Source organism: Curtobacterium sp. MCBA15_005 (assembly GCF_001864855.1).
Classification (GTDB): domain Bacteria; phylum Actinomycetota; class Actinomycetes; order Actinomycetales; family Microbacteriaceae; genus Curtobacterium; species Curtobacterium flaccumfaciens.
This window is the reverse complement of sequence record NZ_MJGL01000007.1, coordinates 43,581-101,251: the sequence shown is the minus strand read 5'-3', so window position 1 is coordinate 101,251 and position 57,671 is coordinate 43,581. Positions and strand designations below refer to the sequence as shown.

52 protein-coding genes (1 of these 52 only partly in view) are annotated in these 57,671 nt (G+C 68.2%); 34 read left to right on the top strand and 18 right to left on the bottom strand.

Annotated elements, in window-relative coordinates; translation table 11 throughout:
* From BIU89_RS18415 to BIU89_RS05940, 10 genes are all read left to right on the top strand, one after another.
* A protein-coding gene (locus BIU89_RS18415) for a hypothetical protein (protein ID WP_071245134.1) crosses the window boundary here: on the top strand, positions 1 to 308 show its 3' portion. Its footprint begins 544 nt before the window's first position; 308 of the gene's 852 nt are visible here — the last part of the coding sequence; its start codon lies off the left edge, out of view; the stop codon is at positions 306 to 308.
* Between the two features lie 13 nt (positions 309 to 321).
* Positions 322 to 1,311, top strand: coding sequence for an HAD-IIA family hydrolase (locus tag BIU89_RS05975; protein ID WP_071245133.1), 990 nt, complete (start codon positions 322 to 324; stop codon positions 1,309 to 1,311).
* Between the two features lie 10 nt (positions 1,312 to 1,321).
* A complete protein-coding gene (locus BIU89_RS18410; protein WP_175474972.1) occupies positions 1,322 to 1,489 on the top strand; it encodes a hypothetical protein in 168 nt (55 codons plus the stop codon).
* Positions 1,482 to 2,315, top strand: coding sequence for a TlyA family RNA methyltransferase (locus tag BIU89_RS05970; RefSeq protein WP_083404199.1), 834 nt, complete (start codon positions 1,482 to 1,484; stop codon positions 2,313 to 2,315). Before BIU89_RS18410 ends, BIU89_RS05970 begins: the two co-directional genes overlap by 8 nt.
* Entirely contained in the window at positions 2,312 to 3,235 is a 924-nt protein-coding gene (locus BIU89_RS05965) for an NAD kinase (RefSeq protein ID WP_071245131.1), read from the top strand. The genes BIU89_RS05970 and BIU89_RS05965 overlap by 4 nt, the downstream gene beginning before the upstream one ends.
* A 36-nt stretch (positions 3,236 to 3,271) precedes the next feature.
* A complete protein-coding gene (gene recN / locus BIU89_RS05960; protein WP_071245130.1) occupies positions 3,272 to 4,966 on the top strand; it encodes a DNA repair protein RecN in 1,695 nt (564 codons plus the stop codon).
* 126 nt (positions 4,967 to 5,092) lie between these two features.
* Entirely contained in the window at positions 5,093 to 6,808 is a 1,716-nt protein-coding gene (locus tag BIU89_RS05955; protein ID WP_071245129.1) for a CTP synthase, read from the top strand.
* A 160-nt stretch (positions 6,809 to 6,968) separates the two neighbouring features.
* A complete protein-coding gene (locus BIU89_RS05950) occupies positions 6,969 to 7,544 on the top strand; it encodes an NUDIX domain-containing protein (RefSeq protein WP_071245128.1) in 576 nt (191 codons plus the stop codon).
* Entirely contained in the window at positions 7,541 to 8,140 is a 600-nt protein-coding gene (locus tag BIU89_RS05945; RefSeq protein WP_071245127.1) for a DUF1349 domain-containing protein, read from the top strand. The genes BIU89_RS05950 and BIU89_RS05945 overlap by 4 nt, the downstream gene beginning before the upstream one ends.
* Positions 8,141 to 8,177: 37 nt before the next feature.
* Complete coding sequence (locus BIU89_RS05940; RefSeq protein ID WP_071245126.1) at positions 8,178 to 9,158, top strand: site-specific tyrosine recombinase XerD; 981 nt, start codon at positions 8,178 to 8,180, stop codon at positions 9,156 to 9,158.
* Between the two features lie 150 nt (positions 9,159 to 9,308).
* On the opposite strand, the gene BIU89_RS05935 is transcribed toward BIU89_RS05940, so the two are convergent.
* Entirely contained in the window at positions 9,309 to 9,755 is a 447-nt protein-coding gene (locus BIU89_RS05935; RefSeq protein WP_071245125.1) for a DUF2510 domain-containing protein, read from the bottom strand.
* A 300-nt stretch (positions 9,756 to 10,055) separates the two neighbouring features.
* On the opposite strand from BIU89_RS05935, the gene BIU89_RS17995 reads away from it, so the two are divergent.
* Positions 10,056 to 11,516 (top strand): P-loop ATPase, Sll1717 family, encoded by a 1,461-nt coding sequence (locus BIU89_RS17995; RefSeq protein ID WP_139178820.1) that lies wholly within the window; start codon positions 10,056 to 10,058, stop codon positions 11,514 to 11,516.
* A 10-nt stretch (positions 11,517 to 11,526) separates the two neighbouring features.
* On the opposite strand, the gene BIU89_RS05925 is transcribed toward BIU89_RS17995, so the two are convergent.
* Entirely contained in the window at positions 11,527 to 12,564 is a 1,038-nt protein-coding gene (locus BIU89_RS05925; RefSeq protein WP_071245123.1) for an LLM class flavin-dependent oxidoreductase, read from the bottom strand.
* Positions 12,565 to 12,614: 50 nt separating this feature from the next.
* On the opposite strand from BIU89_RS05925, the gene BIU89_RS05920 reads away from it, so the two are divergent.
* Positions 12,615 to 12,947 (top strand): TraR/DksA family transcriptional regulator, encoded by a 333-nt coding sequence (locus tag BIU89_RS05920; RefSeq protein WP_071245122.1) that lies wholly within the window; start codon positions 12,615 to 12,617, stop codon positions 12,945 to 12,947.
* Between the two features lie 130 nt (positions 12,948 to 13,077).
* Positions 13,078 to 13,527, top strand: coding sequence for a TIGR02611 family protein (locus BIU89_RS05915; protein ID WP_071245121.1), 450 nt, complete (start codon positions 13,078 to 13,080; stop codon positions 13,525 to 13,527).
* A gap of 10 nt (positions 13,528 to 13,537) precedes the next feature.
* Here BIU89_RS05915 and BIU89_RS05910 read toward each other — a convergent pair whose 3' ends face one another.
* Complete coding sequence (locus BIU89_RS05910) at positions 13,538 to 14,794, bottom strand: MFS transporter (RefSeq protein ID WP_071245120.1); 1,257 nt, start codon at positions 14,792 to 14,794, stop codon at positions 13,538 to 13,540.
* A 103-nt stretch (positions 14,795 to 14,897) separates the two neighbouring features.
* Between BIU89_RS05910 and BIU89_RS05905 the strand changes: the two genes are divergently transcribed.
* Both BIU89_RS05905 and BIU89_RS05900 read left to right on the top strand, forming a co-directional pair.
* A complete protein-coding gene (locus BIU89_RS05905; RefSeq protein WP_071245119.1) occupies positions 14,898 to 15,263 on the top strand; it encodes an ArsR/SmtB family transcription factor in 366 nt (121 codons plus the stop codon).
* Positions 15,260 to 16,852 carry a DUF7059 domain-containing protein gene (locus tag BIU89_RS05900; protein ID WP_441294448.1) on the top strand — a complete coding sequence of 531 codons (1,593 nt, stop codon included), beginning with the start codon at positions 15,260 to 15,262 and terminating at the stop codon, positions 16,850 to 16,852. Before BIU89_RS05905 ends, BIU89_RS05900 begins: the two co-directional genes overlap by 4 nt.
* A 3-nt stretch (positions 16,853 to 16,855) precedes the next feature.
* Here the strand turns inward: BIU89_RS05900 and BIU89_RS05895 are convergent, their stop codons facing one another.
* Together BIU89_RS05895 and BIU89_RS05890 are read right to left on the bottom strand one after the other, a co-directional pair.
* Positions 16,856 to 17,719 carry an NAD-dependent epimerase/dehydratase family protein gene (locus BIU89_RS05895; protein WP_071245140.1) on the bottom strand — a complete coding sequence of 288 codons (864 nt, stop codon included), beginning with the start codon at positions 17,717 to 17,719 and terminating at the stop codon, positions 16,856 to 16,858.
* A 113-nt stretch (positions 17,720 to 17,832) separates the two neighbouring features.
* Positions 17,833 to 18,423 carry a TetR/AcrR family transcriptional regulator gene (locus BIU89_RS05890; protein ID WP_027465935.1) on the bottom strand — a complete coding sequence of 197 codons (591 nt, stop codon included), beginning with the start codon at positions 18,421 to 18,423 and terminating at the stop codon, positions 17,833 to 17,835.
* A gap of 176 nt (positions 18,424 to 18,599) precedes the next feature.
* Here BIU89_RS05890 and BIU89_RS05885 point away from each other — a divergent pair, with 176 nt between their 5' ends.
* Positions 18,600 to 21,080: a beta-glucosidase H gene (locus BIU89_RS05885; protein WP_071245118.1), complete on the top strand. Its 2,481-nt coding sequence runs from the start codon at positions 18,600 to 18,602 to the stop codon at positions 21,078 to 21,080.
* A gap of 511 nt (positions 21,081 to 21,591) precedes the next feature.
* Here BIU89_RS05885 and BIU89_RS05880 read toward each other — a convergent pair.
* On the bottom strand, positions 21,592 to 22,605 hold the full coding sequence (locus tag BIU89_RS05880) for an LLM class flavin-dependent oxidoreductase (RefSeq protein ID WP_027465937.1): 1,014 nt from the start codon (positions 22,603 to 22,605) through the stop codon (positions 21,592 to 21,594).
* Between the two features lie 122 nt (positions 22,606 to 22,727).
* Between BIU89_RS05880 and BIU89_RS05875 the strand changes: the two genes are divergently transcribed.
* Both BIU89_RS05875 and BIU89_RS05870 read left to right on the top strand, forming a co-directional pair.
* Positions 22,728 to 25,298 carry a DEAD/DEAH box helicase gene (locus BIU89_RS05875; protein ID WP_071245117.1) on the top strand — a complete coding sequence of 857 codons (2,571 nt, stop codon included), beginning with the start codon at positions 22,728 to 22,730 and terminating at the stop codon, positions 25,296 to 25,298.
* Between the two features lie 64 nt (positions 25,299 to 25,362).
* Positions 25,363 to 25,614: a DUF6458 family protein gene (locus BIU89_RS05870; RefSeq protein ID WP_027465939.1), complete on the top strand. Its 252-nt coding sequence runs from the start codon at positions 25,363 to 25,365 to the stop codon at positions 25,612 to 25,614.
* Between the two features lie 214 nt (positions 25,615 to 25,828).
* Here BIU89_RS05870 and BIU89_RS05865 read toward each other — a convergent pair whose 3' ends face one another.
* Together BIU89_RS05865 and BIU89_RS05860 are read right to left on the bottom strand one after the other, a co-directional pair.
* On the bottom strand, positions 25,829 to 26,350 hold the full coding sequence (locus BIU89_RS05865; protein ID WP_027465941.1) for a ribonuclease H family protein: 522 nt from the start codon (positions 26,348 to 26,350) through the stop codon (positions 25,829 to 25,831).
* Positions 26,351 to 26,413: 63 nt separating this feature from the next.
* On the bottom strand, positions 26,414 to 27,238 hold the full coding sequence (locus tag BIU89_RS05860; RefSeq protein ID WP_139178818.1) for a LysM peptidoglycan-binding domain-containing protein: 825 nt from the start codon (positions 27,236 to 27,238) through the stop codon (positions 26,414 to 26,416).
* A 118-nt stretch (positions 27,239 to 27,356) separates the two neighbouring features.
* On the opposite strand from BIU89_RS05860, the gene BIU89_RS05855 reads away from it, so the two are divergent.
* Positions 27,357 to 27,695 (top strand): hypothetical protein, encoded by a 339-nt coding sequence (locus BIU89_RS05855; RefSeq protein WP_071245115.1) that lies wholly within the window; start codon positions 27,357 to 27,359, stop codon positions 27,693 to 27,695.
* Between the two features lie 5 nt (positions 27,696 to 27,700).
* On the opposite strand, the gene BIU89_RS05850 is transcribed toward BIU89_RS05855, so the two are convergent.
* Positions 27,701 to 28,519: an aldo/keto reductase gene (locus BIU89_RS05850; RefSeq protein WP_071245114.1), complete on the bottom strand. Its 819-nt coding sequence runs from the start codon at positions 28,517 to 28,519 to the stop codon at positions 27,701 to 27,703.
* A 196-nt stretch (positions 28,520 to 28,715) separates the two neighbouring features.
* Positions 28,716 to 29,921, bottom strand: coding sequence for an MFS transporter (locus BIU89_RS05845; protein ID WP_071245113.1), 1,206 nt, complete (start codon positions 29,919 to 29,921; stop codon positions 28,716 to 28,718).
* Between the two features lie 355 nt (positions 29,922 to 30,276).
* Between BIU89_RS05845 and nrdH the strand changes: the two genes are divergently transcribed.
* The 4 genes from nrdH (at position 30,277) to nrdF (ending at position 34,662) form a co-directional block, all read left to right on the top strand.
* A complete protein-coding gene (nrdH, locus tag BIU89_RS05840) occupies positions 30,277 to 30,510 on the top strand; it encodes a glutaredoxin-like protein NrdH (RefSeq protein WP_017886897.1) in 234 nt (77 codons plus the stop codon).
* Positions 30,511 to 30,620: 110 nt separating this feature from the next.
* A complete protein-coding gene (gene nrdI, locus BIU89_RS05835) occupies positions 30,621 to 31,037 on the top strand; it encodes a class Ib ribonucleoside-diphosphate reductase assembly flavoprotein NrdI (protein WP_027465945.1) in 417 nt (138 codons plus the stop codon).
* A 17-nt stretch (positions 31,038 to 31,054) separates the two neighbouring features.
* Positions 31,055 to 33,160, top strand: a complete 2,106-nt coding sequence (gene nrdE, locus BIU89_RS05830) for a class 1b ribonucleoside-diphosphate reductase subunit alpha (protein WP_139178816.1) — start codon at positions 31,055 to 31,057, stop codon at positions 33,158 to 33,160.
* A 527-nt stretch (positions 33,161 to 33,687) separates the two neighbouring features.
* The gene (gene nrdF, locus BIU89_RS05825) at positions 33,688 to 34,662 is read left to right on the top strand and encodes a class 1b ribonucleoside-diphosphate reductase subunit beta (protein WP_017886894.1); all 975 of its coding nucleotides are present in this window, start codon (positions 33,688 to 33,690) and stop codon (positions 34,660 to 34,662) included.
* Between the two features lie 1,121 nt (positions 34,663 to 35,783).
* Here the strand turns inward: nrdF and BIU89_RS17660 are convergent.
* Positions 35,784 to 38,003, bottom strand: coding sequence for a DEAD/DEAH box helicase family protein (locus tag BIU89_RS17660; protein ID WP_139178814.1), 2,220 nt, complete (start codon positions 38,001 to 38,003; stop codon positions 35,784 to 35,786).
* A complete protein-coding gene (locus BIU89_RS17990; RefSeq protein ID WP_139178812.1) occupies positions 38,000 to 38,818 on the bottom strand; it encodes a hypothetical protein in 819 nt (272 codons plus the stop codon). Before BIU89_RS17990 ends, BIU89_RS17660 begins: the two co-directional genes overlap by 4 nt.
* A 728-nt stretch (positions 38,819 to 39,546) precedes the next feature.
* Between BIU89_RS17990 and BIU89_RS05820 the strand changes: the two genes are divergently transcribed.
* Positions 39,547 to 39,777, top strand: coding sequence for a hypothetical protein (locus BIU89_RS05820; RefSeq protein ID WP_071245111.1), 231 nt, complete (start codon positions 39,547 to 39,549; stop codon positions 39,775 to 39,777).
* Positions 39,778 to 39,942: 165 nt separating this feature from the next.
* Here BIU89_RS05820 and BIU89_RS05815 read toward each other — a convergent pair whose 3' ends face one another.
* From BIU89_RS05815 to BIU89_RS05800, 4 genes are all read right to left on the bottom strand, one after another.
* A complete protein-coding gene (locus tag BIU89_RS05815; protein ID WP_071245110.1) occupies positions 39,943 to 40,917 on the bottom strand; it encodes a carboxypeptidase-like regulatory domain-containing protein in 975 nt (324 codons plus the stop codon).
* 120 nt (positions 40,918 to 41,037) lie between these two features.
* On the bottom strand, positions 41,038 to 42,273 hold the full coding sequence (locus BIU89_RS05810; protein ID WP_071245109.1) for an acyl-CoA dehydrogenase family protein: 1,236 nt from the start codon (positions 42,271 to 42,273) through the stop codon (positions 41,038 to 41,040).
* Between the two features lie 415 nt (positions 42,274 to 42,688).
* Positions 42,689 to 43,114, bottom strand: coding sequence for a hypothetical protein (locus BIU89_RS05805; protein WP_071245108.1), 426 nt, complete (start codon positions 43,112 to 43,114; stop codon positions 42,689 to 42,691).
* Between the two features lie 124 nt (positions 43,115 to 43,238).
* Positions 43,239 to 44,150 (bottom strand): CPBP family intramembrane glutamic endopeptidase, encoded by a 912-nt coding sequence (locus BIU89_RS05800; RefSeq protein ID WP_071245107.1) that lies wholly within the window; start codon positions 44,148 to 44,150, stop codon positions 43,239 to 43,241.
* A 505-nt stretch (positions 44,151 to 44,655) separates the two neighbouring features.
* Here BIU89_RS05800 and BIU89_RS05795 point away from each other — a divergent pair.
* From BIU89_RS05795 to BIU89_RS05775, 4 genes are all read left to right on the top strand, one after another.
* Positions 44,656 to 46,542 carry an alpha/beta hydrolase gene (locus BIU89_RS05795; RefSeq protein WP_071245106.1) on the top strand — a complete coding sequence of 629 codons (1,887 nt, stop codon included), beginning with the start codon at positions 44,656 to 44,658 and terminating at the stop codon, positions 46,540 to 46,542.
* Between the two features lie 145 nt (positions 46,543 to 46,687).
* Entirely contained in the window at positions 46,688 to 47,086 is a 399-nt protein-coding gene (locus BIU89_RS05790; protein WP_071245105.1) for a hypothetical protein, read from the top strand.
* A 269-nt stretch (positions 47,087 to 47,355) separates the two neighbouring features.
* Positions 47,356 to 48,204 carry a serine hydrolase domain-containing protein gene (locus tag BIU89_RS05780; protein ID WP_083404195.1) on the top strand — a complete coding sequence of 283 codons (849 nt, stop codon included), beginning with the start codon at positions 47,356 to 47,358 and terminating at the stop codon, positions 48,202 to 48,204.
* A complete protein-coding gene (locus tag BIU89_RS05775) occupies positions 48,204 to 48,647 on the top strand; it encodes a DUF1648 domain-containing protein (RefSeq protein WP_071245102.1) in 444 nt (147 codons plus the stop codon). The genes BIU89_RS05780 and BIU89_RS05775 overlap by 1 nt, the downstream gene beginning before the upstream one ends.
* 187 nt (positions 48,648 to 48,834) lie before the next feature.
* Here the strand turns inward: BIU89_RS05775 and BIU89_RS05770 are convergent, their stop codons facing one another.
* Together BIU89_RS05770 and BIU89_RS05765 are read right to left on the bottom strand one after the other, a co-directional pair.
* Complete coding sequence (locus tag BIU89_RS05770) at positions 48,835 to 49,884, bottom strand: methionine synthase (protein ID WP_071245101.1); 1,050 nt, start codon at positions 49,882 to 49,884, stop codon at positions 48,835 to 48,837.
* Between the two features lie 37 nt (positions 49,885 to 49,921).
* Positions 49,922 to 50,878, bottom strand: a complete 957-nt coding sequence (locus tag BIU89_RS05765) for a putative oxygenase MesX (protein ID WP_071245100.1) — start codon at positions 50,876 to 50,878, stop codon at positions 49,922 to 49,924.
* Positions 50,879 to 50,998: 120 nt separating this feature from the next.
* On the opposite strand from BIU89_RS05765, the gene BIU89_RS05760 reads away from it, so the two are divergent.
* The 6 genes from BIU89_RS05760 to BIU89_RS05735 all read left to right on the top strand — a co-directional run bounded on the left by BIU89_RS05760 (position 50,999) and on the right by BIU89_RS05735 (position 57,653).
* Complete coding sequence (locus tag BIU89_RS05760) at positions 50,999 to 51,982, top strand: LysR family transcriptional regulator (RefSeq protein WP_071245099.1); 984 nt, start codon at positions 50,999 to 51,001, stop codon at positions 51,980 to 51,982.
* A 153-nt stretch (positions 51,983 to 52,135) separates the two neighbouring features.
* Positions 52,136 to 53,548, top strand: coding sequence for a sugar porter family MFS transporter (locus BIU89_RS05755; RefSeq protein WP_083404194.1), 1,413 nt, complete (start codon positions 52,136 to 52,138; stop codon positions 53,546 to 53,548).
* Entirely contained in the window at positions 53,545 to 54,363 is an 819-nt protein-coding gene (locus BIU89_RS05750; RefSeq protein WP_139178808.1) for a DeoR/GlpR family DNA-binding transcription regulator, read from the top strand. The genes BIU89_RS05755 and BIU89_RS05750 overlap by 4 nt, the downstream gene beginning before the upstream one ends.
* Positions 54,364 to 54,455: 92 nt before the next feature.
* On the top strand, positions 54,456 to 55,505 hold the full coding sequence (locus BIU89_RS05745; RefSeq protein WP_071245096.1) for an SIS domain-containing protein: 1,050 nt from the start codon (positions 54,456 to 54,458) through the stop codon (positions 55,503 to 55,505).
* A complete protein-coding gene (locus BIU89_RS05740; RefSeq protein WP_071245095.1) occupies positions 55,502 to 56,425 on the top strand; it encodes an ROK family protein in 924 nt (307 codons plus the stop codon). The genes BIU89_RS05745 and BIU89_RS05740 overlap by 4 nt, the downstream gene beginning before the upstream one ends.
* Positions 56,426 to 56,609: 184 nt before the next feature.
* Entirely contained in the window at positions 56,610 to 57,653 is a 1,044-nt protein-coding gene (locus BIU89_RS05735) for a LacI family DNA-binding transcriptional regulator (RefSeq protein WP_071245094.1), read from the top strand.
* Positions 57,654 to 57,671 lie beyond the last annotated feature (18 nt).

Sequence of the window (57,671 nt, the reverse complement as noted above, 5' to 3'; positions counted from 1 at the left end):
ACCGCGCGGCAGCGGCCCTCGCCGAAATCGCGGACGACAACGCTTGGGAGACAGTTGATGTGGTCGAGGAAACGCTCGAAGTCGAAGAACACGGAGACGCCGGAGACGACGACGCCGATGACCTCGGAGCCGACGACGTCGCGACCGACGAACTCGACGGCGACGACGAATCCGTCGACGACCTCGACGACGACCTCGATGACGAACCCGCCCTCGACGACCTCGACGACGACACCTCCGCAGCCGACGAGCCCGGCGAGATCGACGACGACAACCCCCGCGACGTCGACGGCTCCGCAGCCGACTGATCAGTCTGCGGCCTTGACCGACGGTGTCGACGTGGTCCTCACCGACCTCGACGGCGTCGTCTACCGCGGCCGCAACGCCATCCCGCACGCGGTCGAGGCCCTCACCCGGGCATCGCTCACGGCGCGGGTCGGCTACATCACGAACAACGCGTCGCGCCGCCCGATCGACGTCGCAGAGCACCTCGAGCGGTACGGGCTCGAGGTGTCCGAGGGTGACGTCGTCACCTCGTCGCAGGCCGGCGTCCAGCTGCTCGCGACCCTGGTGCCGGCCGGATCGACCGTCCTGGTCACCGGCGGGCTCGGCCTGTCGAGCATCGTCGAGGCAGCCGGGTTCACGGTCACCTCGAGTGCCGAGGACTCCCCGGCCGCGGTCATCCAGGGCTTCTCGCCGGACCTCGGTTGGAAGGAACTGGCCGAGGCCTCGTTCGCACTGGCCGACCCGGACGTGCCGTGGGTGGCCACGAACATGGACTGGTCGATCCCGGTCGAGCGGGGCATCGCGCCCGGCAACGGCACACTCGTGTCCGCCGTGCACCAGGCGGTCGGCCGGATGCCCGTGGTCGCCGGCAAGCCCGAGCGGCCGATCTTCGACACAGCGGTCGAGCGCTTCGGCGGCGGTCGCACCCTGTTCATCGGGGACCGGTTGGACACCGACATCAAGGGCGCGAACGACGCCGGGATCCCGAGCGTGCTCGTGCTCACCGGCATCGACAAGGCGAAGCAGGTGCTCGCGGCCGACCAGCGCTCGCGTCCCACCTACGTGCTCGAAGACCTCCGGGGGTTGTCCCAGCCGTATCCGGAAACGGTGCGGCGCGAGGACGAGGACGGCACCAGGTACGTGACCGTCGGCACCTCGACGGTGGCTATGCGCGGGCACGTCGTCCGGGTGCTCGATGCCGGGACGGACATCGATCGGCTCCGTGCCGGCTCGACGCTCATCTGGGAATCCGGGTTGGCCATCTACGGCCTCGACGTGGACCCGCAGCTGTACGGCGGCGAGTAGCGTGTCGGACGTGCCGAACCCCGAGCAGCCGTCCGCCGATCCCGAGCAGCAGGACGACTTCGCCGCGCGTACAGCCGAGGCCGAGGCCCTGCCGCTCGCCGACCGTGCCGACGCTTTCTCCGCCCTGCACGACGAGCTGCGGACGCGGCTCGAGAGCGGCGGCTCTGCGAGTGCCTGAGCCGGACGGAGCCGTGCACGACGCGACCCCGGTCCGCCTCGACGCCCTCCTCGCCGCACGCGGGCTCGCACGGTCGCGCACCGTCGCCAGCAAGCTGATCCAGGACGGCCGGGTGCTCGTGGGCGGCCGTGCCGTCCTGAAACCGTCGACGCCGATCGCATCCGATGCGGACATCGAGGTCGACGCCGCGGACGAATGGGTCTCGCGTGCGGCCCGGAAGCTCGTCGGCGCACTCGACGAGTTCGACGTCGACCCCGCCGACCGGGTCGTGCTCGACGTGGGTGCGAGCACCGGCGGGTTCACCCAGGTGCTGCTCGCGCGCGGCGCGCGCCGCGTCATCGCGCTCGACGTGGGCCACGGACAGCTGCACCCCACCATCGCACTCGACGAACGCGTGGCCGTGGTCGAGGGGACGAACGCGCGGAACCTCACGCGCGCCGACTACCTGGCGCTCGACGGTGCCGCCGCCGAGACGAGCCTGGTGGTGGGGGACCTGTCCTTCATCTCGCTCCGACTCGTGCTGCCGGCGCTCGCCGAAGCCGTCCCCGCGGACGAGTTCGTGCTCCTGGTGAAGCCCCAGTTCGAAGTGGGCCGTGGCGGTGTGCGCGAGGGCATCGTGCACGACGCCGGACTCCGGAACGACGCGCTCATGAACGTGCTGTGGGCGGCGTGGGACCTGGGCCTCGGCACCAGTGGGCTCGCCGCGTCCCCGATCGTCGGGACGCACGGCAACCACGAGTACCTGGCCCGCTTCCAGCGCGGTGTCGGGGGCAATCCGACAGAATGGAGAGTCCGGGCGACCGAACTCACGGAAGGGTCTTCATGAGTGACGAACGGCACATCCTGCTCGTGTCCCACACGGGTCGCCGTGACTCGATCGACGCTGCCGTCGAGGTCTGCGACCTCCTGCACGCGGCCGGTCTCACCCCCGTCATGCCCTTCGACGAGTACGCGGACATCCGTCGTGCCGAAGCGTCGGTCGGCAAAGTCGACATCCTCGGCGTCGACGTCCAGCCGAACCAGCTCGAGATCGTCATCGTGCTCGGTGGCGACGGCACGATCCTCCGCGCGGCGGAACTCGTGCGGAACACCGGCGCTCCGCTCATCGGGGTGAACCTCGGGCACGTCGGGTTCCTGGCCGAGAGCGAGCGTGACGGCCTGTCCGAGACGGTCGAGCGCGCGCTGTCCGGCGAGTACAACGTCGAGGAACGCGTCACCCTGCAGGTCGATGTGGTCGTCGGCAACCAGATCGTCTACTCGAGCTGGGCGCTGAACGAGGCCACGATCGAGAAGGCCTCGCGGGAGCGGATGCTTGAGGTCGTGACCGAGGTCGACGGCCGCCCGCTGTCGTCCTTCGGCTGCGACGGCGTGGTCGTGTCGACCCCGACCGGCTCCACGGCGTACTCGTTCTCCGGTGGTGGCCCCATCGTGTGGCCGGATGTCGACGCGCTGCTCATGGTGCCGCTGAGCGCCCACGCCCTGTTCGCCCGTCCGATCGTCGTCGGGCCGGACTGCACGCTCGCGATCGAGGTCCTGCGGCGCACGAGCGGCGTCGGTGTCCTCTGGTGCGACGGCCGACGGACCCACGACCTGCCCCCGGGTGCCCGTGTCGAGGTCCGGCGTTCGCCCGACCCGGTGCGTGTCGCCCGACTCAAGGACGCTCCGTTCACCGACCGCCTGGTCGCGAAGTTCCAGCTGCCCGTCGCCGGGTGGCGCGGCCCGCAGAGCGACGAGGACGACCGATGAGCACGGAGGACGACCGATGAGCACGGAGGACGACCGATGATCGAGGAGATCGCGATCCGCGACCTCGGTGTCATCGGTGAGACCACGCTCGAACTCGGGCCGGGCTTCACTGTCGTCACCGGGGAGACCGGTGCGGGCAAGACCATGATCGTCACGGCACTCGGGCTGCTGCTCGGTGCGCGGGCCGATGCCGGTTCGGTGCGCCGCGGTGCGTCGAGCGCCGTCGTCGAAGGTCGCTGGCACGTCCCCGAGCAGGACGCCGTCGCCGAACGCGTCGAGGACGCCGGCGGCACCGTGGAGGACGGCGAACTCATCCTCACCCGCACGGTCTCCGCCGAGGGGCGCAGCCGTGCCACGGTGGGCGGTCGCAGTGCGCCCGTGGCGGTGCTCGGCGAGCTCGCCGACCAGCTCGTCACCGTGCACGGGCAGTCGGACCAGATCCGCCTGACCTCGGCCACGGCGCAGCGGGCTGCCCTGGACGGGTTCGGGGGAGCCTCGCTCGAGAAGGCCCTCGCCCGGTACGTCGCCGCGTACGACGCCTGGCAGCAGCACGCCGGTGAACTCGAGGTCCTGGTCCGCGACCGGGACGACCGGGTGGCCGAGGCCGAGCGGATCCGCGCGGCCTCCGACGAGATCGAGGCCGCCGACCCGCAGCCCGGCGAGGACGTCGAGCTGGCCGAGCGCGCCGAACGGTTGGGCAACCTCGAGGAGCTCCGGTTGTCCGCGGCCCTGGCGCACGAGGCGTTGTCCAGTGAGTCCCTCGACGGCGTCTCCGACGTCGTCGGCCTGGTCGAGTCCGCACGCCGTGCCGTGGAGCGCGTCGTGTCGTCGGACAGCGCCCTGCAGCCGGTGCTCGAGCAGCTCACGGAACTCGGGATCCAGGCGGCCGAGGCCTCGGCGAGCATCTCGAGCTACCTCGGTTCCCTGGAACCCGAGGCCGGGCACGACCTCGAACTCATCAACGAACGCCGTGCCCTGCTTGCCGGCCTCACCCGGAAGTACGGCGAGACGGTGGACGACGTCATCGCCTACGGACAGCGCGCGAGCGACCGGCTGCTCGAGCTCGACGGCGACGACGACCGGATCGCAGCGTTGCAGCAGTCGGTCGAGCAGGACGAGCAGGCGCTCGAGACCGCCGCCGCTGCGCTCACCACGGCGCGCACCAAGGCCGCGACCGACCTGGCGAAGCGTGTGACCGCTGAGCTGAAGACCCTGGCGATGGGTGGTGCGACCCTGGTGGTCGAGGTCACCGACGCCGGCGAGTACCGCCGCCACGGTCGTGACCAGGTCACGATCCTGCTCCAGCCGCACTCCGGTACCGACCCCCGGCCGATCGGCAAGGGGGCGTCCGGCGGTGAGCTGTCCCGCGTGATGCTCGCGATCGAGGTCGTCATGGCCGGCAGCACCACGGTGCCGACGTTCGTCTTCGACGAGGTCGACGCGGGTGTCGGTGGGGCGGCGGCGATCGAGATCGGCCGACGGCTGGCGAAGCTCGCTGAGCGCACGCAGGTCATCGTCGTCACGCACCTGGCCCAGGTCGCGGCCTTCGCGAACAACCACCTCAACGTCGTGAAGGACGCCAGCGGGGCCGTCACGTCGTCGAGCGTGCGCCGGCTCGAGGGCGAGGACCGGTTGCAGGAGATGGCACGGCTGCTCTCCGGACTCGGTGACAGCGCCAGCGGCATCGAGCACGCACGCGAGCTGCTCGACGTGGCCGGCCAGCGGGCCTGACGACCGCGCATGCGGGTGCTGCCCGGCGACCCGGCCACGGCCCGAGGGCCCGGCCACCCACCCGCGCAACGCCCACGGCGAACCGAGGTCGCGCCTCCCGGCAGTTCTGACGTACGATGGAATCCCGTGGCGGACACTCTCAGCGGCGGTACCAATTCTTCGAACTCGACCCCGAAGGTGACGAAGCAGATCTTCGTGACCGGCGGGGTCGTCTCGTCTCTCGGCAAGGGCCTGACGGCGGCCAGCCTCGGCAACCTGCTCACGGCTCGCGGCCTCAAGGTCGTCATGCAGAAGCTCGACCCGTACCTCAACGTGGACCCGGGCACCATGAACCCGTTCCAGCACGGCGAGGTCTTCGTGACCGACGACGGTGCGGAGACGGACCTCGACATCGGGCACTACGAGCGCTTCCTCGACATCAACCTGTCGCAGGCCGCGAACGTCACGACCGGTCAGGTGTACTCGACGGTGATCGCCAAGGAGCGTCGCGGCGAGTACCTCGGCGACACGGTGCAGGTCATCCCGCACATCACCGACGAGATCAAGCGCCGGATGCGCGAGCAGGCGCAGAACGACCCCCAGCCCGACGTCATCATCACCGAGGTCGGTGGCACCGTCGGCGACATCGAGTCGCAGCCGTTCATCGAGTCCGCCCGACAGGTGCGGCACGAGCTCGGCCGCAACAACGTGTTCTTCGTGCACGTCTCGCTGGTGCCGTTCATGAACGCCTCGGGTGAGCAGAAGACCAAGCCGACGCAGCACTCCGTCGCCGCGCTCCGCTCGATCGGCATCCAGCCCGACGCGCTCGTGCTGCGCAGCGACCGTCCGGTGTCGGAGTCGAACAAGCGCAAGATCGCGCTGATGTGCGACGTGGACGAGGACGCCGTGGTGAACGCGGTGGACGTCCCGTCGATCTACGACCTGCCGACGCTGCTGAACAACCAGGGCCTCGACCAGGTCATCGTCGATGCGCTCAAGCTCGACGCCGGCCCGGTCGACTGGACCGCGTGGACCCCGGTGCTGAAGGCCGTGCACGAGCCGAAGAAGGCCGTCACGATCGCCCTGGTCGGCAAGTACATCGACCTGCCGGACGCCTACCTGTCCGTCACCGAGGCGCTCCGTGCCGGCGGCTTCGCGCACGACGCCAAGGTGACGCTGAAGTGGGTCGTGTCCGACGACTGCACCACGCCCGAGGGTGCGGCGAAGCAGCTCGGTGACGTCGACGGCATCTGCATCCCCGGTGGGTTCGGCGTGCGCGGCATCGAGGGCAAGCTCGGCGCGCTGAAGTTCGCGCGTGAGCAGGGCATCCCGACGCTCGGTCTGTGCCTCGGCCTGCAGTGCATGGTCATCGAGTACGCCCGCCACGAGGTCGGCCTGACCGACGCGTCGAGCACGGAGTTCGACCCGGAGACCTCGACCCCGGTCATCGCGACGATGGCGGAGCAGGTCGAGATCATCGCCGGCGGCGACCTGGGTGGCACGATGCGCCTGGGCCTGTACCCGGCGTCGTTCACGCAAGGGTCGCTGGCGGCGGAGCTGTACGGAGCGCCGGAGGCCTCCGAGCGGCACCGTCACCGCTACGAGGTGAACAACAAGTACCGCGAGCAGATCGCGGACGCCGGCCTGGTCTTCTCGGGCACGTCGCCCGACGGCACGCTGGTGGAGTACGTCGAGCTGCCGCGCGACGTGCACCCGTTCTACATCGCCACCCAGGCGCACCCGGAGCTCCGCTCGCGTCCGACCGACGCGCACCCGCTGTTCGCGGGGCTCGTCGCGGCCGCGATCGAGCGCCACGAGGCGTCCAGCCTGTTCGACCCGCAGACCGAGGAGCAGGTCGCGTAAGCGTCGGTCTCCACGATCGGACGGGAGGCGCGGTGCCAGCTGGCACTCCTCCCTCGCAGGCTCGGTCGGCGCGCCCCGCGCAACGCTTCGCGTTGCCGCTGAGCGGGGCGCGCTCCCGTCCGTCTGTCGCCGCGTCAGGGGCGCGTGCTTGGATGGAGACGTGACAGACGCACCGATCGCTGACGAGTCCGCCTCCTTCGAGGTCACCGAATCCACCGTCGTGTACGAGGGCGCCGTCTGGGACGTGCGCCGTGACACCGTCGCGTACAACGGCGACTCGATGGTCCGCGAGTACATCGACCACACGGGCGCCGTCGCCGTGTACGCCGAGGACGACGAGGGCCGCGTCCTGGTCATCCAGCAGTACCGACACCCGGTGCGGCTGCGCGACTGGGAGCTGCCCGCCGGTCTGCTCGACATGGAGGGCGAGGACCACCTGACGGCCGCGAAGCGCGAGCTGGGCGAGGAGGCCGACCTCGAGGCCGACACGTGGGAGCCCCTGGTCCGCTACAACACGTCCTCGGGTGGCAGCGACGAGTTCATCCAGATCTACCGGGCGCGCGGCGTTCGGTCGACCGAGTCCGCCTTCGAGCGCGAGGCCGAAGAGGCCGACATCGTGACGCGCTGGGTCCCGCGGGCGGAGCTGCTCGAGGGGATCCTGGGCGGTCGGCTCAACAACTCGGCCCTCGTCGTCGCGACGCTCGCCGTCGAGGCCATCGAACAGCGCGGCAAGTGAGCGGCTCCGCGGGCGACGGTCTGCGCGAGCTGGTCGCCACGGGGACGTGGACGCACGAGCCGGAGGCCGCCCAGTTGAACGGCGACGTGTTCCGCGTCACCGCGGTCGAGGGCAGTGACGCCTGGCGGACCACCTCGTACGGGTTCGTGCACGACTCCGAGCACGCGCTGCTGCAGCCGACCGACGGGCCGTTCTCGGTCGAGGCGTCGTTCGTGCTCGACTACACCGAGCAGTTCGACCAGGCCGGGGTGTTCCTGCGCGTCGACGAACAGACCTGGATCAAGGCCGGCGTGGAGTTCTCGGACGGAACCCCGCAGCTCGGCGCCGTGGTGACGCGTGGGTTCTCGGACTGGTCGGTGTCGCCCGTACCGGAGTGGGCGGGCCGGGTGGTGACCGTCCGCGCGAGCCGCGATGGTGACGCCGTGACGATCCGGGCGTGGGCCGACGGCGACGAGTCCCGCTTGGTGCGGGTCGCGTACCTCGACCCGGACGCCGTCGTGTCCGCGGGGCTGCTGTGCGCCGGGCCGACGCGGGCCGGGCTGACCGTGACGTTCACCGGGTTCCGCGTGGGCACGCCGGACGAGGCGTTGCACTGACGGCGGGTGGCCCCGCGCCGGTTAGCCTGCTGAGGTGATGCCCCTCGACCGTGCCGCGGAGACGTACCTGCGGCACGTCGCGATCGAGCGGGGACTCTCGCAGCACACGTTGTCCGCGTACCGGCGGGACCTCGCCGTGTTCACGTCGTGGTTGGCGGACGCTCCGGTCGTCGAGTCGGACGGTGCGGACCGGGCCGGGGGGTCCTCGGCGCTGCTGGACGTGGCACGGTTGGCCCGGGCGGACGTCTCGGGGTTCGTGACACACCTGGCCACCCGACCGGAAGGTCCGCTCGCACCGCGGTCGATCGCGCGGATGCTCAGTTCGGTGCGCTCGTTCACCGCCTTCGCCGCGGGGGAGGGCTGGCTGCCGCTCGACCCCGGCACCGCCGTCCGGCCCCCGAAGGCCCCGATGCGGCTGCCGAAGGCGATCCCCGTCGAGGACATGGAACGGCTGCTCGGGGCGGTGTCCGTCGACGCCGACGACCCCGTCCAGCTGCGGGACAAGGCCCTGCTCGAGCTGCTCTACGCCACCGGTGCGCGGATCTCCGAGGCGGTGGCGCTGTCGGTCGACGACGTGACGACGCTGTCGGACGCCGACGGCGAGCTCTCCGTCGTGAAGGTCACCGGCAAGGGCAACAAGCAGCGGATCGTGCCACTCGGCAGCTTCGCCCGGGCCGGGATCGACGCCTACCTGGTGCGCGCACGGCCGGTGTTCGCGGCACGAGGTCCGTCGACACCGGCGCTGTTCCTCGGTGCCCGTGGAGCGCGGTTGTCGCGGCAGAGCGCCTGGCTCGTGATCCAGGCCGCCGCTGCTGCCGCCGACCTGGAGGCGCACGTGTCACCGCACACGTTCCGGCACTCGTTCGCCACGCACCTGCTCGAGGGCGGTGCCGATGTGCGCGTGGTGCAGGAGTTCCTCGGGCACGCGAGTGTCGCCACGACGCAGATCTACACGATGGTCACGGCGGACATGCTGCGAGACGTCTACCAGACGGCACACCCGCGGGCGCGGCGGTAGGCGGACAGCGCGGGCCCGTCGTGCGGGTGCATGGGCCGTGCGGGTGCGCGACGGGCGCGTTTCGTGAGCAGAAATGGGCGGGTCGCGCCGTCGCACCCGACCATTTCTGCTCACGAAGCGCCGTGGACAGCGGCGGGCGGCTCCGGCTGCTCAGAACAGGTGGAACTGGGCCGACGCGGCGATGACGGTCGTCGTCACGGTGACGACGAGGGCGCTCGCCGAAGCGCTCCGCGCCAGGACCGCCCATGCACCGACGGCTCCGGGACGGACGATGCCGATGATGCCGCACGCCACACCGAGCAGCCCCGCCAGGCCCCAGGGGTTCGCGACGACCGAGACCACGGCGAGCAGCACCGCGAGCACCGTGAACACGCAGAGGCGACGGTCGCCGGCGGTGCCCGATGCCCACGCGTCCGTCCGGATCGCCGCGGTCTGCACCGAGAACGACGGCCCCACCGGCGCGACGACGATCGGCGTGACCGGTTCCGCAGCGGCCGCGGGGACCCGTGTGGCTGCGCCCCAGGTGCGACCGTCCCACCAGCGCAGACGACGGGCGTCCTGCGGGTCCGGGAACCAGCCTGCGGCCGGCAGCGTCACGGTTGCTCCTCGAGGTGCGTCGGATGGTGAGCCTTGACGCTACGCGATCGCGAGGAGCCGCCACAGTCCCATCCCGGGTGTCGGCAGGAAGGGGGACCGGCCGGTTAAAAATGGCTGGAACATCCTCTGGGGAATCAACCAGCCCGTCGCTTCGACTGCTAGCCGACGCGTAGGAGCCAGCCAGGAGACGTAACGACCTTTACTCCGAGGGCCCGCCTCGCTGCTGGCGAGGCTGTTGTGACCATTTATGGTGCGGCGATCTTGTGCTAGCGTCCTTGAGGAGACTACGAGGGGGAAGCTTTGACCGCAGAGGAAGCGCTGTCAGTTCTGGACTTTGGTTCTGTGAATTCTGAAGCCGAAGATGATCTGGATCGCCTCTTTGTGCGAACAGGCGATTTCGACAAGTTCTTGAGACCTCATGTGTGGCTTGCGCTCGGGGCAAAGGGCACAGGGAAGAGCGCGCTCTTCGAGCTGTTCACTCGCTTCGAGAGTACAGCGCGAGAGTTAGCGGGCTCGGCTCTGGATGACGTCGTCATCGCTGCTGGGACAGGGTTTGGGGATCTCTCGGAAATCGCCACCGGGGACCTGCAAGCACTTCGTGATTCAGCCGAAAGCTACGATCACGATCGGCTTTGGCGGCTGTACATTGCCATTAAGGCAGGGCTCGCACTTGACTCGTCGTTCAAGGTGCCGAAGGGGCCCCTGAAGGATCTTCTCGCCGCGGTTGGTCATCGTAAGGATCTGCGCGTAGGGCCCCTTCTTCGGGAGCTTTGGCAGCTTACGGTCGGTAATCCTCCCGAGCAGATCAGCATCACCGCTCAAGGGGCGACGGTTTCTCTTAAGGGTGGCAAGCGGAGTCTTGACGTGGTGACGCTACTCCAAGATGTAAATGACGCCCTGAAGGCCCAAGGGAAAACTCTGTGGCTCCTTTTTGACAAGGTAGATGAGATTTGGCCCGCCGATCGTGAAGAACGTCGACGAGCGCTTGAAGGGCTCATGACAGCTGTCATGCAAATTCGTCGAGCGTTCCCGGCGATCCAGCCAAAGGTGATGCTGCGGACCGACCTGTGGACGGAACTTGACTTCACGAACAAAGACCATCTGACTGATAAGAGAATCGAGCTCGGCTGGTCCGCGATTCCCTTAACCAGCCTCCTGATCAAGCGTGCGCTTCGTCATGGCGACGTCAGGGTATTCGTCGAAGAGAAGCGTCCGGGTCTTGCCGGTCGATTGGTGGACGACTGGAGCGCGGATGAGCGCCTCGACGCGCTGACGGTGATCCTCCCCACAACCGCCTACCCTGGCGAGCGCGAGGCTGCCATCATGGACTGGCTCCTTGAGCGAGTGCGCGACGGGCGGGACACTGTCCTGCCGCGGGATTCTATCGTGCTGACTAATTCCGCAGCCGACAAGCAGCGGGACCTCGGGGAGGTTGGTACGACGGCACTTCTATCGCGAGAGGCTATCCGCGAGGCTTTCACGAGGACTTCAGAGATTCGATATGAATCGTTCCTTGCCGAATTCCCGGACCTCCGTGAGCACTTCCGTCGTTTCACGGGACAAACTAAAGCGGATTTTTCCAAGGTAGAGCTGACTGATTTGATGGAGGGGCTTACCCCTTCGGGTGACGAGCTCCTCGAACGGCTCTTCGAGATCGGAGTCGTGCGGCCAAATACAGGCCGAGTGCAGACCGCTGCGTCTTACGAAATTCCGCGCCTCTACCGCAACGGCCTGGGGCTCGTTATTCGCGGACGGCCGTAGGGATCCCGGGTCAGGCGGGGACCGGCTCCGCGTCGACCTCGGTGAACACGTCCTTCACGGCGGCGAGCAGCCGGGCGTTGAAGTCCACTTCGAGCTGGTTCGGCACGGTGACGAGCACGGTGTCGGCAGCCCGGACGGCCTGGTCGGCCGCGAGCTCCGCGACGAGCTGTTCGGGCTCGCCGATGTAGGACCGGCCGAACCGGGCCAGCCCGCCGTCGAGGTGCCCGACCTGGTCCTGCCCCTCGACCTGGGCGCGCACGCCGAAGTAGTGGCGCGACTCGTCGTCGATGATCGGGATGATGCTGCGCGAGACCGAGACGCGAGGTTCGCGGTCCCAGCCGGACTCGGACCACACCCGGCGGAAGCGCTCGATCTGCTCGGCCTGCAGCTGGTCGAACGGCACACCGGTGTCCTCGGTCAGCAGGGTCGAGGACATCAGGTTCATGCCCTGCTCGGCGGTCCACTCGGCGGTGGCGCGGGTGCCGGCGCCCCACCAGATGCGGTCGCCGAGCGAGTCGGACAGCGGGGAGATCGGCAGGGACCCGACCGAGCCGGTCATCTGCGGGTTGGCGTTGGCCATCGGCTCGCCGGCGATCGCGCGGCGGAACACGTTCGTGTGCGCACGGGCCATGTCGCCGCCGTTCTCGTCAGCGGCGTCGGGCACGTAGCCGAACTGCTGGTAGCCGGCGAGGGCGGTCTCGGGTGATCCCCGCGAGACACCGAGCTGCAGTCGGCCGCCGGAGATCAGGTCGGTGGCCGCGGCTTCTTCCGCCATGTAGAGCGGGTTCTCGTAGCGCATGTCGATGACGCCGGTGCCGATCTCGATCCGGCTGGTCTTCGCGGCGATGGCGGAGAGCAGCGGGAACGGTGCGGCCTGCTGCGGTGCGAAGTGGTGGACGCGGAAGTAAGCGCCGTCGACGCCGGCTTCCTCGGCTGCGACCGCGAGGTCGATCGCCTGCACCAGGGCCTCCCGCCCGCTGCGCACTTTCGACCCCTGCACGTCACGCCAGTGTCCGAACGACAGGAACCCGATCTTCGTCATGTCCATGCGAACGCATCCGGAGGCGGGGCCATTCCGCCGCGACTACCGTGTCCGGGATGGAGGACCCCCGCCCCGCGCTCGAGGCCGAACGCGTCCGCAACGTCCGGCTGCTCGCCGAGGTCGAGCGGAGCATGCGCGACGTCAGCGACGCCCGGCAGGACGCGAACTCCGACGACGAACACGACCCGGAGGGCGCGACCCTGGCCTGGGAACGCGGCTCGCTCGGTGCGGTCCGCGACGGCGCGCAGCTGCGGATCCGCCAGGTGGACGCAGCGCTCGCACGACTCGACGACGGCACCTACGGTCGGTGCACGGTCGGCGGCGAGCCGATCCCCGAGGCACGTCTGGCCGCCGTCCCGTGGGCGGCGACGTGCGTCGCGCACGCGTGAGGGGCACGCGATCGGTGCCGCTTGACGGCCTGGAGGCGCGGGCTGTCCCCGCCACGCGCCTCCCGGCATGCGCACCCCGCGTCCACCCCGTGCGCCGCTGATTCCCAGCCGCGCGCCCTACGTTTTCGGCATGGACGGCGACCCGAACGACCGACCCGGCGACGCCCGGGCCGACGGCACGCCGCGCCAGCGCTTCCAGTGGTTCCACCGCCTGCGCGCCTGGATCCACGCTCGGCCGCACGTGCACCTGCTCTACAAGGTGCTGGTCGGTCTGGTGGGCGGGCTGATCGTCATCGTCGGGCTGATCCTGGTGCCGCTGCCGGGACCGGGGTGGCTCGTGGTGTTCATCGGCCTGACGGTCCTGGCGAGTGAGTTCCACTTCTTCCACCGGATCATCACCTTGCTCCGGGCGCAGCTGCACCGCTTCTGGGACTGGGCCAAGCGGCACGGGCCGAAGCGCCTGCGGGATGCTGCAGACCGGGGCAAGGCCGACGTCGATGCTGCGCACACCGGTGCGGCGCGGACGGTCGGGGTGCGTGCGCGCGCTCGCGGTGCGAACTCGGCGCGACCGGGCCACTAGCGCGGCGGCACTAGTCGGCGGAGGCGACCCGGATCGAGCCTGTTGCGGTGCGCTCGATGACCTCGGCGGCGTGCTCCTCGACCTCGGCGGCGTCCGTCGACGACAGCTGCAGCACGAGGGCGACGACCGCGGCGAGCACGATGAAGCCGCCGTACCCGGCGATGACCGGGACCAGACCGACCGACGGCTCGAGCAGGCCTCCGATGACCGAGGGCACCCCGAACGCCAGGTAGCTGACGACGTAGATCGTGGAGAGCAGTCCGGCGCGGTGGGTCGGGGCGGCGGTGGCGAGCAGCATCCGGAGCGGCGCCTGGAACCCGGCGCCGAAGCCGACACCGGCGATCGCGCTGCCGACGACCATGCCCGGCAGGGAGTGTGCGAACACGAACGACACGGTGACGATCGGGCCGAGCACGAGCGCGACGAGCCCGAGCAGGACCGCGCGACGGGTGTCCATCCGCTGGATCGCCAGCCCGGTCAGGGCGCCGACGCCGGTGACCACGGCGATGAGCGCACCAGCGGCGAAGTGGTTGGTGATGCCGAACACCGTACCGAGCGCCGAGGGGACGAGCGACAGGAACATGCCGCCGAGGGCCCAGCTGGCGACGAGCGAGCCGGCGACACCGCGGAACAGCCGACGTGAGGACCGCGGCACGCTGATCGTCGGGCGCAGGGAGCGGAATGCGCCGGGACGACGCTGCACCTGCTCGGGGACGACGAACAGCGCGAGCACCAGCAGCACGAGGAGCGCGCCGAACAGCAGGTAGACGAGCTGCTCCGGCGCCGGACCCCACTGCACCAGCGCGCCGCTCGACATCGCGCCGGTGGCCAGCGCGATCGGCGGGATGACGCCGTTCAGCACGCCGGCCATGGTGGGGTGGCGTTCGAGGGAGTTGTCGATGAGGGCCGCACCGAGGGCCCCGATGAGCAGCCCGACCGAGACACCCTGCACGATCCGGTCGACGATGAGCGCGACGACCCCGTCCGCCATCGCGAACAGGCCGAGCGACAGCGCGACGCCCAGGCCGCCGACGACGAGCACGGGCTTGCGGCCGACGTGGTCGGACAGGCGACCCGCGACGAGCAGGCTCGCCAGCAGGCCGGCGACGTAGATGGCGAAGACCCCGGTGAGCATGAGCGGGGTGAGGTGCCACTCGGCTGCGTAGACCGGGTAGATGGGCGACGGTACGGCCGACGACGCGACCGAGACCAGGAGCATCGCCGCCAGGATCCAGAACCCGGCGACCGAACGAGCTGACTGGTGCATGCGCACCCCTTTCCATCTCCGCGCAGTACGACTGCATTCGTACCGCACTCGAACAGTACGACGCAAGTCGTACAGCAAGCCGAACGGTGGTAGCGTCCCGTCCATGCCCGCGCACGTCGATGCTCCTGAACGGCTGCCGCAGCCGTCCGTGGCCGAGATGGACCTCCCGGTCGTGATGGACGCCCTGAGTGATCCGATCCGGCTCGCGATCCTGCACCGCTACCTGGTCGACGCGGCCGGGGGCGAGCGCAGCTGCGGCTGGGTCGGCATCGACCGGCCGAAGTCCACGCTGACCCACCACTTCCGGGTCCTGCGCGAGGCCGGTCTGCTCGAGCAGCACCTGGAGGGCCTGACCCGCGTCAGCCGCGTCCGCGTCGAGGATGTGCAGCAGCGGTTCCCCGGGCTCCTCGACCTGGTGCTCGACTGGCAGGTCCCAGCGGCCCTGCTGCGTGAGGGGATCGCCTCGTGAGCGCCGGCGCGGGCACCGGCCCGGACGCTGTGCACACGCTGCCGTCGATCGTCACGGACCCTGCCGTCACCACGGCGCTCGCCGCGGACCTGACGGCGGCCGGCTTCACCGTCGACCGGCTCGACTCGCTGTGGGGCGCCGAGGCCGCCGCATCGCTGCACCGCGGTTCGCGGGTCGCCGCGCTCCGCGCGCTCGCCGCCCGCGAGACCACGCCGCTCGGCACCCTGGCGACGCTGTTCGTGCTCGGCCTGCCGGTGGCGCGGGCCGAGGCCGCCGCGGCGTTCCCGACCGCCGGGCTCGACGCCGTCATCGCCTCGGGCCTGCTGCGCAGCGAAGGCGAAGGCGAAGGCGCCGACGCGCTCGTGCACCCCACCGTCGACCTGCGCCCCTACGCCTTCGTCGACGACCTCGGCGCCGGCAGCTGGTGGATCGTCTCCGACCTCGGCGAGCTCGCCCTCGGGCACGCCATCAGCGAGGAGCACGTCCTCGGCATCGGCGGCGCCACCACGACGCTGAGCGGCCTGCAGGTGCCCGTCCCGGTCGAGCGTGTGCTCGACCTCGGCACCGGGTGCGGCATCCAGGCCATGCACGCGCGGCGCTTCGCCGACCAGGTGGTCGCCACCGACATCTCGCGCCGTGCCCTCGACATCGCCCGGTTCAACGCCCGGCTCAACGGCATCGACGGCATCGACTTCCGGTTCGGCTCGCTGTTCGAGCCGGTCGCGGGGGAGCGCTTCGACCGGATCGTGTCGAACCCGCCGTTCGTCATCACACCCCGTCGCGAGGGCGTCCCGTCGTACGAGTACCGCGACGGCGGCATGGTCGGCGACGCCCTGGTCGAGACGGTGCTCCGCGGCCTGGAGGCCCACCTGAAGCCCGGTGGCACCGCTCAGCTCCTCGGCAACTGGGAGTACCACTGGGGCGTCGACGGCCTGGACCGCGTGCGCGCCTGGTTCGCCGACACCGACCTCGACGTGTGGGTGATCGAGCGCGAGCGGCAGGACCCGACGTCCTACGCCGAGACCTGGATCCGCGACGGCGGGACGAAGCCCGGCACGGCCGAGTTCGACACCCTGATGAGCGCCTGGCTCGACGACTTCGCGGACCGTCGCGTCACCGGCGTCGGCTTCGGCTACGTCGTGGTGCGTCGACCCCTGCCAGGAGGCCCGTCCGGCCTCCGCCGGTTCGAGCGCGTTCCCGAGACGCTCGGCTCCAACCCCGCGGGCCTCGGCGCGACGGTCGCCCGCGTCCTCGACGCGGCCGCCTGGCTCGCCGCGCACGACGATGCCGCGCTCGCCGCCGCTCACCTGTCGGTGGCCGGTGACGTCACCGAGGAACGGTACTACTGGCCGGGCAACGACGATCCCACCGTGATGACCCTGGTGCAGGGCGGCGGGCTCGGGCGCCGGGTGGACGCGGACACCGCACTCGCGGCGTTCGTGGGTGCGTGCGACGGCGACCTGTCCGTTGCCGCGATCATCGGCGCGCTCGCGCAGATCACCGGCGTGGACGCGCAGGCGCTCGCCGCCGACCTGCTGCCGGCGGCGCGCGACCTGGTGCTCGACGGGCTGCTCGTCCCCGCCGCCTGACGATCAGGCGCGGTGGTCGCGCCAGCTGTGCTCGGGCGTGTAGCCGAGGAGTTCGCGGGCCTTCTCTGAGGACAGCAGCGAGCTGACGCCGTCGATGTCCGCGCGGCGCTCGATGTCCGGTACGAAGCGTTCGACGAGCTCGATCGTCGGGGTGTCCATCACCGTGTCGGGGCTCGCGATGACGAACGCCTCGAACCCGGTGAGGTCGGCCTCGAGTGCCCGGCGGACAGCCTGGGCCCCGTCGCGGGAGTCGATGTACGACCACAGGTTGAAGGTCTTCGCCTCGGGGGTGGCGTCCCACGGGAACGCCGGGTAGTCGGTCTCGTCCATCACGTTCGAGAAGCGCAGGCCGATCATCTTCAGTTCCGGGTCCCAGCGGGTGAAGTGGCGGGCCATCTCCTCCTCGACCGCCTTGCCGAGGGAGTACGACGACTGCGGGCGGACCGCGAACTCCTCGTCGACCGGCAGGTAGGGCGGGTGGTGCTCGCCCATCGGGATGCCGAGCAGGGTCTCGCTCGACGCCCACACGACGTTCTTGATCTTCGCGGCACGTGCGGCGTGGAAGACGTTGATCGACGAGGTCACGTTGTTCGTGATGAGGGCCACGTCGGGGACCTGCCCCGGGGCCGGCACCGCCGCGAGGTGCACGACGGCGTCGACGTGGTCGTACCGGTCGTCGATGCCGAGCAGGGCGTTCAGGACCTGGCCGTGGTCGGTCAGGTCGATCCGCACGAACGGGACTCGCTCGGGCTTGTCGGGGGAGGGGACACGGTCGAGCAGGACCACGTCGTACCCGTGCGCATCGAGGTCGCGCACCACCGCTCGTCCGAGCTTGCCGCTGCCACCGGTCACCACTACACGCGTCATCGCGTCACTCCACATCGTCGTCGGAACACACCCTGGCGGGCACCGACCATCCTGCCCCGCCGCACCTGACGCGACCAGGCCCTGTCCGTACCCCGGAGCGTCGGGGGTGGTGGTCAGGCGGTGGGGGTGACCTGGGCGATCGCGAGGCGGGCGACGAGTTCGACGTGCTCGGCCATGTCGCGGGTGGGGTCGAAGAGCCACTGGATCTGCATGCCGTCGGACACCGCGAGCAGGACGCTGGTGAGTTCGTCGGGGTCGATGTCGGTGCGCAGCCGGCCGTCCTGCTGCATGGCCCGGAAATCGGCGGACAGGTCGCGGCGGCTGCGGTCGTAGCGCTCGCGGAAGTACTCGTGCGCCGGGTGCTCGGCGTCGGTGGCGGCTGCGGCGGACAGGTTGACGAACATCTGCACCAGGCCCGGGACCTCGGCGTTGTGCCGCACGATCGCGGCGAGCAGTGCTGCCGGGTCGGCGGCCTGCCAGTCGTGCGCGAGGTCGAGCTCGTCGCGACGGCGGAGGATCTCGACCCAGAGCTCGTCCTTCGAGTCGAAGTAGTGCAGCAGGCCGGCCTGGGTCAGCTCCACGGCGTCGGCGATGTCCTTGATGCTCGTCCGCCGGAAGCCCTGCGACGCCACGAGGTCCAGCGCGACCGTGAGGATCTCCTCGCGCTTCGCGATGCCCTTTGCGTACGAACCCCGTCGTGCCATGGCCAGACTGTACCGCCCGCAGGAGACCCGGAGAAACCAAGCAACGGTTGGTTTTCGGTGGTACGGTGCAGGAGCTGCCAGCGCGGGCGGCGAACCCGGTGGATGGTGGATGTGGGCGACGAGGCCCCGGCCGTCCAGGCGGCGCCCCGCGGCCCTGAACGAGAGGACCGACCACCGTGACCACCGTGAACGACGCGAGCACCGCCTCCAGTCCGTCGACGCCGCTGACCGAGCGCATCGATGCGCTCCTCGGCCAGCTGAGCACCGACGAGAAGGTGCAGCTGCTCACCGGACGTGACTTCTGGACCACCTGGCCCATCGAGAAGATCGGGCTGCGCCGGATCCTGATGTCGGACGGCCCGTCGGGCGTGCGCGGCGAGGTGTGGGACGAGCGCGACCCGTCCCTGAACCTGCCGTCAGCGACCGCGCTGAGCGCCTCGTGGGACCGCGCGATCGCGAAGCGCTACGGCGCCGCCGCCGCGGTGGAGGCCCGCCGCAAGGGCGTCGACGTCGTGCTCGGCCCGACCATCAACCTGCACCGGTCCCCGCTCGGTGGCCGGCACTTCGAGGCGTTCAGCGAGGACCCGGTGCTCACCGGTGACCTGGCCGCGTCGTACGTCGACGGCGTGCAGGAGAACGGTGTCGCCGCGACCCCGAAGCACTACATCGCGAACGACTACGAGACCGACCGCTTCACCGCGTCGACCGAGGTGTCGGACCGTGCCCTGCGCGAGCTGTACCTGCTGGCGTTCGAGAAGGCCGTGACCGAGGCGCACGCCTGGGCGATCATGTCGTCGTACAACGCGATCAACGGCGTGACGGCGTCGGAGAACGACCTGCTCGAGACCCCGCTCAACTCGGAGTGGGGCTTCGACGGCATCGTCGTGTCCGACTGGACCGGGGTGCGTTCCGTGGACTCGGCGAAGGCGTCGCAGGACGTCGCGATGCCCGGGCCGAACCCGTGGTGGAGTGAGGGCCCGCTGCTCGCCGCCGTGCAGTCCGGCGAGGTGCCGATGGCGGCGATCGACCGCAAGGTCCGCCGGATCCTGACCCTGGCCGCACGCGTCGGCGCGCTCGAGGGGTTCGAGCCCGTCGCCGCGTCTCCCGTGCACGTCGAGGACGGCATCGCGTTCGTGCGCGAGGCCGAGGCCGAGGGCACCGTCCTGGTCCGCAACACCGGTGTCCTGCCGCTGGACGCCCCCGCGGTGTCGCGCATCGCGGTGATCGGGCACAACGCCGACCAGGCCCGCACGCAGGGCGGTGGCTCGGCCACGGTCGTGCCGTCGCAGGTCGTGTCGCCGCTGGACGGCATCCGCTCGGCGTTCCCCGGCGCGAGCGTGGACTACGCGATCGGCGCCGTCGTGCAGGAGGGCATCGCGGAGTTCCCGCTGTCCACCATCACGAACCCCGGCACCGGGGAGCCCGGAGCCCGGGTCGCCTTCGTCAAGGACGGCGAGGAGCTGTTCGTCGAGGACCGCCGCGCGACGGCACTGTTCTGGTTCGGCGGCGACGCCCCGACCCGCCAAGCCGACCGGCTCGACATCACCACCACCTACACGGCCGAGTCGACCGGGACCGTGCGGTTCGGCATCGGCGCGGCTGGCCGGTCACGCATGTGGATCGACGGCGAACTGCTGCTCGACGAGGACGTGCCGTTCGAGGGCGACCAGCTCGGTGCCGCGTTCCTCAACCCGCCGGCGCGGTCGGTGCCGGTGTCGGTGACCACCGGCCAGCAGGTCGCGATCCGCATCGAGTACGACATCGTGCAGGACGAGACGCTCGGCGGGGTGCTGGCGTACCAGTTCGGCACCGAGCCGTCGGACGACGACCCCGCCGTGCTCATCGAGGCCGCGGTGGACGCCGCCCGTGGTGCGGACGTCGCCGTCGTCGTGGTCGGCACGAACTCCAAGGTCGAGTCCGAGGGCTACGACCGCTCCTCGCTGGCACTGCCAGGCCGCCAGGACGACCTGGTGCGCGCGGTCGCCGCGGCGAACCCGAACACGGTCGTCGTCGTGAACGCCGGGTCGCCGGTCGAGATGCCCTGGCGGAACGACGTCGCCGCGGTGCTGCTGACCTGGTTCGGCGGGCAGGAGTACGGCAACGCCCTGGCCGACGTGCTGACGGGGGCGCAGGAACCCGGCGGCCGCCTGCCCACCACGTGGCCCGTCGCGATGGCTGACGTCCCGGTGCTCGACGTCACCCCGGTCGACGGGAAGGTCGCCTACGACGAGGGTGTCCACGTCGGTTACCGGGCCTGGCTGCGGGCCGGCACGGAGCCGGCGTACCCGTTCGGCCACGGCCTCGGCTACACCACGTGGTCGATCGAGGGCGTCTCCGCGACCCCGACCGTGCGCGAGGGCGACGCCGTCATCGTCACGGCGACCGTCGCGAACACGGGCGCCCGCGCCGGCAAGCACGTCGTGCAGGTCTACGCGTCCCGTGCGGAGTCTGCGGTCGACCGCCCGGTGCGCTGGCTGGTCGGGTTCGCTCCGGTCCGGCTCGCCGCGGGCGCCTCGACGGAGGTCTCGATCGAGGTCCCGGCGCGAGCCTTCGCCCACTGGGACGGCTCGTGGCAGTACGAGTCGGGGACCTTCACGTTGCACGTCGGCGCCTCGGTCTCCGACGACGCCGGAACCGCGTCCCTCGAACTGGAGTGACGAAGTCGTCCGGTTTCCGCGCAGCTCCCAACTCCGTTCAGTAACATCTATGTGCGCGAGTCGGCTGGTTACCGTCCGCGCACGCACCGACTACGGGGTCGCTGGGTGAGCGACTCGGTCTCCTGATCCGGCCGTTGTTGCCCTGGCCTCCCCGGTGCGTCCCAGAATGCGTCCCCGCGTCCGCGCGGGGACGCATTCGTCGTTCCGGCCGCGATGCGCACCGGTGAACCGGTTGCCGCACTTCGTCCCGGTTCGGAAAAACGAGTGACACTTGGTCAACTTCTTACGTCCCAGGTGCGCGGAACGGTGTGACAAACCGCTCGGTAGGTGGAACGATGGGTGCACCATCTCGTGCGGATCAGGGACGAGATGGTCATCCGGCCGGGCTCTCGGGCCTCACCAACTCGATCAGAGCCCCGCCGGATGCCCTTGACTCTCGGTGGCGGTGCGGCGGCGGGACCGCAGGCGGTCGGGCCAGCGGCGCCGGCGCTCAGGCCCGCAGTGCCGGCCCTCAGGCCCGCAGTGCCGGGGCGATCTCCTCGGCCACGATGCGCAGGATCCGCTCGTGTGCCGCACGGTCGCCGTTCGCCGGCAGGGTGATGACCAGTTCGTCGGTGGCGGTGACCGCCGGGTCGGCGAGCAGGGCGTCGACGATGGCCGCCGGTTCGCCGGACACGACCTTGCTGAACCGGAACGGCGGGGTACCCGAGAGCGGCCGGCCCTCGTCGTCCATCCCGGAGGCGTACCCGGTCAGGAACTCCTCGTGCACGGCGCGGTCGTGGTCGTCGAGGAGCGGCACCACGATCCGGCCCACGGCGACCTTGGACTCGCGCTGCGGGTGCAGCTCGGCGAACCGCTCGCGGTAGGCGACGATCTGGTCGGCCTGCGCCTGGGCGAACGGGGCACCGGTGTCCTCGGTGTTCAGGGTCGAGCAGTGCAACAGGAGGCCCTTCTCTGCCGTGCGGACCGCCGTGCCCATGCTGCCGCCGCCCCACCACACGCGGTCGCGCAGGCCCGGGCTGAGCGGCTGCAGGGTCAGGTCGGCCCCGGCGGGGATGCTCTCGTAGCCCTTGCCGGCACTGCCCAGGGGCTCACCCTGCAGCACCTCGAGCAGCCGTGCGGCGCGGGCCTCGGCCTCGTCGCGGAAGCTGCGGTCGACCGTGCCGAACACCGGGTCGAGGATCGGGCCGTACCCGGCGATGCCGGTGCTGATGCCGAGCTGTACCCGGCCACCGCTGAGCAGGTCGACCGTGCTGGCGTCCTCGGCCAGGCGCACCGGGTCCTCGTAGCGCATGCCGAGCACGGCGGTGCCGAACGCGATGGTGCTGGTGCGTTGGGCGGCGGCCGCGAAGAAGGTCATCGGGCTCGTCAGGTACGGCTCGAAGTGCCGTCCGCGCACCCAGCCCGTCCCGTAGCCGAGCGACTCGGCGGTCTCGAACAGGCGCAGGCCGTCCTCCAGGGCGCCGGCGGCACCGTCGGTGCCGCCGTGGTTCGGGACGAAGGAGAGGAAGCCGAGTTCGCGCATGTCGCAAGTCTATGCGCACGTATCGAAATGCGCCCGGGTCGGCGACGGGGCGGACGGGAGGCCCGTGGCGGCGCCGCCACGGGCCTCCCTTCCGGCACATGCGCACCTGGGAGGATGGGCACATGACCGACGTCACCACCGTGCCCCCGCTCGTCGCCGCGATCCCGGCGGCGGTGGACGGCGTCGTCGACCCCGACGAGGTCTACGAGGCCTTCGCGGCCTGGGCCGCCGAGGGCGGCCGACCGCTGTACCCGGCGCAGGACGAAGCGGTCATCGAGCTCGTGTCCGGCGCGAACGTCGTGCTGAGCACGCCGACCGGCACCGGGAAGTCGCTCGTCGCGGCCGGCGCGCACTTCGCCGCGCTCGCCGAGGGCAAGCGGAGCTACTACACGGCGCCGATCAAGGCGCTGGTGTCCGAGAAGTTCTTCCAGCTCGTCGAGCTGTTCGGTGCGCAGAACGTCGGCATGGTCACCGGTGACTCGAGCGTCAACGCCGACGCCCCGATCGTCTGCTGCACCGCCGAGATCCTGGCGAACCTGGCCCTGCGGCAGGGGCCGGACGCCGACGTGGACGTCGTCGTGATGGACGAGTTCCACTTCTACGGCGACCCCGACCGAGGCTGGGCGTGGCAGGTGCCGCTGCTCGTGCTCGAGCGGGCGCAGTTCCTGCTCATGTCCGCGACCCTCGGCGACGTCACCACCATCGCCGACGACCTGTCCCGCCGGACCGGTCGGCCCACCGCCCGCGTGACCGGTGTCTCGCGACCCGTGCCGCTCGAGTACCAGTACGTGATGACGCCCGTGCAGGAGACGGTGGAACGGCTCCTCGAGGAGGGCAAGGCGCCGATCTACATCGTGCACTTCGCCCAGGCCGCCGCGCTCGAACGGGCGCAGTCGCTGATGTCGGCGAAGGTCGCCTCGCGCGAACGCCGCGACCAGATCGCCGACGCCATCGCCGGCTTCCGCTTCAGCGCCGGGTTCGGACAGACCCTGTCGCGCCTGATCCGGGCCGGCATCGGCGTGCACCACGCCGGCATGCTGCCGAAGTACCGACGACTCGTCGAGCAGCTCGCCCAGCGCGGCCTGCTGCCCGTCATCTGCGGCACCGACACCCTGGGCGTCGGGATCAACGTGCCGATCCGGTCCGTGCTGTTCACCGGGCTGACGAAGTTCGACGGCACGAAGATGCGCCAGCTGTCCGCGCGGGAGTTCCACCAGATCGCCGGCCGTGCCGGACGTGCCGGCTACGACACCGAGGGCGACGTCGTCGCCGAGGCACCCGAGCACGACATCGAGAACGCCCGCGCCGTCGCCAAGGCCGGCGACGACCCGAAGAAGAAGAACAAGATCAAGCGGAAGAAGGCGCCCGAGGGCTTCGTGTCCTGGGGTCAGGCGTCGTTCGAGCGGCTGATCGCGGCCGAGCCGGAGCCGATGGTCTCGCGCATGCGGATCACGCACGCGATGGTGCTGTCCGTCGTCGCCCGTGGCGGGGACGCCTTCGCGGACGTCCGGTCGCTGGTCTACGACAACCACGAACCGCGCTCGCGGCAGCTCGCGATGGCCCGGCGGGCACTCGTCATCGCCCGGACCCTCATCAACGCGCGGGTGATCGAGAAGGTCGACGGCGCCTACCGCCTCACCGTCGACATCGCGCCGAACTTCGCGCTCAACCAGCCGCTGTCACCGTTCGCGCTCGCCGCGTTCGAGTTGCTCGACCCTGCTTCTCCCACCTATGCGCTGGACATGGTCTCGGTCGTCGAGGCCACGCTCGACGACCCGCGGGCGATCCTGTCGCAGCAGCAGTTCAAGGAGCGTGGCGAGGCCGTCGCCCGGATGAAGCAGGAGGGGATCGAGTACGAGGAGCGGATGGAACTGCTCGAGGAGATCACCTGGCCGAAGCCGCTCGACGAGCTGCTGACCGCCGCCTACGAGGCGTACGCCGCCGAACAGCCCTGGGTGCTCGACTTCCAGCTGTCCCCGAAGGCCGTCGTCCGTGACATGTACGAACGCGCGATGACCTTCGGCGACTTCGTGCGCTTCTACCAGCTCACCCGCTCCGAGGGGCTCGTGCTCCGCTACCTGTCCGACGCGTACCGGACCATGCGGCAGACCATCGCCGAGGAACAGCGGACCCAGGAGCTCGACGACCTGATCGAGTGGCTGGGCGAGGTCGTCCGGCAGACCGACTCCTCGCTCGTCGACGAGTGGGAGGCGCTGCTCAACGGCGACGTCCTGCTGGCCTCCGAGGAGCACGAGGAGATCGCGCCGCCGCAGCCCGCACGACTCACCGGCAACCCGCGGGCGTTCCGGGTGCTCGTGCGCAACGCCCTGTTCCAGCGGGTGCTGCTCGCCGCGGCCGACGACATCGACGGGCTCGGGGAACTCGACGCGACCGTCGGCTTCGACCGGTCGGCGTGGGACAACGTGCTCGAGGAGTACTACGAGGAGCACGACAGCATCGGCACCGATGCCGACGCGCGCTCGATGCAGTACCTGGTGCTCGACGAGAGCGGTGCCACCGCATCACCGCGGGTCTGGAAGGCGCGGCAGATCTTCGCCGACCCCGAGGGCGACAAGGACTTCGGGTTCTCGGCGACGATCGACCTGGACGCCTCGGACGAGGTCGGCGAGGCCGTCGTGCGGGTCACCGAGATCGGACGGTTCGACGGGTGGGCCGAGGTGGACGTCGACTGATCGGCGCTGGGGTTGTCGGACGTGTACCGTCTCCGGCACCACCCCCACCCGAGAGGACTGCGTCATGCGCATCGGATCCAGCATCGCCCTGATCGTCATCGGCGCGATCGTCGCCTTCGCGCTGAACATCCAGCTCGCCGGTATCGACCTCCGCCTGATCGGCTACATCCTGATGGCAGCCGGTGTCGTGCTGCTCATCATCAGCCTCGCCGTGGCCTTCGGCGGTCGCCGCACCACGACCACCACGCGCTCGGGTGTCGACCCGGCGTCGGGGGAGCAGATCACCCGCCAGGACCGGCGCGACGGGACCTACTGACCGCCCAGCTCGGTCGTCCCGTCAGTCGGCTTTGGTTCGTCTGCCCACAGAGCCGATGCGCGAGCGATGATTCGCTCGACGGCATGCGACTGAGCCCGTTGTACCTCGGCATTGCAGGGGACGGTGCTGTCGGGCATCGGATCTGCTTCCGGTTCGAGTGGAGGTTCGTCGGGCGGTTCCGCTTCCGCCGAAGTCGCTGCGTGCCGCTCCGCCGTCAGAAGAGGGTCGCGGGCGGGGTCGCGTCGGGCAGCGCAGACGGCTCGGGGACCTCGGCGCCTGGCCAGCCGGGACCGTGCGGCACGTCGGTGCCGTTCTGGAACGCGGTGGCAGCACCGCGGGCTCGCACATCGGCGGCCTCGTTCATCTCGTGACCGACGTGACCGCGCACCCACTCGAACGTGACCTTGCGGCCCTGCAGTTCCGCGTCGAGTTCCTTGATGATCTCGACGTTGAGGACCGGCTTGCCGTCGGCCTTCCGCCAGCCCTTGCGCTTCCAGCCGGCGAGCCACTCGGTGCAGGCCTTGATGGCGTACTGGCTGTCGCACAGGATGTGCAGCGGCTCGCCGGTGTCCTTCGTGGCGCGGAGCAGCTGCAGGACGGCGGTGAGCTCGCCGATGTTGTTCGTCGCACGGGGCCAGCCACCGGCCGCCCACCGGTCGTCGTCGACGTACCAGGCCCAGCCGGCGGGGCCGGGGTTGCCGAGGGCTGAGCCGTCTGCGGCGGCGACGATCGTCACGATGGGACCTCCTGGTGGTGCCGAGTGCTGGTCAACCGTAACGGACCGGCCCGGCCCCTCGGCTCAACGCCGAGCGGGGTCGAGGTTGAGCGTGCTGCCCTCGAGCAGCCAGTCGTCGTCGCGCTGCTCCGTGTAGGGGTTCATCCACTGCACCTGCGCCGGCGTGACGCCGAACCGCTCCGCGACCGTCGAGAGCTCGTCGCCGTGCGCGACCAGGTAGTTCGCCGGTCGGCCGTCGACGTCGGTGACGATGCCGTAGGCGCCCGGTCGGTCCTTGCCGACGGTGACCCGGAGGTCGGGGTAGGGGTTCGGGATCCTCCACGTGAGGTCAGCGGCGGCGAGCACTGATCCGGCCCACGGGCGCGCCGACGAGTCCTCGTCGGCCACCGTCGCGGGCACGAGGACGACACTGCGCAGGTAGTCGGGGCGTGGACCCGCCTGACCCATCGTGAACGAGGTCGGAGGAGCAACCGCGGCGGCCCACTCGACCGTTTCGCGCACCGCGCCGTCCGCACCGTCGAGCGGCTTCGCGGGCCGGTGCCGGAACTCCAGACGCATCGGCTGCGGATTGGTCGTCCGGTACCCGGAGAGCTGGGCGTCGAAGGTGCCGCGGTCGTTCGCAACGACGCGGACGTGGATGCTCGTGTCACCGCTCGGCGAGACGACGTCGGTCTCGGCCGCCACGGTGCCGGTGGGCAGCGCCTGCTCCACCTTGGCCGGATCGGCCGCCGGCGTCGGGTCCGGCGCGGGTTCCGCCGTGCGCTCGGCCGCCTGTCGCGTCGGTGTCGGGATCGCATCGTCGCCACCGAACGCCGTGCACCCCGTGAGCAGCAGCCCCACCAGTGCGGAGCCGATCACCGCGGTCGTCGCGGTCCGTGTTCGTCCCATCGTTCCCCCTCGTCGGCAGCGTAGCGGGGGCGAGGGGCGTCATGGAGCGCGGGGAGCGGACCGAGCCAGACTCGTTACACGGGGCCGGGGACTACCGTCCGCTACAGGAGGAAACACCATGAGCGACAGCATCCCGAACGCCCCCGGCCCCGAGCCGTCGGACGACCGAGCACGGAACGACGCGCTCCGCGACGCGGCCCACAGCGACGACGTCGACGGGGTCAGCGGCCGTGAGCAGCGGGCGGCCGACACGTCGTACAGCCCCTCGAGCGAGCGTGAGATGGACGCATCCCAGACGAAGCAGCGCGACGACGCCGACCTGCGTGAGGACGGCATCGACCCGTCCAGGGTCATCGCGGCCCCCGGGACGGGCGGCGCGGACGACGCCGGCGACGTGGAGCCCGAACCGGGTGACCTGCACCTGCCGTGGCAGTCCGAGGAGGACCGCCGGGGCTGATCCGGCTACGACACCGAGTCCGGGTGGGAGCCCGTCCGCTGCCCGGACTCGAGCGTCCCGATCGCCGCGAGCTCGTCGGCGGTGAGCTCGAAGCCGTCGACGTCGAGGTTCGACCGGATCCGAGACGGCGTGACCGACTTCGGCAGCACCACCACGCCCTGCTGCACGTTCCACCGCACGAGCACCTGCGCCACGCTCACACCGTGCGCGTCCGCGATGCCGGTCAGCACCGGCTCGTCGATCAGTCGCCCGCGGCCGAGCGGCGACCACGCCCCGGTCACGATGTCGTGCTGCTCGTGGAACGCGATGAGTTCGCGCTGCGGCAGCCACGGGTGCCGTTCGACCTGGTTCAGCGCCGGTACCTCGCCGGTCTCGTCGATGAGTCGCTGCAGGTGCGGCACCTGGAAGTTCGAGACACCGATGCTCCGCGCCCGCCCCGACTCGCGCAGTTCCACCAGCGCCCGCCAGGTATCGACGTAGCGGTCGTTCGCGGCGGCCGGCCAGTGGATCAGGTAGAGGTCGACGGCGTCGAGCCCCAGCCGGTCGAGACTGCCGTCGAACGCCCGCAGGGTCGCGTCGCGCCCCTGGTGGTCGTTCCACACCTTGGTCGTCACGAAGACGTCGTCACGATCGAGCGCAGAGGCCCGGATCGCCCTGCCGACGCCGGTCTCGTTGCCGTACATCTGGGCGGTGTCGACGTGCCGGTAGCCGGCGTCGAGCGCGAGACCGACCGCCGTCTCCGCTTCGGCATCGTCGACCTTGTAGACGCCGAAGCCGATCGCGGGGATCGCGCGGCCGTCGCGCAGGGGGACTGAGGTGACCATGCACCCATCCTGCCGGTGCCTGGCGGGCGTGCGCCGGGCCTCCAGGCCATCTGTGGAGAACGCGACCCGCGCCCCGGGCGCACGTTCCTTCCCACACCGGCCGCGATGGCAAGTGGAATCGGGCGTACCTGGTCAGAACTCCGACCAGGTACGCCCGATTCGACCAGGTACGCCCGAAACCGCCCGCCCCGCACGCTCAGGTCGGCAGGTGCACCGGCTCGGTGTCGGGGAGGGGGCTGGCGTCACGGCCGCGCAGGTCGGGCAGCCAGCTGCGCATCGCCAGGGGGAGCAGCACGCCCAAGCCGGCCATCACGGCGCCGACGGTGAAGCCGCCGACGGGGCCGCTGCCGTCGATCAGGAAGCCGGCGATCGCCGAACCGCCGGCGGCACCGATCAGCTGGCCGGTGCCCATCCAGCCGTAGGCCTCGGCCGTGTCGGAGAACTTGACGGTGGCGGAGACCGAACCGAACATCACCGCGAGGGCCGGCGCGATGCCCACACCCGCGATGACCAGGGCGAGGCAGAGCCACCAGAAGCCCGTGCCGCCGAGGGCCAGGGTGAGGCCGACGAAGACGACGGCCATGCGCGTCCACAGGGTGTTGCGGGAGATCGGGCGGTGGCCGAACGCCAGGCCGCCGACGAGCGAACCGACCGCGAACACCGCGAGGACGATGCCGGCGTTCGGGCTGCCCTCGCCGAAGACGCTCGTGACACTCGCCTCGACCGCTGCGCACGCCCCGATCAGGAGCAGACCGGTCAGGGTGGCGACGACGACCGCGGGGCGCTTGAGCACGACACCGAAGGCGCGCTTGGAGCGGGGGATGCGGACTCGACCGAGCTCGGGGGAGGCGATGAACCACGCGCCGCCGACGACCAGGAAGACCATCGCGACGACGATCGCCTCGACCGTGCCGACCTGGGTGGCGACGAAGGTGGTGATGACCGGGCCGGCGACCCAGATGAGCTCCTGCGCGCTGGCGTCGAGTGAGAAGAGGGGTGTGAGCTGCGCGGACGTCACCATCTTCGGGTAGATGGTGCGCACCGCCGGCTGCACGGGCGGGACCGCCAGGCCGCCGAGGAACCCGACCACCACGTAGCCCCAGAGCGGCATGACCACGAACGCGATGACCACCATGCTGATCAGCGCGACGATGCTCGTCAGGATGAGGACGGGGCGCATGCCCCAGCTGCCCATCCACCGGCTCGTCAGGGGACCGGCCAGCGCCTGCCCGATGCTCGTCGTCGCCAGCACCAGACCGGCCGCGCCGTAGGAGCCGAACACGTGCTCGACGTGCAGCAGGTAGGCCAGCGACAGCATGCCGAACGGGAACCGCGCGGTGAGCTGTGCGGCGATGACACGACCCACGCCAGGGGTCTTCAGGAGGGGCCCGTACGTACTCACGAGACGAGTGTACGGACCGGCCGCACGGGGCTGTCCCCCGTCCTGGGGAGGGGCGGTTCGCGACACGCCGATGCGCTGATTCCACACTTGTGGATCGGGACTGTCCACGGGTGTGGGGAAGTGTCGGTGGTCGGCCGCAGACTGGCGGAAACTCGGGCCTCCCGGGAATCCACAGACTGTGGAGGACGTTGTGGAGAACTACATGGCTGTAACACTTCCTCTTGTGGTCGGTGCTGCGGCTAGCCACTAGATGTAGTGTGGAGGCATCGCAGCGGCCCCTCCCGGACACGACTGCGGACAGACATCAGCACCACCTCCACAGCACAGCAGAAACCAGTAGGAACCAGGGGAGAACATGGCCGTCACCGTCTACACCAAGCCGTCCTGCGTCCAGTGCACCGCGACGTACCGGGCCCTCGACAACAAGGGCATCGAGTACGAAGTGCACGACGTCTCCACGGACGAAGCAGCGCTCGAGCACGTCAAGAGCCTCGGCTACATGCAGGCCCCCGTCGTCGTCACGGACGACGACCACTGGTCGGGCTTCCGCCCCGACAAGATCGCGACCCTCAGCGCCGAACTGGCGTAGTCGCCTTCCGTCCTGCGGACGGTCACCCCGGTCCCGTTCAGGAGGCCCGGCGATCGCCCGCAGGACACCCTCGGTCCGCCTGTTCCGCACCTTCTCCAGAGGAGCGCACCATGAGCCGATTGGTCTACTTCTCGAGCGTGTCCGGGTACACCGCGCGCTTCGTCGAGAAGCTCGGCCGCGACGCGGACCGGATCCCGCTCTACCCGAGCGAACCGTTCCTGCACGTCGACGAGCCCTACGTCCTGGTCCTGCCCACCTACGGTGGCGGCAACGGCGAGGGTGCAGTCCCCAAGCAGGTCATCAAGTTCCTCAACGACGCCCACAACCGCTCGCTCATCCGCGGCGTGGTGGTGGGTGGCAACACGAACTTCGGCGAGGCGTACGGCCTCGCAGGGGACGTCATCGCGCAGAAGTGCAACGTCCCCCTTCTGTACAGGTTTGAACTCTTCGGGACCCCTGACGACGTGTCGGCGGTCAACTCAGGATTGGATGCATTTTGGACGCAGCAGTTGCAGACGTCGATCTGACGTCGCCGCAGACGGGGATGGACTACCACTCCCTCAACGCGATGCTCAACCTCTACGACGCGGACGGGAACATCCAGTTCGACAAGGATCGTGAGGCCGCCAAGCAGTTCTTCCTGCAGCACGTCAACCAGAACACCGTCTTCTTCCACAACCTGAAGGAGCGGCTCGACTACCTGGTCGAGAACGAGTACTACGAAAAAGCCACGATCGACATGTACTCGCTGGACTTCATCCAGCGACTCAACGACCTGGCCTACTCGAAGAAGTTCCGGTTCCAGACGTTCCTCGGCGCGTTCAAGTACTACACGAGCTACACGCTCAAGACGTTCGACGGCAAGCGTTACCTGGAGCGGTTCGAGGACCGCGTCGTCATGACCGCCCTCGGCCTGGCCCAGGGCAACGAGCAGCTCGCCATCGACCTGGTCGAAGAGATCGTCGCCGGCCGCTTCCAGCCCGCGACCCCCACGTTCCTCAACACGGCGAAGGCACAGCGCGGCGAGCTCGTCTCCTGCTTCCTGCTCCGCATCGAGGACAACATGGAGTCGATCTCGCGCGGCATCAACTCCTCGCTGCAGCTCTCGAAGCGCGGCGGCGGCGTGGCCCTGCTCCTCTCCAACATCCGCGAGGCCGGTGCCCCGATCAAGCAGATCGAGAACCAGTCCTCGGGCATCATCCCCGTGATGAAGCTGCTGGAAGACTCCTTCTCCTACGCGAACCAGCTCGGTGCGCGTCAGGGTGCCGGCGCGGTCTACCTCAGCGCCCACCACCCGGACATCATGAAGTTCCTCGACACCAAGCGCGAGAACGCCGACGAGAAGATCCGCATCAAGACGCTGTCCCTCGGCGTCGTCGTGCCGGACATCACGTTCGAGCTCGCGAAGAACAACGAGGACATGTACCTGTTCTCGCCGTACGACGTCGAGAAGGTCTACGGCGTCCCCTTCGGCGACGTCCCGCTCTCCGAGAACTACCGCGCGATGGTCGACGACTCGCGCATCAAGAAGACGAAGATCAAGGCGCGTGACTTCTTCACGACCATCGCCGAGATCCAGTTCGAGTCGGGCTACCCGTACATCGTGTTCGAGGACACGGTGAACAAGGCCAACCCGATCAAGGGTCGGATCAACATGTCCAACCTGTGCTCGGAGATCCTGCAGGTCAACACCCCGACGACCTTCAACGAGGACCTGTCCTACAAGGAGATCGGCAAGGACATCTCCTGCAACCTCGGCTCGCTGAACATCGCGCTGACGATGGACTCTCCCGACTTCGGCAAGACCATCGAGACCGCGATCCGCGGCCTGACCTCGGTCTCGCAGATGTCGCACATCACCTCGGTGCGTTCCGTCGAGGACGGCAACGACAAGTCGCACGCCATCGGCCTCGGCCAGATGAACCTGCACGGCTACCTCGCTCGTGAGCGCGTCTACTACGGCTCCGAAGAGGGCATCGACTTCACGAACATCTACTTCTACACGGTGCTGTTCCACGCCCTTCGTGCGTCGAACAAGATCGCGATCGAGACCGGCGAGACCTTCGACGGCTTCCGCGACTCGAAGTACGCGTCGGGTGAGTTCTTCGACAAGTACACCGACCAGACGTGGACGCCCGCGACCGCTCGTGTTGCCTCGCTGTTCGACAACGCGAACATCACGATCCCGACGCAGGACGACTGGAAGGCGCTGAAGGCGTCCGTCCAGCAGTACGGCATCTACAACCAGAACCTGCAGGCCGTCCCGCCGACCGGTTCGATCTCGTACATCAACCACTCGACGTCGTCGATCCACCCGATCGCGTCGAAGATCGAGATCCGCAAGGAAGGCAAGCTCGGCCGCGTCTACTACCCGGCGCCCTTCATGACGAACGACAACCTGGACTACTACCAGGACGCGTACGAGATCGGTGCCGAGAAGATCATCGACACGTACGCCGCGGCGACGCAGCACGTGGACCAGGGCCTGTCCCTGACGCTGTTCTTCAAGGACACCGCCACCACGCGTGACATCAACAAGGCGCAGATCTACGCATGGCGCAAGGGCATCAAGACGATCTACTACATCCGTCTCCGCCAGCTCGCGCTGGAGGGCACGGAGGTCGAGGGCTGCGTCAGCTGCATGCTGTAGAGCTGCCGCTGAGGCGTTAGTTCACCTCGGACTGGAGGCCCGTTTTGAGCCCGCCACGGGCTTCCAGTTCTAACAAGTACATAAAGAGCTCAGGGCCAGGTTCGCGAAAACCTGACCCTGAACAGCCCCTAGCAGGGACTCCAACTTGAGCGCTGGAACGTCCACTGTACATGAGTCGTACCGACCCATCCGGGTCGGGCTCTCGGGGCTGTTTCAGTCCCGAGAGGAGGTGAAGACAGTGGGCAAGAGCGTGAGTAGGAGTGCCGCAAGTGGGCGCTTCGTGAGTACCGCAACCGCCGCCCGGTGGCCGTCGAAGACGACCACCGAACGAGTGGGGAGCGGAACCGGAAACTCCCGCACGGTGAGTCGCTCCGCCAGCACAGGTCAGTTCGTGACCGGTGCAACGGCGAAGAGGAACCCGGGCGGAACCATTCAGCAGCGCGTCTGACGCTGCGCTGGGCGAGCGGTGGAAGCCGCTCGCCCAGCACCACCACATCCGTACGTACAAGAACCACGAGGGACACGCGTTGGTCGAGAAGCTGAAGCTCATTGATCGGGTCCAGGCCATCAACTGGAACCGCATCCAGGACGACAAGGACGTCGAGGTCTGGAACCGTCTCGTCAACAACTTCTGGCTGCCCGAGAAGGTGCCGCTGTCGAACGACGTGCAGTCGTGGAACACGCTGACGCCGGCCGAGCAGACCCTGACCATGCGTGTGTTCACCGGTCTGACGCTGCTCGACACCATCCAGGGCACCGTCGGCGCCGTGTCGCTCATCCCCGACGCGATCACCCCGCACGAGGAAGCCGTCTACACGAACATCGCGTTCATGGAGTCGGTGCACGCCAAGTCCTACTCGTCGATCTTCTCGACCCTCGCGTCGACGCGTGAGATCGACGAGGCCTTCCGCTGGTCCGAGGAGAACCCGAACCTGCAGAAGAAGGCGTCCATCGTGATGGACTACTACCAGGGCGACAACCCGCTGAAGCGCAAGGTCGCCTCGACGCTGCTCGAGTCGTTCCTGTTCTACTCGGGCTTCTACCTGCCGATGCACTGGTCGTCGCGCGCCAAGCTCACGAACACCGCCGACCTGATCCGCCTGATCATCCGTGACGAAGCCGTCCACGGGTACTACATCGGCTACAAGTACCAGAAGGGCCTCGAGACCCTCACGCAGGCCGAGCGCGACGAGCTCAAGGACTACACGTTCTCGCTGCTGTTCGAGATGTACGAGAACGAGGTGCAGTACACGCAGGACCTCTACGACGAGGTCGGTCTGACCGAGGACGTCAAGAAGTTCCTGCACTACAACGCCAACAAGGCGCTGATGAACCTGGGCTACGAGCCGATGTTCCCGAAGAACATCACCGACGTGAACCCGGCCATCCTCTCCGCCCTGTCGCCGAACGCGGACGAGAACCACGACTTCTTCTCGGGGTCTGGCTCGTCGTACGTCATCGGCAAGGCCGTGAACACCGAGGACGAGGACTGGGACTTCTGACCGTCCATAGGCCTCGGAAGTAAATCCCATGACATTTGATTATGCAAACCTCGAGCTCGTGAGATCTGAGATGGTCGCCGAGGTTGAGGCTGATCGTGCTAGCGACGCGATCTACATAAGTTCGAGGTTGACCGACGTAGGGGCGAGGCAATGGCCTCAACTCCTTCTTGAGGCTGCCCAGGTCGGTGATAGCGATAGCCTAGGTCAGGGACTGAGATCCCCCGGCCTTCTTGCTGAGTATGAAGTCGCAACGCGTAACGGTAAGGCCAATACAAAGCGGGTGCCCGTGACCGCGGCCGACACCCTTGCTGAAGGCGAGTTCAATCGATACTATCTGCGGGCCCTGGCGAAAGTTGCTATTGCGACCGGTCGCCGCGTCGAGATTTATCGAGGCAAAGCTTCGGTGAACCCGCGCAGTAGCTCGACGGTAGCGGAGGGCAGGATTCTGGATCCTCGTGATCTACTTGCGGACCTCCGCTCAAACGTGGGGGTGGACGCAGCGTTAGGTTTACCGCCTGGGCCGAATTCTGGGCTGACAGGCAGACTGGCATAGGGCGTACCCTGCACCTTTGATTTTGGCATCGTCGTGTCTAGACCGTTTTCCGGATGTGCATCCTGCCGGCAATCATCGAATGACTATGCAGTGGCAATAGCAGTACCTGCGAACCATGATTGAGGAGCTGGTTCGCTGCCCTTCGGACTTTACCCCTTCGGACTTTACCCCTTGCTGACAGATACGCCTGAAGATCTGACACCGACGACTGTGAGGCGCCAGTGGGTAAACGCCGGCGTCGAGTTGCACCCGAGCTGCGATGCCGCGTCGCCACGTCGTACCCATTAATCCTGTCTCCTAATCACGTTTTGCGGAGAGGCTCGAACTTGTCACGTACAAGTCAGAAATTGGCTCAACTCTCAGCAGTTCAAGGGGTACCTTGGTCGATCGCGCGGCTAACCGATCTCGGGTAGATGCAGAATCTGCAGGAGGCTAATTGAAGCGACTCGCCGGCCTTCGCTTCTCGCTGACTGCCCAAATTGGCGAACGTTACTGGATACTTGCACAACGTATGCAGCCTAGGTCGCAGTGCAGCATATGCTCAATAAATAACTGCCTCGGAGAATTTTCAATCGACGATGCTCGTTCCGCGCTTCTGTACCATCAGGCCTTGAGAAATCGCACCGAGCAAGACTTCAGGGACTCCGCCGTCCTCATCGTTCGTGATAATCGCGACGTTACGTTCCGCGCGACTTATTGACAAATAGAGCATGGAGAGAAGCCGCGTTCTTTCGGCTGGGGAAATTGCGCCCGGACGCATGTCCGGCAGTCCAACAACGAGAATCGCGTTAAACTGGAGTCCAGCAAGATGTTCCGCCGCACCGATAACTACACCGCGTTGACGGTAGGAGATGCTCCCGATATCGGACCGGCTCGATATCAGGTTGACGCCAAATTTACCTGACTTTGAGAGATTGGACGCAAATTCGCTGTAGCGTGTCCACTGGCGAGAGTCGACGATGGCAATTCCGACCGTTCCTGCGCTATGAAGGTCCTGAACCTCACTATACAGGTCCGCGGCTTCCGAGTCGCGATCTTCAGAGCGGATCAGCGACGGCTTTGGCCCCCTCGCCGCTACAGACTCGACACGCGAGAAGTCGATGTCCCAATCTTGTCCGTAGACAAGTGTGGGGAAGGCGAGGTGAACATGCCTAATCAGGTCGAGAATCTCGGGTGTGAAGCGATGAATCTCCTTGAGGTCAAAGTTCCGGTAGTCGCCGGTGTCTAGCGGGGGGAGGAGCTCAGACGATTGCGTGGCAGCGGAGGCGGCACCAATCAGTTCGGCCGACGGTGACTGCCCCGGGTCTGCGGCCATGAAAAGACGCGGATATATTGTCACGTCGCTATTCAGGTAGTGCAGGACTTGTCGTTCGAGTGGAGAAAAGAGATGAAATTCGTCGACAAAAATGAGGTCATATCCTTCCGTTTTACGTCGCCGATTCCAGGCATGAGACTCGAGGTAATTGACGAAGTCGCTCAGGAGTTGGTCTGCGGTCAAAAGGCCGCGGTCTTCAAGTGACCTCACGTATCTGCTGTAGAGGTCGAAGATCACCTTCATGTCGCTCTTGGTCTCAACAGGAAGCATCCACGGCGCACGCACCATTTGGAGATAACGTTGCTCAGATCCAGCGCCGGGGTATATGTTCAGTGCTCCGATGACTGAGCCGAACTCGATCAGAAGATCCCAAAGGAACGCGAGTCGCTTGTCGGGGTCTTTTGTTTGAATTCTGTCCGCTAGTCCGGGTGAAGTCTTCGATTTGAAGGCCACCCAATCCGAAGCGATGAAGTCGTCGAGAACGTCCTGGATCTCGTCCAGTTGTGCACGTTTGCCACTCAAGCTGTCCTCTCCAATCAGTGACACGGCACCGTCACTGAATTGCTGAGGCATAAGATCTTGTGCGACAGCTACTAGGGGGAATACATCGAGAGTTTTATGACTTTCGCCCATTGCATCGATGGATCGCTGCACCTGATTCGCTAGCGACCAGCTGTGAGTGACGAAGAGTACCCTAACGGGGCGCTCACTTTCGGATGAAAGGCGCAACTCGCGGATTGCCTTGAGCGTTAGAGCGAGCGTCTTTCCGGAGCCAGCTGGACCGCGTAGTCGTATGGATCGATCAGTCTTTGTCTCGATAAAGTTTCGCTGCTCGGCTGACGCCTGTTGGAACCACGTTTCAAAATCCCAACCAGTGCCGTCGGGGGAGTTTAGCGGTGAGAATGTAATGTCGACGTCAGTGGTTGCTGCCAGTCGACCCACCTCGAATTCACGTTGCGCCAACCCGAGAGCCTTGGACCAGCCGGAGTTGCTAACACGGTTCCGGTTTTGGTTTTCGGCGATGTAGTCTGCCAGGCCCAGACGCGGATTGTCCACCGTGATCCACAGGTAAACATCAAAGTTCTGTTCAGGGAGAACCTCTGCGTACCACCTGATGTCGTTGAAGTTCGATATAGGGAGGGCGGCGAAGGCGACGAAGTTGTCGACTTTATACTGACCCCAACCCTTCGGCAATGAGAGTGGTCCGTTTGACGCACGCTCGGCGAAGGCCGCAATTCTTCCGTAGCTTTCGCGCCGATTGCGAGCTAGGTAGGGGGGCGCAAGTGGGTCTCTCGCGAACTTGTCGCGAGCCATATAGATTCGTTGGTCTTCAACCAAATCGTCGATATGAATTAAGTAGGTAGCGTCTTCTTCATCAACCATTTGCAGGACTGGCGAGGCAGAAACAAGGTCAAGTGTTAGGCCATTTGAAAGTTCGCGGGCGCTGCGTGTTGTGAAGACTAGCGGTTTCAATTTAGTGACTCCTCGAGAAGGTCGGAGTGGAAGTCTCGTGTCTCTTCGTAGGCCGCGGGGAGGCCGATGGCGAGGAAGACCATGGCAAAGCGCTGAACCAAAGCATGGGCGTAACGATCTGTTAGCCGCGCGACTCGGCGGTATTTCACCGTCTGACGAGTGGCGGCGAGAGCTATATCAGGCTCCGGTATCTGTTCCAGATGGCGCAGAAATGCAAAGTATCCTGCAGTTAAACCTGGTCCAATACTGCTAAGGAATAGGGCATCGCCGGGTGTTTGTGTGAATGCCTGCCTGAGGCGTAACGTTACTTCTTTGCGAGCATTATTCTCGGATGCGCCTAGCGCAACCAAGCCTTCGGTCTGCAGCTGAACGGCGCTTGGAAGACTGGAAGGGTCACGCGCAAGAAGCTCGAGAGCCTGAAGAGTCTTCGTGAAGCTGGTTGCTTTCGTTCCGTCGAAACCAAGCTCGGCTGTGATCTCTGTCGGTGTTGCCTCGCGTAACCAGCGTAATGCGCCGCTGTCGGAGAGGCGCTCGTGCGGGGTGCCGGTGAGCTGAGTGCGAAGGAGCTTTAATGCTTTCTGGAGGCCGCGGTCGCGAATCCTCGGAAATTGCATTTCGAGTAGGTACTCGGTCTGATGTAGTAGGGGCACCGCTGTTATCCGACCATGATGCTTATCGAACGCGAGGTCGCAATCGGCGGTAATGACTACCAGGTGCCGGCGCCACATGGGCGCATCATTGTCTGTGGCTTCGATCACGTCGCCCTGGCGAAGCTGCTCTCGTGTTGAAACAGGTTCGAACTCCGCAAATTGCACGCGACCCCCAAGTGGCTATGTCTACTGAGCCCGCGTCCCTGGTGCTGTAAGTGGCGGGGTGAGACTGGACCCTGTCCACCTCGATCTGAGGCTAACCGGCCGACAGGTACTTGTCGAGGATGACTCGCTGACGAGTCTCTGTTGCCGCACAGGCTTGGTGCTGGGCGCCTGAGTTCCGCGCGGTCCCGCTTAGCGCGGGAAGATCGTGCCCAGGCCCGCTAACCAGCTGCGGTTCAATGATGTTCTTCGGTGGAAGCGTCTTCCCGGACTTAGACGTCGGAGGGCACGGTACGGGGCGTCGTTTGCCGAGGGCGTTGTAAGGCAGCTGGCGAGGAGGGCAACGAGGACTCGCACACGACCTCGATGTGGATGCAGTCCTGTCTGTTGCTAACGCGCCGACGGGCCCTCCGCGTCCGACGGTTCGAGCCGCACTATGTCTGCTCCTGCAGGCAGCGCGCCGAGCCTGGCCCGCGCAGCACCACGCTCCAGCGGCGTCACCGCGCCGTTAAAGGCTCAGGACGAGCCTGTCGGAGTCGACGAAGGCGAGCGTGCGACGGAGCGCCTCTGCGACGTCCTCCATACTGCCTTCGGTCTCGGTCTCGGTCTCGACGTCGATCACACTGTGCGATCCGTTCTTCCCGTAGTTTCCCAGCCTTTCGGGACGGTGGCCGAACGAATTCCGATGCCCTCATATTCGGGAGGTAGACCAGCCGGGCCAGGACTTGAGCGTGGAGCTGCGCCGCCGCGAGGACGACGGCGAATACCGCTTCTACATCGTCGGCCGTGACCACGACCTCACCGAACCGCTCACCGAGACCATCGACGTGCAGGCTGCGCACGAACCTCGGCATCCTGCCGAGCTGTTCACGGCTGACCAGGCTGCGCCGGTGTTCATGCACTACGTCGAACACCAGACAGTCACCGACGGCTACACGCTCCGTCTCATCGCCGACATGTAGAAGGTGGCGACGCCACCGTCGCGTGTCCGCGACCGTGTGCCGGACAGGAGGCGCGGTGCCAGCTGGCACCGCGCCTCCTGTCCGTTGCTGCTCACGCGACCGCGTGCAGTCACGCAGCCAACCGCGTCCGGCCAGCCCTGTGCTGGGGATGGTGCTGGGTCCGAATCACCCGAGGGCGCCGCCCCAGAAGTCGTGACCGCCGAACATGACCGTCACCGGGACGGCCTGCGCTCGGTCGGCCACGTACCGGTACACGCCGCCCGGACGTCCGAGCCACAGCACCTGCGCGGTCGTTGTGGTCGTCGCGACGGTCCGGAGCTCCACCACGTACTGCCCGGAGGGGATCTGGAACTGCGCCGTCTGCTCACTGTCGAGGAGCGTCGAGAACCGGGTCGAGAACGACGCACCGGTCGTCGCGTTCGTCACCGTGACGGTCGCACCGCTCAGCTGCGCCGACGGGCTGCGGGACGCCGAGGCCGCGTAGACGACCAGGTCGTAGTCGCTGTGTGCGTAGTGCCGTGACAAGGTGACTCGGGAAGCCGGGAGCGTTCCTCGCTGCTGGTACACCCGGGTCTTCCAGACGGCGGGAGACGCCGTTCCGCTGGCGTAGGCCTCGATGCGGTACTTCCCGGTGCTCAACCCGACGAACCGGTACTGGCCCGCGCTGTCCGAGGCCGTCCGGAACACCTGTGAGGTGTCCTCGTTCCAGGCGTACATCAGGCGCCCAGCGGCGGGTCCAGTGGGGCCGACCACGCCGCCCTGCACGGTGGCGCCGATCACGAGCGGCACGGTGACCGCGACTGTGGAACCGCCACGGACGGCGATGCCCGAGCGGAGTCCGGGGGCGTAGGTCTCCGTTCCGTGCGGCGGGAGTTGCCGCGTCGTCACCGTGACGGTGTCCGGTGCGGGGATACCGGTGAACGTGGCGGCGCCGTCATCGTCGGTGGTGGCGTTCCCGACGACGACGTCGGTGCCGATCGCTGCGATTTCGACGTCCGCCAGCCGGATCGCGGTGCCGTCCGGCGTTGCGAGCTGCACGGTGATCGTTCCGGATCCGGCCGCAGTCGCTGGTGGTGCGAGGCCGATCAGCGCGCCTGCTGCCAGCGCGACGACCAGCGTCGTCCCCGTGATCAGTCGCATCGTGTTCCCCGATCGTCGGCCACCCGTGCGTTGCCAGGGACTGTACGCGGGCGGGCGGGCGGGCGGGGCAGGCACATCGCAGCAGCGGTCACGCGGAAGCCGTCTCGGCTTCGACAGGCGTCACGAGGTGCGGGTCGCACCGATCGCCCAGACGCGGGGCGGTTCGGCACCGTTCACCGCGTGGTCACCGACGATCCGTGCCTTGAACACCCACGGGTTGTGGCTGCCGGCGGTACGAGCGTTCCGCCAGTGCCGGTCGAGGCTCTTCGTCGTGCTCACCCCGGACGCCGCGAGCGCGTCGAACAGGTGCGAGGTCGCCGTCGTCGCCAGCGTGGTCAGCGCCACCTGCGCCTGCGCGGTCGCGAGTTCGGCGCGGTCGTTGCGGCGCTCGTCCTCGGCTGTGTCGAGCCCGGCTCCCTCGTACGCACCCTGCAGGGCTGCGGCGGCCCGGTCGACGATGGCGGTGGCGGCGAACCCGGCCGCCGACACCTCGCCGACGACCTGGAGGATCTGCGGGTCTGCCGCGAACGTGTCGGCGTTGCCGTGGGAGAAGACGCGGGTGCGGTTGCGGACCTCGCGCGCGATCTCTCGTTCGGCTGCGAGGACGGACCCGGCGAGGACGCTCAACAGCACGCCCTGGTAGAACGCCGTCTGGTACTTGAACCGCTCGTCGAAGGGGATCACCGCGTCGGCCTGCACGACGGCGTCGTCGAAGGTGCTGGTGCCGGACCCGGTGGTGCGCTGCCCGAACCCGTCCCAGTCGTCGGTGTGGGTGACCCCGGGCTGGTGCGCGTCGACGATCGCGATGACCCGCTCGCCGGTGTCCGTGCGTTCGGCGTAGGTGTCGATCCAGTCGGCGAAGATGCTGCCGGTCGAGTAGTACTTCTGCCCGGTGATCCGGAACGTCCCGTCCGGCTGCGGGGTCACCTTCGTGATCACGTCGCCGACCTGCACTGACCCGACCTCGGTCCACGAGTTGCCGGCGGTCTCACCGCGGCCGAAGCGGTCCAACCACCCCTCGCGTTCCCCGGTCCGTGCGACCAACCGATCCTCCACCAGTGCGAAGTGGCCGCGGAGCGCCTGGGGGATGTTGCTGTCAGCGGCGGCGAGTTCGGTCAGCAGACGGAACAGCTGCGGCAGGGTCGCCCCGGCTCCGCCGTGGGCGACGGGGACACGGACGGCGCCGAATCCTGCGGCGGCGAGTTCGCGGATCTCCTCGAACGGGAGGCGGTGGTCGCGTTCGCGCTCAGAGGCGCCGGCAGCGATGCGGTCGAAGATCGGACGGAAGCGGGCGAGGAGCTCATCGTCGGCGCCCTCGTCGATCGTGCTGTCGGCGGTCTGGTTGCTGATGGTCACGAGGACTCCTTCGTGGTCTGGGCTGCTACCCGTCGCGTGGTGTGGCGCCGTGTGGTGTCGATTCGTCCGTGTGGGCGGACAGCCCGACCAGATGTGCGCCATCGCGAGACTGTGACATCGCCGAACGCCCGCGAGAAGGGTTGTGTCGATGTGTGTCGGAGGGTGACTTCCCATGACACGTGACCACGCTGCGACGCCGTGAGCGTTCGCAGCAGCGCCTTCGCGGTGCTGCGCGTGTACGGTGGCCGCGGAGCCCGTCGGACGAAGATGGGCATGCTCCTCCGAGAAGCCCGCGTATGCCGGGCTCACAGAAGCGCGCGTCAATGAGGGAGCACGCACCCGCCAGAGGACCGGCCGCTGCCTGGCCGGGTGTGGGCGAAATCCTCGGTTTCGGCGTCGTTCACTCCGGTGAGGTTCAGGCCGGCGGCGTCGTCCCTGCGCCCTCGGTGTCGTTGGCACCCGCAAGACCGGTCCCGGCCTGATCGAGGTTCTCGTGGGGGTCACCCATGTCTCCGGTCGCAGCGCCGGTGCGGGACAGCCCGAAGTGTTTGCGGACGGCGTTCGCCTCGGCGGGGGACAGGGTACGTCCGGCTCCGAGGGACGGCGCGTCCTTGATCGCGTCCTTCGTGTACCCGACGTGCACGTCCGTCCCGTCGAACGTGGCGTCGTCGGCGGGGACGAGCGCCTGGTGTCGCCCGAGCAGGCCGGTTGCGACACAGACGTAGGCCGCACTGCCGTCCTCGTCGGAGGGGAACACCTGCACGACCTTGCCGACTGATACGCCGTTGCGATCCCGGACAGTCGCACTCTCGACCTGGTGGATGACGCCCTTGGTGATCATGAACGTAGTCAACGCCCTCGAGTCTGACGCTTCGCAGACGCCGTCCTCCAGGCCGGGGTGAGGACCTGTCCTTCGGGGTCGGAGGCCGCGGTGGTCCGGTCAGTTCCCTTGGGTGTTCGGCCGGCTACTGGGAAAGCTCGGTGTTGCGGACCTCGGGGCTGCCCAGTTGCGACCCGTGTCGCTGGCGAAGTCGAGTTGCCCGCAACACGCACGCCGCGATCAAGAGCGCCATGACGACCCATCCGGTGATGGCGAGCGGCCCGACAAGGCGTTCGTCGAAAGGCGGGAAGAGGACGGACTGGTACGAGGCGAAGCTGTTGAGTGCCGCATGGGCGAGCACGCAGGGCAGAAGCGATCCACTCGCAAGCCGGAGCCAGCCGATCAGCACGCCCGCGCCGACACAGCCGATCATCATCATGATGATCCCGAGGGGATTGCGTTCCTCGTAGTTCAGGCCGAGCAGGATCGCGGGAGCGTGCCAGAGACCCCAGATCGCGCCGCTCACGCACAGCGCCCATTCAGTGCCGAGCGGCAGCAGTTTCGGGAGGAGCCAGCCGCGCCAACCGACTTCTTCGCCGGTCGCAGCGATCGCGGTGATGGCAATCCCGATCGGGAGGTTCAGCAGCTGCAGCAGCGCCAGGAGTGCCATCGGCATCGGCGGTTGCTCGCCCGTGACTCGAACGATGAGTTCTTTCGCGACGGAGTGTTCGGGGTCGAGCTGCACCCACCCGAACAGCATCCCGAGGCCCCAGCTGCCGGAGATCAGCAGAGCAGCTCCGGCGATGCCTGTGAGAGCGAAACGCCAGCCTTGACGCGTGAAGAATCCCGTCAGCCCAAGCTCAACCAGAATCGCTTTTCCACGGCGACGTTGGAGCGTGACCGCGACCAGCAGCGCTGCCAGGCCTGGTGTGAACATCATGGCCACGGTTGCGATGTACGCACCGGGGTTCCCAGCTGGGTCCGAGAGGTCCGCGCTCACCTGGATGGCTGGCCAGAGCAGCACCCACGGAGCACCGTACGCCAGCAGGACGAACATGCCGACCGTGCTCCAGCGGACACCCCGCGGGCTTCCCAACATGTTCTCCCCCCGTTCGCTTGAGTGCGCCGCGCATCACGGCAATCGGCTCCCTTGCCTAGGCGGAGGAACCTGAGCGCCTGCGGATCAACCTACTGAAACAATAACCTGGAAGGCAACATATCAAACTTCGGACGCCCCTAAGGGTGGTGCGAGACGCGGTGTCGTTATCCGTCCCCCGGCGTCAACGGCGGGGTCGAGGGCCGCGCACGCGGAGGGCGCAACGTGACCGGGGGCTCTCTTTCACTCGGAAGAGAGTCGCCGGGGTGTACCGCGATGACCATGGGTCGACGGGAGCGCCGTGTCGACGATTTCAGCTCGCACGATGTCTGCTTCCGCAGATGGCGCGGGTGCACCTGGTGTTGCAACGATGCCCTCGAGGTCCCACTGTTGTGTGAAATACATGCTTCGGCGCTGCTTCGGGTAGAGTCAGCATTCGGACCGGGGTGGGCCTGAGGGGGACGTCATGGGGAAGATCGAGTTCGACGCAGCGGCGGCAGACGCCGTCGTCAGAGCGGCCACGTCGGCGAAGGACGAGCTCCGCGCTCAGTCGGGGGCTCGGCGGTCCGCCGTCGAGGGAGCAGCGGCTGACTTTTCCGGAGCCTACGCGGACCGGTTCACCGAGTCCGCCTCGACTGAGTCGACCGACCGGGGCAAGTTGACGTCCGTCCTGGATGACCTCGTCGGTCAGGTGCGCGACGCCAAGTCCTCCGCGCAGGCTGAGGAGGAACGGCTGAACGCACTCGATGCTTGGAACGAAGCCGAACGCGAACGCCAGCACGCCGCAGCGACGTCCCTGCTCGCCACCACCACTCTGCCCCCAGTCGCGATCCGTGCGCCGAAACCGTCGGAGGTTGCGGTCCGACCACCGTCGATCCACGCGGCGTTCGCGCCTCGGGAACGCAGGCGGTCCGGAGGTGGCACGGGACACGGTCGAAGCTCCGCGGACCCGGCACGACTGCGCGACTTCAGTATCGTCAGCCGGGCGAAGGACGCGGCTGCCGAGTCAAAGGCCGCAACGCTCGCCAGTGCATGGACTGCGTTCACCGCTTCGTGTTCCTGGGTGCCGATCGAGGGGTGCACCTTCGTGACTGGGTTCGATCGCTTCCTCGAGGAGAACAGAGCCGATGCCGCATGGATCGACCGCATCGCGGACGCGTTCGAGCAAGCCGGGAGAGGCGGATCGCTGGCGAACGCCAGGATCGACGAGGCGACCGACGACGAGCTCGTCCGCGATGTTCAGCGGCTCTTCGCCGACGACTTGACCCCGACCCAGGTCGCGGCGATGTGGGCGGATCTCGGTCTGACGAGGGCGGACGCTACGGACCTCGCACTTCTCCCGACCTCGGTGCTGACCGCTCTGGGGAATCTCGAAGGGGCGCCGTACTGGGCGCGCGGCGCTGCGAACGTCGCTGTGCTCGACCGCCGGATCGCGTCCGCCGAGCAGTTCCTCGACGACCTCGGTCGTCCGGACCGCGTCTACAGCGCCGAAGGGCGCAAGAACGCGGAGGACCTCTCCGCACTCGAATCGATCAAGGCATCACTCAACCCCAACGGCCGCAAGGGCCAGCGAAGCCTCACGGTACTCAGCGCAGACCATCCGCCCCTGGCTGCGGTGTCCATCGGAGATCTCGACGAAGCCACGAACGTCACCTGGGCGGTGCCGGGGATGGGATCGAGCACGGGCAGCATGACCGATTGGGCGGATGCCGCTCAGAACGTCTACAGCGAGCAGGCAAAGGCCGCTCCCGCAGGACGCGGCACCACGAATGCCGTCGTCGCGTGGATGGGGTACGAAGCACCGCCCGTCCCGCCGGCGAGTACCGCCGTGTTCGGCAGCGACTACGCGAAGGCCGGCGGCGAGAAGCTGGCCGCGTCGATCAAGGGCCTCGACGCGACGAGAGCCGCTACCATGCCGACGGTCAACGTCCTCGGACACTCCTACGGCACCACGACCGCGTCCTACGCGCTCACGACCGAGGGCGTGCACGTGGATTCGTTCACCACCATCGCTTCGGCCGGGATCCCGGACAGCATCCGCGAAGCAGACGAAATCCACGCCGATGCGGTTTACGCCGGACAAGCAGAAGTGGTGAAGCCGATCATCGAACATTGGAGTGGCGACGAATGGGCGGCGGTCGGGCGTGACTTCAGCTCGGACCATCATCAGGATCCGACTGCTCCGGAGTTCGGCGCGACGAGCTTCGGTGCTGACGGGGCGCCCGGCCTCAAGCCCGTCCGCGACCACGGCGTGCACACCTGGTACGGCGGCGGTTACCTCGATGAAGACACGCAGTCGTTGCAGAACGTCGCGTACGCCACGACTGGCCAGCCCGAACGATTGACGAACTGATCATGCCGATTTCGCCGAAACAAAGTGATCTGGAAGGAACTCCCAGATGAAACCACGACGGGCGAAAGCCGTCTCCGTCCTCCGGGCGACAGGAGCCGTACTGCTCGCTGTCGCCGTTCTCACTGGTTGCAGCGAAGGGTCTGGCATGAACACGAAAGAAGCGAAGCAGTCCATCGTCACGTTCGTCGAGGGTTCGACCGACGTGGTTGGTGACGGCTGGGAGGTCAGCGACGGTCCGGGGCTCGGGAAGTGCGGCCGGGGTCTTGGGCAAGGGGGCGTCCAGTACGTCTACGCCATGGTCCGCTCCGCGAGCGCTGACCCGAAGGCCGACGTCGAGGCGGTGGAACAGCACTGGAAGGAGCTCGGGGTCACGACCGAGCGCTACCAGACTGGCGGCGACGACCCCATCCTCGGCGTCCGCGGCAGGGGTGGCCCGGTGAGCTCGTCCGACTTCCGCGCGGATCCCCGCGGGTACACGATCGACGGTAGCTCGCAGTGCGTCGCGGGGGATTTCGAGAAGATGAGCCTCAGCAGCCAAGAATGACGAAACCGGGCTGACCGACGCCGTGCTGACGTCGGTGTTCTTCCCCGCACTCGTCTTCTTCCGCGCGGGGAGGCCTGTGGCTGTCACGGCAATGCTCATATTCCACCTGGCGATTGCCCTGCTCATTGGCCTGACGTCGTTTGCCCTGGTGATGGCCGCGTACGACCTCCTCTTCGTGAATGCGCACGTCGTGACGCTCCACCGCCGAGCTCGGTCGTTGTGGGAAGGCGCAGTGGCCCGCCTTTCGGCCCGTTTTCAAGGAGGGACACGTGGCTCGCAATCCGCTTGAGAGCTCCGGACACTGGCGCGCGAGTCTTCGCAGGGCCGGCGGCTGGCGAACCGTCCGCGAGCCCCGTGGGCCGTACGCCGCCGCTTCGATGCTCGAGTGGGGGAGCATCACGAAGGGGCTCGTGGGCACGACGGCTTGGCTCACACTCGAAGTCGCGCGACCGGTCGTGCACTACCTCCCCGGTGTTCCCGACGCCGAGATGACCGTTGCTGACCTCGTCCACCACACCTCCGGTCTTCCACGGCTTCCGGCCGCGATGCGCGACCGCCTGTTCGGCGACCCGTACGGAGAGGCCGTCGGGGTTCCGCTGGAACCAGCAGTCGCAGTGCCGGTCGCACCCCGAGGGCAGTTCGAGTACTCGAACCTGGGGTACGCCCTCCTCGGTGCAGTACTCGACGAGGTGCACGGCGACTGGTTCGCCGCTGTGTGCCAGCACGTCCTCGAGCCGGCGGGGATCAGCTCTGCGGCGCTCGTGCCAGCTCCAGCAGACCGGGTGGTGCCGAAGCTCTTCGGTCGTGCCATCAAGCCGTGGGCGCTCGGGGAGTCGTCGTTCGCGGCGGCAGGGGGCGTCTGGTCCACGTTCGACGATCTCTGTCGCTACGCCGACTGGGCGCTCGAACCCGGAGCTGGGCACTCTCGCACCGTGAGCTGGCAGCGGGAAGGGGCATCGACGTGGATCAACGGAGAGGTGCGAGTGGCAGGAGCGGTCATCGCCAACGCGGCAGGGCTCACCGCGGTGGTCCACACGCTCGCGAAGGCTCCACGCGCGGCCGACGCGATCGCCACGGCGCTCATCGAGCGGGAAGTGCGGGAGACATGCAACCGCTGATGAACGCACCGATGTCCAGCGGCAGCGGCCGACGCAAGCGAGAGGGGGTCTTCGCTGCTACCGCTGCTGCGTTCCCCGTCGTGATCGTGGTCGCGCTCACCCTCGCCTGGTGGGATCGGTTACCCGAACGGATCGCGACGACGTTCGGCCCGGACGGCAGCCCGAGCGGGTACGGAACACCGTTGGGAACCGCGATCCCGTTCGCGGCGGTACAGGCGCTGTTCCTCGTGGCGGCCGTCGGCTCCGCTTTTGCTCAAGACCGGCGCAGAGGTCGCATCTCGTGTGCGGTCACCGCAGGGTTCGTTGCGGCTCTCGCGATGAGCTGGCTGATCGTCGTGGGATTGGCGTCGTCGACGTTGAGTCCGACGGCTTGGTGGCTTCTCGCGGCGGCGCCCGCGTGGGCGTTTGTCCCGTACTGGCTGCTTTCCCCCGCGAGGGGCTGAAGGCGGATCGCTGAGACAGCGACCGGGGTCGAGGGGCGGTAAAAGGTGAGGGCAGTACCAACCTGACCTGTCGGTCGGACCGCAGCCGCGCCTCCAGGCCGGATCGAGAGCCGCCCACGCGGCGGACGCAACACGAACGGCGGCCCTCCTCCTTCCGGAAGAGAGCCGCCGTGGTGTTTCGCGGCGATCAGCGGGCCGATGGGACCGCCGTGCCGACCAGCTCAGCACGCACGATGTCCGCACCAGCCGACAGCGCGCCGAGCTTGTCCAGCGCCGCACCCCGCGCCAGGGGAGCCATCCCGCAGTTGGAGCTGGGGATGAGCTTGTCGGCATCGACGAACTCGAGCGCCCGACGCAGCACCTCCGCGACCTCCTCCGGGGTCTCCACGGTTTCGGTCGCGACGTCGATCGCCCCGAGCATGACCTTCTTGCCGCGGATCAGCTCGACGAGCTCGAGGGGAACGTGGGAGTGGATGCACTCGAGCGAGACGATGTCGATCGAGGACTGCTGCAGGAGCGGGAAGGACTGCTCGTACTGCCGCCACTCCGCCCCGAGCGTCTCCTTCCACTTGTTGTTCGCCTCGATGCCGTAGCCGTAACAGATGTGCACGGCGGTCTCAGCGTGCAGGCCCTCGGCCGCGCGTTCGAGCGCGGCCACGCCCCAGTCCTGCACCTCGTCGTGGAAGACCGTGAAGGCGGGCTCGTCGAACTGGATGATGTCGACGCCGGCGTCCTGCAGTTCGCGTGCCTCTTGGTTGAGGATGGTGGCGAACTCCCACGCCAGCTTCTCGCGGCTCTTGTAGTGCTGATCCGAGAGGGTGTCGATCATCGTCATCGGGCCGGGGAGCGCCCACTTGATGGGGCGATCGGTCTGAGCCCTCAGGAACGCAGCGTCCTCGACGAAGACCGGCTTCCGACGGCTCACGGCACCGACGACGGTCGGGACGGCCGCGTCGTACCGGTCGCGGATGCGGACGGTCTCCTTGCGGTCGAGGTCGACCCCGTCAAGGTGCTCGATGAACGTCGTGACGAAGTGCTGGCGGGTCTGCTCGCCGTCGCTGACGATGTCGATGCCGCGGCGCTCCTGCTCGTGCACGGCGGACCGCAGGGCGTCCTGCTTGCCCTCGGTCAGGGCGGCACCCTCGAGCAGCCAGGGGGACCAGAGTCGCTCGGGCTCGGCGAGCCAGGACGGCTTCGGCAGGCTGCCGACGATCGAGGTGGGGAGGAGAGAACGCATGGGAGTGACGGTCCAGTCAGTCGAAGGGCAGAGGAGGTCAGCGCGCGAGCGCGGGGTCGGCCCACCGGGCGAGGAGTGCGTGGTGCGGCCGCACCAGGTGCTCCTCGGTCCACCGGCCCTGCGTGATCCCGAGGCGGCTGCGCTCCTCGCGGTCGTAGGTCACCGGGGTGGGCGTGAAGTCGGTGTGGTCGAGGGTGGGGCGGTAGGTGCTGCCGGCCGGGGTGTTCGCGGCGTAGACCTCCGGGCGGTAGATCTTCTGGAAGGTCTCCATGGTGGCGATCGTGCCGATGAGCTGGAGGTCCGTGTAGTCGCCGGTCAGGTCGCCGCGCGTGTAGAACGCGAGCGGGGCAGCCGCCCCGGCGGGCTGGAAGTACCGGACCCGCATGCCCATCCGACCGAAGTAGTCGTCGGTGAGCGAGGAGTGCTCGTGCTCGTACTCGGCGCCGAGGACGGGGTGGACGTACCCGGTCCGGCGGTAGGTCTGGCTCGTCGAGACGCTGATGCAGACGACGGGCTCCGTCGTGAACTGGTGCCGGAACGCGGAGGACTCCAGGAAGCGCTGGAAGAGCGCCCCGTGCAGCGCCCCGAAGTCAGACGGCAAGCCCGGCGATGACGGCAGCAGCACCGAGAAGTCGTAGTCGCGCAGGTACGACGAGAAGTTGTTGCCGAGGATCCCCCGGTGGCGCTCGCCGGTGTGCTGGTCGAGGATCGTGACGTCGAGCATCTCGAGCAGCGGGAACTCCGCGTCCGACCCGCTGTCTGAGAACTCCAGCGCCACCGAGACGATGTCGAGCTGCAGACGGTAGCGGTCGTGTGCCGCGGCCAGCTCGTTCGCGCGCCCGTCGATCATCGCCAGCGCAGCGCGGAGGTTCTGCTGACGGTGCTCGCCGCGCGCCAGGTTGGCGAAGTTCGTGGTCAGCCGGGAGCTGTCGGCGGGGGAGTAGTCCTCGTCGAACCGGGTCCGGGTGATGCTGAAGGTGAGGTCGTTCGCCATGGTCGGCAATCTGTTCGTCGAGCGGCCCGTGGGCGCGGTGGGAAGGATGAGTCGATCATGGCGGGAATGGCGAGCCATCAGGTAATACCGAGACGCTATGCACCGGTATAGCCTCGGCCTATGGCCCGGGTCTCGAACGACATCACCCTGCAGCAACTCCGGTACTTCATCGAGGTGGCGACTGAGGGGTCGATCAGCGCAGCGGCCGATCTGCTCTACGTGTCGCAGCCGACGATGTCCGCGGCGATGAAGGACCTGGAGGCGCGGATCGGGCGCCCGCTGTTCACCCGCTCGGCCCGAGGCGTCGTGCCCACCGTCGACGGCGTCGAGTTCCTCGGGTACGCCCGGCAGGTCGTCGAGCAGGTCTCCCTCCTCGAGCAGCGGTACGTCGGCGGCCAGCGGTCGCGTCGGCTGCTCGGGGTGTCCGCCCAGCACTACTCGTTCGCGGTGGAGGCCTTCGTCCGGATGGTCGAGGCGGCGGCTGCGGACGAGTACGAGTTCTCGCTACGTGAGACGCGCACCTGGGACATCATCGAGGACGTCCGGACGCTGCGCAGCGAGGTGGGCATCCTCTACCGCAACGACTTCAACAAGCAGGTGCTCGGCAAGCTGCTGCGGGACGCCGGCGTCGTGTTCACACCGTTGTTCGTCGCACAGCCGCACATCTTCGTGGCGAAGCGGAACCCGCTCGCGTCGCGGGAGCGTGCGACCCTCGAGGACCTCGCGGACCTGCCTCGGCTCACGTTCGACCAGGGTGCGAACAACTCCTTCTACCTGGCCGAGGAGATCCTGTCGACGATGTCGAGCAAGCGGGAGATCCGGGTGTCGGACCGGGCGACGATCTTCAACCTCATGATCGGCCTGGGTGGGTACACGATCTCGACCGGGCTGATCAGCGACGACCTCGACCCCGAGATCGTCGCCATCCCACTCGACGTCGACGAACGCATCGAGATCGGCTGGATCGCGCACGCTTCGGTTCCCCTCACCGTGCAGGCGCAGACCTACCTGGACGAGTTGCGGGCGGTGGTCGTCGATTACGGGGTCGAGCCGCTCGGGGAGGCGGGCGGCAGAACGGGGCAGCACCGGAACGATACGCCCTGATCGGTTTCCGGCGTGTGACGTGCGCGTGCACGAATACGTGCACGTTTGAGGTCTTGTTTGCACGAATTCGCGCAGAAACACTGAGGGAGTACCGCCGCTCCTCGGAGCGTCCCATCTCTCCCACGCAACGTGAACGGGCAAGGACGACCTCACATGACATCGACGACACGAGTTCCCCCCACTCGCGACCGCATGACGGGCTACGTGTACATCGCGATCGCGGTCAGCACCCTCGGCGGCCTCCTCTTCGGCTACGACATCGGCGTCTCCGGTGGCGCAGGCAGCTTCGTCGCCGGCGACTTCCACCTCGGTACCTTCCTCCAGGGCGCGGTCGTCAGCGGATCGACGCTCGGCGGCGCGATCGGGGCGCTCGCCGGTGGCCCCCTCGCCGACCGTTACGGACGGCGACGGACCCTGCTGTTCTCCGGGGTCCTCTTCAGCCTCGGTGCCCTCATCTCCGCGCTCGCCCCGGACCTGGGCCTGCTCATGGTCGGTCGTGTGGTCGTCGGCCTCGGTGTGGGTGCGGCCTCCGTCCTGGTGCCGGTCTACATCGCGGAACTCGCGCCATCACGGGTCCGCGGCGCACTCGTCGCCGGGTTCCAGCTGCTGACGACGCTCGGCATCCTGGTCGGCTACGGCATCAACGCCGCGCTCGCATCCACCGAGGCCTGGCGCTGGTCGCTCGGCCTCGCTGCGATCCCCGGCATCCTCCTCGCGCTCGGTGTCCTGCTCATCCCGGAGTCCCCGCGGTGGCTCGTCGTGCAGGGCCGACGGGCGGACGCACTCCGGGTCCTCCGTCGCATCCGCGGACGCGACGACGTCTCCCACGAGATCGAGGAGATCGAAGCGGTCAACCGTGAGGACGCGACGGCGCACCGGGGTCGATGGACTGACCTGTTCCGCGGCTGGGTCCGACCGATGGTCCTCATCGGGATCCTGGTTGCCTTCTTCGCGAACGGCTGCGGCATCAACCTCATCGTGTACTTCGCGCCGCAGATCCTGCAGTCCATCGGGATGGGTGCCTCCGCGTCCCTCCTCGCGACCGTCGGCCTCGGTGTCGTCAACGTCGTCTTCACCGGCGTCGGCATGGCTCTGGTCGACCGGGTCGGACGCCGACCGATGCTGCTCGTCGGGGCGATCGGGATGACGGTCTCGCTCGGCGCCCTCGCCGTGCTGCTCGCCTTCCCCGTCAACGGCAGCACCGCGGCGCTCTCGCTCGTCTGCCTGGCGGTCTACATCGTGGTCTACGCGGTCAGCCCTGGCTTGGTCGCGTACGTGGTGATCTCGGAGATCTTCCCGTTGCACGTCCGGGCGAAGGCGACGGCGGCCGCGACCTTCGTGATCTTCGCGACGAACCTCGTCATCGGGGTGTTCTCGCTGCCGCTCCTCGACTCCATCGGAGCACCCGCAACGATGTCGATCTTCGCCGTCGTCTGCCTCGTCTTCGTCGGGTTCTGCCTCCGGATGCCGGAAACGAAGGGGAAGACGCTCGAGGAGCTCGAAGAACACTTCCGGACCGGTTCGGTCCGGGCCGAAGCGGATGACGAGGAGCGGGTCGGCGCGTGACTACGATCGAAGCACCTGCACGCCACTCCTGGGGGTCGCCGATGCCGCAGACGCCGGCCGAGCGACGTCAGGCGATCCTCGACCAGGTCCGCGACACCGGCTACGTCCGTGCCGTCGATCTGACCTCGGCGCTGCACGTGGACTCGTCGACCATCCGTCGCGACATGGAGCGCCTCGAGCGCGCCGGGCTCATCCGTCGCATGCACGGCGGGGCGCTGCCCGCGGACCCCGCTGACACCATCGACACCCCGTACGAGGTGCGCCGATCGCAACACCTCAACGAGAAGACCGCGATCGGCGTGGCCGCGGCCGAACTCGTCCGCGACGGTCAGTCCGTACTCATCGACAACGGGTCCACCGCGTACCAGGTGGCCATGGCACTCGCTGCACACCGCGACCTGACCGTCGTCACGAACGACCTGATGGTCGCGATGTGCCTCCGGAACCAGCGTGCGCACCAGGTACACCTCACCGGAGGACTGCTCCTCGACACCGTGTTCACGCTGGTCGGGCCGGTCGCGATGCACGCGGTCGAGGGCCTCCACGTCGACTGGGCCTTCCTGGGCGCCGAAGGCGTCGACCCCGACGCCGGGATCACGAACATCAACGTCGTCGAACTGCCGCTGAAGCGGGCGATGATCGCCGCCGCCCAGAAGGTCGCCGTCGTCGCCGACAGCTCGAAGCTCGGCCGTCGCTCGCTGGCCACCGTGTGCCGGCTCGACGAGGTGGACGTCGTCATCACGGACGACGGCGTCGCCGAAACGGACCGCGCCGCCTACGGCGACGTGCTCCGTTGCGTCCCCGCGTCCCACTGACGCGCGACGACTCCCGTCCCAGCCCGTGGACGCTTGCGTCGCGGACCACCCAACACCGAACCACCCGTCCCAGAACCCACGAGGGAACCACCATGTCCAACGGCACCGCCGAGACCTCCTCCTACATCGACGACATCACCGAGCAGCCCGCCGCGCTCCGGCGCCAGGCCGACAGCGCGCTCCCGGCGGCGCTCGCCGACGTCGAACTCCGCGACCACGACCGGATCATCCTCACCGGCATGGGATCGTCCGACTACGCGTCCGTGCCCATCGAGCGCGCCCTCGCCGCACGGGGGCTGCCGGTCGTCCGCCTCGACGCCGGCCAGCTCCTGGACGTCCCGGAGCGTGTCACCGACCGAACGCTGCTGTGGGCGACCTCGCAGTCCGGGCGGAGCGGTGAGGTCGCAGCCCTCGCCGACCGGCTCACCGGCGCGCACAAGCCTGCGGTCACCATCGCCACCACGGACGACACGACGAGCCCGCTCGCCGGCATGGCCGACATCGTGCTCGAACTCCACAGCGGGCCGGAAGCCACCGTCAGCACCAAGAGCTACCTGAACACCCTCGCTGTCCAGCACCGCGCCCTCGCGCTGATGACCGGCGCCTCGGTCACGGCCGTCGACGAGGACGTCCGCCGGATCGCGGACGACGTCGCAGCACTGCTCACCGAGTGGCCCGCCGCCGACGAGTTCGCCGAAGCAGCCTGGAACGCGCCGCGTGCGCGCTTCGCGTACATCGGCATCGGCGACGACGCGGCCACGGCGCTCACCGGGGCACTCATCACCAAGGAGTCGAGCAAGGTCCCCGTCGAAGGGTTCGTCGGCGGTGCGTTCCGGCACGGCCCCTACGAGCTTGCCGGGCCCGGTCTGACCGCCGTGCTGTTCGGCCCCGGCGCTCAGGCCGACCCGTTCCTGCCGGGCCTCGCCCGGGACCTCGTCCGCTCCGGCGCCACCGTCCTCACCGTCGGCCCGCGTGCCTACGACGGCACGCAGCTGCTCGCCACGCCAGACCGGGACAGCGCCCTCGCGCGGCTCGCGGTCGGGTCCGTCCGCACGCAGCTGCTCACCCTCGCGTTCGCGAAGGTGACCGGTGAGGTGGCCGGTCGCTTCCGTTTCGGCCAGAAGGTGACGGCGGCGCTGTGAGCACCGCACCGGTGTGCCGGGTCGGGATCGACCTCGGTGGGACCGGCTCCCGCGCGATCGGCGTCATCGGTGGCGAGGTGGTCGCTGCTGCTGACGTCCCGACGGCCGAGCTCGGCGCCGGTTCCGAGGCGGAACGGATCGATCGCCTCGCGCGGCTCGTCGGCCGCGTCGTGCCCTCGGACGCCGTGCTCTCCGCCGTCGGGATCGGCGCGAGCGGCCCGGTCGACGTCCACGCGGGGGTCATCCACAATGGCGCGACCCTGCCCTGGTTCACCGGCTTCCCGGTCGTCGACCAGCTGCGGGATCGGCTGCAGGTGCCCGTCGGTATCGACAACGACGCCGTCGCCGCGGCCTTCGGGGAGCACGTCGCCGGGGCTGGCGGTCAGTCCGATCGGCTCCTGATGGTGACGCTGGGCACGGGCGTCGGCGTCGCGATGCTCGTCGACGGACAACCCGTCCGAGGTGCCGACGGAGCTCATCCGGAGGGCGGGCACATCCCGATCACCAGCGACCCGGAACGCTGCTACTGCGGCCTCACGGGGTGCTTCGAACAGTCGGCCTCCCGCACCACGCTGCAGCGGCGGCTCAGCGTCGCCATGGGTGGTGTCGACACCGATCGCGGTTTGATCGACGTGGCCATGACGCGGGCGGAGGAGGACGAACGCGTTCACGCGGTGTTCCGCGACTACGCAGTCTCCGTGGGGCGCGGCCTGGCTGCGCTGCACTCGCTCTGGCAGCCCCGGGTGACCGTGATCGGCGGCAGTGCGGCAGTCTGTCTGCCGATCATCCGGGATGACCTCCTCAGAGCGCTCGAGCGCTCCGAGGACTACGAGGTCGAGGTCGATCTCCGGTCGGCGACGCTCGGGGACAACGCTGGCGCCATCGGCGCAGCCGTCACGATCGCCGCAACCGCGCGGTGAGCCGGTCGGGTCGACCCGAGCCTGGGTTGACCCGACCGGGAGTCCCGAGGGCCACGCGGGACGGTCTGGATCGCAGCTTCGTCTCGATCCGGTAACGGAGTTTTGCGTCAACGCGTTTGACGCTCCTACCGTCACATCAATCGATTGACGAAGCGCGTCGATCGATCGACGCGAAGGAGCGAGCATGCTGACGATGAAGGACATCGCCGCCCAGGTGGGCGTGTCCGTGTCGTCGGTCTCGCTGGTACTCAACGACCGTGACGCTGGGCGGGTCAACCGCGAGACGGCCAGCCGCATCCGCGAGCTCGCCAGCACCTTCGGCTACGTGCCGAACCAGCTCGCTCGGTCGCTCAAGTCCAAGCAGACGCAGACCATCGGGCTCGTGTCCGACCGCGTCGCCACGGTGCCGTTCTCGAGCGCGATGCTCGCCGGTGCGCAGGAAGCGGCATGGCGGCACGGCTACGTGCTCATGCTCGTGGACACCGGCGGCAACGAGGACCTGCAGACGCCAGCCGTGCAGTCGCTCTTGCAGCGCAACGTCGACGGCCTCATCGTCGCGGCCACGTTCCACCGCACGGTCGAGACCCCGCAGGTACCGGTGTCGACACCGGTGGTGCTGCTCGACGGCCGACCGGACGCGGACGAGCAGAGTACTGACTTCGTCGTGCCGGACGAGGAGCTCGGCGCGTTCGACGCCGTCACACACCTGGTCCAGGCCGGGCACCGCCGGATCGGGTTCTGCACGGTCAGTGCGTACCCGATCGCCGACGCGCTGCGCACCGAGGGGTACCTGCGTGCAATGGCGGCCGCGGGCATCCCCGCCGACCCCGACCTGCTGGTGACCGCCGCCGACGCGGCGACCGCCGACGGGATCACGCCGGCACGAGCGCTGCTCGACCAGCCGGCTTCGTCTCGACCCACTGCCGTCTTCTGCTTCGGCGACCAGATCGCGATGGGGTTCTACCAGGTCGCCCGATCGCTCGGCCTCTCGATACCCGACGACCTGTCCATCGTCGGATTCGACAACCAGGAGTTCGTCGCCGAGGCGCTCGATCCGGGGCTCACCACGATGCAGCTCCCGCACCGCGCCATGGGCGAATGGGCGGTCGAACGTGTCCTGGCGCAGATCGACGAGCCATCCCGTGCCCAGCACGAGGCGGTCGGCTTCCGGATGCACTGCCCGATCGTGATCCGGGGGTCTGTCGCCCCACCACGCGACCCGCCCTGACCCGACCCGACCCGACCC

Bases quoted from the DNA above. Each gene is read 5' to 3' on its own strand.
- BIU89_RS05895 (WP_071245140.1), bottom strand. From the start codon at position 17,719: ATGACGCGTGTAGTGGTGACCGGTGGCAGCGGCAAGCTCGGACGAGCG.
- nrdH (WP_017886897.1), top strand. From the start codon at position 30,277: ATGGCCGTCACCGTCTACACCAAGCCGTCCTGCGTCCAGTGCACCGCG.
- BIU89_RS05805 (WP_071245108.1), bottom strand. From the start codon at position 43,114: ATGATCACCAAGGGCGTCATCCACCAGGTCGAGAGTGCGACTGTCCGG.
- BIU89_RS05735 (WP_071245094.1), top strand. From the start codon at position 56,610: ATGCTGACGATGAAGGACATCGCCGCCCAGGTGGGCGTGTCCGTGTCG.
- BIU89_RS05940 (WP_071245126.1), top strand. From the start codon at position 8,178: ATGCCCCTCGACCGTGCCGCGGAGACGTACCTGCGGCACGTCGCGATC.
- BIU89_RS05860 (WP_139178818.1), bottom strand. From the start codon at position 27,238: ATGGGACGAACACGGACCGCGACGACCGCGGTGATCGGCTCCGCACTG.
- BIU89_RS05910 (WP_071245120.1), bottom strand. From the start codon at position 14,794: ATGCACCAGTCAGCTCGTTCGGTCGCCGGGTTCTGGATCCTGGCGGCG.
- nrdI (WP_027465945.1), top strand. From the start codon at position 30,621: ATGAGCCGATTGGTCTACTTCTCGAGCGTGTCCGGGTACACCGCGCGC.
- BIU89_RS05755 (WP_083404194.1), top strand. From the start codon at position 52,136: ATGACATCGACGACACGAGTTCCCCCCACTCGCGACCGCATGACGGGC.
- BIU89_RS05915 (WP_071245121.1), top strand. From the start codon at position 13,078: ATGGACGGCGACCCGAACGACCGACCCGGCGACGCCCGGGCCGACGGC.
- nrdE (WP_139178816.1), top strand. From the start codon at position 31,055: ATGGACTACCACTCCCTCAACGCGATGCTCAACCTCTACGACGCGGAC.
- BIU89_RS05855 (WP_071245115.1), top strand. From the start codon at position 27,357: ATGAGCGACAGCATCCCGAACGCCCCCGGCCCCGAGCCGTCGGACGAC.
- BIU89_RS05875 (WP_071245117.1), top strand. From the start codon at position 22,728: ATGACCGACGTCACCACCGTGCCCCCGCTCGTCGCCGCGATCCCGGCG.
- BIU89_RS05925 (WP_071245123.1), bottom strand. From the start codon at position 12,564: ATGGACATGACGAAGATCGGGTTCCTGTCGTTCGGACACTGGCGTGAC.
- BIU89_RS05745 (WP_071245096.1), top strand. From the start codon at position 54,456: ATGTCCAACGGCACCGCCGAGACCTCCTCCTACATCGACGACATCACC.
- BIU89_RS05920 (WP_071245122.1), top strand. From the start codon at position 12,615: ATGGAGGACCCCCGCCCCGCGCTCGAGGCCGAACGCGTCCGCAACGTC.
- BIU89_RS05870 (WP_027465939.1), top strand. From the start codon at position 25,363: ATGCGCATCGGATCCAGCATCGCCCTGATCGTCATCGGCGCGATCGTC.
- BIU89_RS05850 (WP_071245114.1), bottom strand. From the start codon at position 28,519: ATGGTCACCTCAGTCCCCCTGCGCGACGGCCGCGCGATCCCCGCGATC.
- BIU89_RS05815 (WP_071245110.1), bottom strand. From the start codon at position 40,917: ATGCGACTGATCACGGGGACGACGCTGGTCGTCGCGCTGGCAGCAGGC.
- BIU89_RS05795 (WP_071245106.1), top strand. From the start codon at position 44,656: ATGGGGAAGATCGAGTTCGACGCAGCGGCGGCAGACGCCGTCGTCAGA.
- recN (WP_071245130.1), top strand. From the start codon at position 3,272: ATGATCGAGGAGATCGCGATCCGCGACCTCGGTGTCATCGGTGAGACC.
- BIU89_RS05890 (WP_027465935.1), bottom strand. From the start codon at position 18,423: ATGGCACGACGGGGTTCGTACGCAAAGGGCATCGCGAAGCGCGAGGAG.
- BIU89_RS05800 (WP_071245107.1), bottom strand. From the start codon at position 44,150: ATGTTCGTCCTGCTGGCGTACGGTGCTCCGTGGGTGCTGCTCTGGCCA.
- BIU89_RS05965 (WP_071245131.1), top strand. From the start codon at position 2,312: ATGAGTGACGAACGGCACATCCTGCTCGTGTCCCACACGGGTCGCCGT.
- BIU89_RS05765 (WP_071245100.1), bottom strand. From the start codon at position 50,878: ATGGCGAACGACCTCACCTTCAGCATCACCCGGACCCGGTTCGACGAG.
- BIU89_RS05770 (WP_071245101.1), bottom strand. From the start codon at position 49,884: ATGCGTTCTCTCCTCCCCACCTCGATCGTCGGCAGCCTGCCGAAGCCG.
- BIU89_RS05905 (WP_071245119.1), top strand. From the start codon at position 14,898: ATGCCCGCGCACGTCGATGCTCCTGAACGGCTGCCGCAGCCGTCCGTG.
- BIU89_RS05790 (WP_071245105.1), top strand. From the start codon at position 46,688: ATGAACACGAAAGAAGCGAAGCAGTCCATCGTCACGTTCGTCGAGGGT.
- BIU89_RS05880 (WP_027465937.1), bottom strand. From the start codon at position 22,605: ATGCGCGAACTCGGCTTCCTCTCCTTCGTCCCGAACCACGGCGGCACC.
- BIU89_RS05760 (WP_071245099.1), top strand. From the start codon at position 50,999: ATGGCCCGGGTCTCGAACGACATCACCCTGCAGCAACTCCGGTACTTC.
- BIU89_RS05775 (WP_071245102.1), top strand. From the start codon at position 48,204: ATGAACGCACCGATGTCCAGCGGCAGCGGCCGACGCAAGCGAGAGGGG.